Below are 57,135 nucleotides of genomic sequence, written 5' to 3'. Positions count from 1 at the left end.
CTCCCTTCAAGTTGGGTTGGTCGTGTCGATCAATATTTCAGGCTTCGGATGGCGCGAGTGAGGAGAGTTTCTGCTCGAGTGAGGAGAGTTCCGCTCCGAGTGAGGAGAGTTTGCCCCCGAGTGAGGAGAGTTCCCCTACCTCAGCCGCCCCTCTTCGATCTCTCAGTGCCTTTGCGTGAGCATCTTCTTCCTCGTATAGAACTCGATCCCGTCTTTGCCGTTGGCGTGCAGGTCGCCGTAGAAGGACTTTTTGTAGCCCGAGAACGGGAAGAACGCCATTGGGGCCGGGACGCCGAGGTTGACGCCGAGCATGCCGGCGTCGATGTTGTCGCGGAATTCGCGGATGGCGGAGGCGCTGTCGGTGTAGAGGCAGGCGCCGTTTGCGAAATCGGAGGCGTTCGTGAACTCGATCGCTTCTTCGAGCGTCTCCACGCGGACGATCGAGAGGACCGGGGCGAAGATTTCGTCTTGCCAGATCTTCATCTCCTGCGTGACATGGTCGAAGATCGTCGGGCCGACGAAGTAGCCGCCTCCGGAACCGGACTCGCCGCGGCCGTCGCGGACGAGGGTCGCGCCTTCTTCCACGCCGGTTTCAATGTAGCCGAGCGTGCGGTCCTTGTGCGCCGGGCGGATGACCGGTCCGAGGAAGACGCCTTCTTCCAGGCCGTTGCCGATCGTGATGTCGTCGGCCGCTTTCTTCAGGCGGTCGACAAGCTCATCCGCCACATCACCGACTGCGACGACGACCGCGGCGGCCATGCAGCGCTCGCCGGCGGAGCCGAATGCCGCTCCGGTGATGTTCTTCACGGCGTTGTCGAGGTCCGCATCCGGCAGGACGAGCGAATGGTTTTTCGCGCCGGCGAGTGCCTGGACACGCTTGCCGTGGGACGTGCCCGTTTTGTAGACGTACTCTGCGACCGGCTGCGAGCCGACGAACGAGATCGCCGGGACGTCCGGGTGCTCGAGCAGGCCGTTCACGATGTCGTGCGCCCCGTGGACGATGTTGAAGACCCCGTCCGGAAGACCCGCTTCCTTAAGAAGTTCCGCGAGCCGGTTGGCGAGGAGCGGCGTACGCTCGGACGGCTTCATGATGAACGTGTTGCCCGCCACGATGGCGAGCGGGAACATCCAGGCCGGCACCATCATCGGGAAGTTGAACGGCGTGATGCCGCCGACGACGCCGAGCGGGTAGCGGTACATGCCCGATTCGATGTTCGTCGCGATGTCCGGGAGCTGCTGGCCCATCATGAGGGACGGCGCGCCTGCCGCGAACTCGACGCACTCGATGCCGCGGAGCACTTCGCCGTGCGCTTCTGTGAGGCTCTTGCCGTTTTCGACCGTGATGAGTTTCGCGAGCTCATCCCAGTGGTCGACGAGCAGCTGCTGGTACTTGAACATGATCCGTGCGCGCTGCGGCACCGGCGTCTTCTTCCAGGTCTTGAACGCTTCCTTCGCGACCGCGACCGCCTTGTCGAGATCTTCCTTCGTCGAAACCGGAACTTCGGCGATGATTTCGCCCGTTGCCGGGTTCGGGACTTCTTCGTACCGGTCCGTGGCCGACTTTACCCATTGTCCACCGATGAAGTTTGAAAGCGTTTGCGATTTTACCGTTGTTGTTTCCATGATCTATTCCTCCCTGTGCCTTGTAAGTTGACTTGACTCGGTTCGTCGTTCATTCCATAATCAACATTACAAGCTATCAGAATGTTTGTCATTTTACATAGTGTCAAACCATCCGGTGAATTGATTGGACGGAAAGGAGAACTGAAACCATGAAAGAGATCGAACTGACCGTCCGGGACGTGCTGGCCCGGGATTCATTCCAAAAGGCGAAGCTCGTGGCGGGAGAAAAGGGGCTCGGCCGGCAAGTTCGCTGGTCGCATATTCTCGAAGTGCGGGATTTCGAGTCGCTCATCAGCGGCGGGGAGCTCATCCTGACGACCGGCATCAGCATGACGCTCGATCTCGAAACCCAGATCGCCTACATCCGGCAGCTGAATGAACTCGGCGTCTCCGCGCTCTGCGTCGAGCTGCCCAATCCGAACATCAACATCGCGCCGGAAGTCGTCTCGCTCGCCGACGAACTCGACTTCCCGCTTATCCTGTTCGACGAAGTGATCCGGTTCGTCGACCTGACGCAGGACCTGCACACGGCGATCATCAACCGGCATCACCAGATGATCTCCGAACTCGACCGGCTGTCCGGCCGGTTCATCGAGCTGTCCCTCACGTCGAACGGCATCCTGAAGATCCTTCAGGAACTGCATCAGTACTTCCGCCGGGACGTGCTGTTCATCACCGACCGGCCGTCCCACTACTTTTTTCCGTCCCATGTGAAGGAAACGGAATCGGCGATCCGCCGGCAGCTCGAGAAGGACGGGACCCTCCAGGACACCGGCCGCTACCTCGAAACGGCGCACGGCCTGTTCGCCACCGTGCCGGTCCGCGGCTTCGGCCAAGTGTGGGGCCGGCTCTGCCTGGCGATGGACGACATGCTCCATGACGATTTCTATTTCCTGATCCTCGACCGCGCGGGGCTCGCCGTCTCCCAGATTCTGCTTCGCAACCGGACCGTCGAAGAGCGCAAGCAGAACCTCGAAGACAAAGTCGTCCGCGGCCTCATCACCGGGCGGAACACCGACCCGGACACCGTCCTGTCCGCCCTCCCCGCCCAGGGCCGCAATATGTACTACCGGGTGTTCTCCATCCGGCTCGCCTCCGAGAGCATGTTCGACTCGGAGGACCTGCTGGAGGAAGAGCTCATCCAGCGCTCGTTGATCATCCGGAGCGTGTTCCAGCGCGGCGGGTTCTTCCCGGCCATCACATCGGGAAAAAGCGAACTCGTCATCCTCGCCTTCTTCATCTCCGGCGAAGATCAGCGAAACACGGCCGGCCGCTTTGAACAGATGATCCAGGAAATCCGGCAGATGCCGGAAAGTCAGTTCACCGGCTGCCGGTTCGGCGTGAGCAAAGTGTATCAGGACATCGTGGACGCAAAGCGGGCGTTCGGGGAGACGGAAGACGTCATCTCCCTCCAGAAACAGGCGGTCGCCGCCTCCCCGTTCTTCGAAAAGCTCGGCATCCACCGGCTTCTTCTGCTGCTCAAGCGGGGCGGCGAGCTGGAGCGCTATGTGGACGATTACCTCGGCCACCTCATCGCACACGACCGGCGACACGACAGCGACCTCCTTGAGACGCTCGTCGTCTACCTGGAATGCGGCGGCGTCAAAAAAGAGGCGGCGGATCGGCTGTTCATCGTCCGCCAGACCCTTTATCACCGGCTCGAAAAGCTTGAAGCCCTGCTCGGCAAGGATTTCATGGAATCCGACAACCGGCTCGCGCTGGAAGTCGCGGTCCAGGCACACCGGATGCTGGCGCGTGAACAGGATCAACCGCTTGTTACGAAATAGAACCCCCAAAACGGCGTGCAGCCGTTTCAGGGGTTCTGTTTTGCCTTTGTGGGATGTTCTTAGTTCGATAGCTCGATAAATGGTTTTTCATTCTTCAATGATAATCTTATCGTATAATTGTCATTTTGAATTCGCTCGTTTATTTCTGGCAAGGCTAAGTACTCCTGTATCGCCAATTCAATTTCTCGGCTTATTTCTTCAGAGGGCGGTCTTTCCAGTTCAGTCTTGATTGAAACATAGGTGTGCCCTTTCTTCACTTTATACGAGACCCCCGTTAGTTGATAAGTCGATTTCCCCGCCATTGCCTCATAGATGTCAGATGCAATCGACGCCCAACGGTCGTCTTGTTGACGATGCTCCAAATTAAATGTATTCACTTCAATATCTTTGACGTCTAAGTTTCGTGCATCTATCTCTTTTTCAATCTCTGAAACAATTTCATTTGGCTCTTTAATATGGTCTGGCATATTAATGGTGACGATATTCGAAAACCACGTCTTATTAAGGCCGGCTAATTCAAAATCCGCCTCTTCAGCATATCCGTATGCTGCGAAAACTTCCTTCACAATCTCACGTACTTGATCATAGAGAGTTATTTCATCCTCTTGATCATCTGAAGATGCTACAGTTCCTTCTGTAAGCTTTAATTCATATTTGTCATAGCCATTTTCATATAAATAACTCATTATTTTTGGCTCAAGGTCATCTGTTGCTTGTTTTAACGTAGAGTCCTTCAAAGCGAGCGATACTTCAATTGTATATGGAGACGGCGTTACTCCCACAGAATTAGCCATATACCCTTCCTTCTCGATTAATTTAAAGAGGTCAGATGTTAATCCAATAGTATGCTGATCCTCCGGAGAACTAGGCGTAATGGAAACCGGTAGTATTTTCCCCGCTATGCTTGCCATTGTCGAGGAGTAGAACGGTGACGTAATTAAAAATAGAACGCAGGCCGCTGCAGCAATCCAGCCGAAACGGCTTAAATTCCGCTTTTTAACTTCATGGGCACTCCGAACAATTTCACTTCTAAGTCGGTCTTTGGATTGATTGGTTATCTTTAGTTCGTCTTCTAACTCCCTCAGTTGTTCATCCAAGAAACTCATTGGTGATCCCCCCTTTAACCAATTCATTTTTCAGTTCAGCCAACGCTCTTTTTAGTGTCATTTTCACTTTGCTTTCTGACCAATTTAAAACGAGGGCCGTTTCTTCCGTTGAAAATTCTTTTAGCTTTCGCAAAATGATGACATGTCGATAAGTAGGTTTTAATTGTTGAATGGTCTTATACAACTGCTCATTCTGAAAATCCATTGCTGCGATTTGCTCAGGCATTGGTTTGTCATCTTTCTCTTCCATAGTTAAACCCAGGTAATGTTGTAACGGGTGTTTTTTTCGAAAGTAGTCTTTCGTCACATTATGTGCAATTGAAAACAACCATGTTTTCACGGAGGATTTATGTTCGAATTGCTGTTGATGCCTGTATGCTTTTATAAAGGTTTCCTGTGTTAAATCCTCGGCCTGTTGATAATTCCGCACCATTAAAAGTATGTAGGTTAGAATTGACTCACCATATTCATCGAACCACTCAGTTAGCTCATCTTTTTCCAAAGCTGCTCCCCCTTCTCTATACACTTAGACGCAGATGAGGATGCGCCCGTCACGTTTTCAACAAAATTAAAATAGAGAGGATCCGAAGCAGTTCTCGGATCCTCTCTATTTTCAACTTTGCATCACTTCTTGTTGCCGCACCGTTTTGGCATTCGCCAGCTTCCGGCGCAAGTACTTGCCGCTCCCCGGGTTGCCGACGAACTTTCGGTCCTTGATGACCCACTCGCCGCGGACCATGACGCTGACCGGTTCGCCACGGACTTCCATTCCTTCGAATGCGTTGTAGTCGACGTTCATATGGTGGGTGCTAGCTGAAATCGTCCGCTCGACGTTTGGATCGAACAGCACGATGTCCGCATCCGAGCCGACTGCGATCGTCCCTTTTTGCGGGAACAGGCCGAATGTCTTCGCGGCGTTCGTGGAGACGAGCGCGACGAATTCCTGGAGGCTGATCCGCCCTTTCGCCACTCCCTCGGAATACATGACGCCGAACCGGTCCTCGATGAACGGTCCGCCATTCGGGATCTTCGAGAAGTCGTCGATGCCGAGGCGTTTTTTGCCGTTAAAGTTAAACGAACACTGATCCGACCCGATCGTCTGCAGCTGGCCGGACTGGAGTGCGTGCCAAAGCACGTCCTGATTGGACTTTTCCCGCAGCGGCGGCGACCACACATACTTCGCCCCTTCAAAGCCCGGCTTCTCGAGATACGTCTGGTCGAGCGTCAAGTACGGCGGGCATGTTTCGCCGAGCACATCATAGCCTTTGTTGCGCGCTTCGATGATCTCATCGACCGCTTCCTTGCACGTCACGTGCACGACGTACAGCTTCGCCCCGGCGAGGTTCGCGAGCTCGATCGCCCGCTTCGTCGCCTCGCCCTCAAGCTGGGGCGGACGTGTGAGATAATGGTACTTCGGCTCGGTGTGTCCTTCCGCGAGCGCCGTGTCGACGAGCTCGTCGATGACCGACCCGTTTTCGCAGTGGACGAGAACGACCGCTCCGGTGTCCGCGCCGACTTTGAACGCCTGGAACAAGGTGCGGTCGGACGCCTGGAACTCGCGGGCGTACGCGAGGAACACCTTCACCGACGCGATCCCTTCCTCCTCCAGCACGTCCGGCAGCTGGCTCAGCGTGTCTTCATTCAGCTCGCCGACCATCAGGTGGAAGCCGTAGTCGATGACCGCCTTGCCGTCCGCCTTCTCGTGCCACTTGACGACCGCATCCTTCAGCCGCTTCTCCCCCGCCGTCAAGCAGAAATCAATGATCGTCGTCGTGCCGCCGTGTGCGGCCGCGATCGTCCCCGTTTCCCAGTCATCGTCGGTCACCGTGTTGTTGAACGGCATGTCGAGATGCGTGTGCGGGTCGATGCCGCCCGGAAATACGAGCAGGCCCGATGCGTCCACCACTTCCGCACCGCCCGCGTCCAGGTCATGGCCGATCTGCGCCACCTTCCCGTCTTCCACGAGCACATCCGCCCGGTATTCATCGGCCGCCGTGACGACCGTCCCGCCTGTGATCAGTTTTTTCATGAGTGGTCACTCCTTTTTCATCATCGAAAGCGTTCGCGAAACATCGCCGGCGAATCAAAACGCCGTTTTCACTGCACAGCCTCCTGCGCCTCCTGGCCCGGCTCAGAAAGCTCCTTGTCCAGCTTCAGGATGGCGTTGAGCAGAACGTCCGCTCCGTGGGCGCATTCTTCCCAGGTTGTATGTTCGTCTTCGCGGTGGCTGTAGCCGTTGGCGCTCGGCACGAAGATCATCGCGGACGGGACGAAGCCTGCGATGAACTGGGCGTCATGGCCGGCGCCGCTGTACATTTTCCGGTAGTTCAACCCGAGTTCCTCCGCCGACTTTTCCACAGCGCCGACGACCGCCCCATTGAACACGACGGTGTCCCGGCCCCACAGTTTCCGACTTTCCAGCGCACAGCCCGCTTCCTCTGCCGGCAGTCCCTGGATGATCTCCTCAACACGGCGGATCACATCCGGATCTTTGTGGCGCGCTTCCAGCGTGAACGTCACCCGGTTCGGAATGACGGTATGGATGTTCGGATAGGCATTGATACGCCCGGCCGTGAACACGAGATCATCCGGCAGCTTGAGCAGTTTTCTTTGAAGGTCCTTTAGGACGCCCGCCGCGGCGAACATCGCATCCTTGCGCATGGAAACCGGCGTCGTCCCGGCATGGTTGGATTCTCCGTGAAGCGAAATCTCGTAGCAGCACATGCCCATGACGCCCTCCACAACCGCCAGCTCCTCGCCGTGGTGCTCGAGCACCGGCCCCTGCTCAATATGAAGTTCGACGAACGCCGCCGCTTCCTTCAGGCGGTTCTCTTCTTCACCGAGGAACCCGCTCGCATTCAAAGCCTCGCCGAACGTCACGCCGTCCGGGTCGGCAGACCGGAGCATTTCTTCCTTGTCGAACTTCCCGGCGAGCACGCCCGAGGACATCATCGCGGGATCAAAGCGGGCCCCTTCCTCGTTCGTGAAGTTGACGACCATTAGCGGATGATCCAGTTCCAGATTCCGGTCGATGATCGTCCGGGCCACCTCGAGTGCCGCCAGCACACCGAGCACGCCGTCAAACCGCCCGCCCTTCACGACCGAATCCAGATGCGAACCGGTCGCGATCGGCGGCAGGTCCTTCTTCCCCCGCAGCAGACCGTACATATTGCCCATATCATCGACCGTCACCGAGAGTCCGGCCTCTTCACAAAGCCGCTGGAATTCATTCCGCGCCGCTAGATCTTCCTCGGAAAGCGACAGCCGGGTCACGCCGCCCGCAACCGTCGCCCCGAACGCACTGAACTGTTCCAGCGTCTCCCGGAGCCGCTGCCCGTTCACCTTCTCCATGACTTCCCCTCCGATCAAAAGATTGATTAGTAGAAAAGTTTATGTTTTCATTGTAGCATTCCCGCTAGGCACAGCCGGCGGTCAGTATGTAAACGATTACAAACAAGTGTCTGGACACTCTGTCAATGACTGAACGCGGTTGATTGGTTGGCGGTCAAATCACGAATCGGCGTTCCTGCTTTTACATTCCGTCCGCCGGTTCGGCTGTTTATTTGACGTCCTGTCTATTTCCTCTTGCCGGCCGCGCCTTTATGATGAATGAATAGATTCACTTTTCGAATAAAAAGAAAGCGCTTACGCTTGATAAGCGCTGGAAGGAGAAATGCTTTTGTCTACCGAAAGTCACCAACCACAAGAACCCGGACTCCAGGAACCCAGCATGAAGTCCGACCTGAAAACCCGCCACATTACGATGATTTCGATCGCAGGCGTCATCGGCGCCGGCCTCTTCATCGGAAGCGGAGCTGTCATCAACTCCGCCGGACCTGGGGCGATCCTGTCTTATGCATTCGCCGGCCTCATCGTCGTCCTCGTTATGCGGATGCTCGGGGAAATGTCCGCCGCCAAACCGACGAGCGGATCGTTCGCCACCTATGCGAATGAAGCGATCGGCCCGTGGGCCGGATTCGCCATCGGCTGGCTGTACTGGTTCTTCTGGGTCGTCGTCATCGCGATCGAGGCACTCGCCGGCGCGGCCATCGTCCAGTACTGGCTCCCCGACTTCCCGATCTGGCTCATGAGCCTCATCCTCACCGTCGCCCTGACCGCGACGAACCTGTTCTCCGTCAAGTCGTTCGGTGAATTCGAATACTGGTTCTCCCTCATCAAAGTCGTCGCCATCACGGCGTTCCTCGTCCTCGGGCTCGTCGTCCTGTTCGGCTGGTACCCGGGTGTCGGCGCTCCGGGAACGATGAACCTGATCGGCGAAGGCGGATTCATGCCGTCCGGCTTCGGCGCCATCATGCTCGGCATCACCGTCGTCATCTTCTCGTTCATGGGCACGGAAATCGTCGCCATCGCAGCCGGCGAATCGGAAAACCCGGTGAAATCGGTCCGGACCGCGACGAACAGCGTCATCTGGCGCATCCTCATCTTCTACATCGGCTCGATCGCCGTCGTCGTCACGCTCCTGCCGTGGAACTCGGCAAACATCTTGGTGAGCCCGTTCGTCGCCGTGCTCGACTACATCGGCATCCCGGCGGCCGCGCAGATCATGAACTTCGTCGTCCTGACGGCGGTCCTCAGCTGCCTGAACTCGGCGCTGTACGCAAACTCCCGCATGCTGTTCGGCATGGCCCAAAAAGGCGACGCACCGAAAGCCTTCCTGAAACTCAGCAAACGCGGCGTCCCGACACGCGCCATCCTGTTCAGCACGGTGTTCTCGTATGTCGCGGTCGTCCTGAACTTCATCTCGCCGGACAAAGTCTTCCTGTTCCTCATCAACTCATCCGGCGCCGTCGCGCTCCTCGTCTACCTCATCATCAGCGTCTCCCAGCTGAGGATGCGCCGGAAACTCGAAGCCGAACAAGGCGAACTCGCGGTGAAAATGTGGCTCTTCCCGTACCTCACCTACGCCACCATCGCCGTCGTCTCCGGCATCTACCTCGCCATGTTCTTCATCCCGTCGATGCGGGTGCAGGTCATCCTGACAAGCCTCGTCGCGGTAGGGGTCGTGGGCATCTACTTCCTGTTCTACCGGAAGAAAGAGGCGGTTGGGTTCGGCAAGGCGCCGGTGGGTGTGCAACGGTCGCCGGAGTGAGATCAAACACCCCTGTGAAATTTTGTAGGGGTGTTTCTTTGGTGGAAATTTTGATACCCTTGTGTATAAGAAGAATTATTGATTGGAACATGTAAGGATATTATAAATACAAGGAGGGAAACTTATGACCCTGTGGCTTGTGAGGGCAGGTAAAAATGGGGAACAAGAAGAAAGTGCTTTGACTAATAATGTGGCAGTGATTGGATGGGAAGAGCTTCCTGACTTATCCTCGATAACAACTAGAGAAAATTTACGGGAGCTGTTTGAACAAACTTACCCGGAATCCAAGAAAAACACAACTTCCAATAAAGTCGGTCAAATTTGGACATTCACTAATAGAATAAAAAAGGGTGATCTTGTAGTATTGCCGCTTAAGCACAGTTCGGCAGTGGCAGTTGGGGTAGTGAAAGGCCCTTATTCCTATAGAATAGATATAGCTCCCAATATTCGGCATACCCTTCCTGTAGACTGGCTTAATACTGAAATACCACGCACAGCATTTGATCAGGATATTCTTTATTCCCTGGGTGCGTTTATGACAGTTTGTCAAATACAAAGAAATAATGCCGAGGAACGTATAAGAAGGGTTGCCTTTGGAAAAGGGACTTCCTCAACAACAGATACCACCCCAATGGGCACTGATGAAGAACAGATTGATATTGAACAGGCTGCACGCGATCAAATACTAGACTACATAAACAGGAAGTTTAAAGGACACAATCTAACCCGGCTTATTGAGGCCATACTAGAAGCCGAAGGATATATCACCATGCAGTCAGACCCAGGCCCCGATGGTGGTGTTGATATACTAGCAGGCTCTGGACCAATGGGGTTTGATTCGCCTCGGATTTGCGTGCAAGTAAAATCAAGCCAGTCCCCTGTGGATGTGACAGTATTCCGTGCTCTTCAAGGTTCCTTGAATTCATTTAATGCAGACCGGGGACTATTGGTAAGTTGGGGAGGGTTTACTCGGTCAGTACTATCCGAAGCTCGAAGGCACTACTTTTCTATAAGACTTTGGGACTCCGGAGAAGTTATTGAAGCTCTCCTAAAAAATTACTCCGTTCTGCCAGACACACTTCAAGCGGAGTTACCCTTAAAAAGGGTCTGGTCACTTGTTCAAGAAGAAGACGCAGATTAAGTGATATAATATAACACCGGAAACAGAAACCAACTCCTTCTCGCAGTCGGGTGAACCCGCTGGCGGCGGGGAGCTTTTTGATGGTGATATACGTATGAAGCCCACGAAATTCGTGAAGGTTCATGCGAGAAAAGCGAATGGGCACATGGATGGTAGATTTTTAATGAGGCTGTAAAGTCTGATTCCCATTTGCAGTTTTTCCCTCCATCTGTTATGATGAAGTTAATTATTTTTGTTCGGTGTAAAGGATCGTATGAATAACCACTTTTCATCTCGCTAATACTTTGAGCAACAATAGTAATACAATGTGCGATCACGCACTGGGAGGCAACAAACATGGAACAAGGTACAGTTAAATGGTTCAACGCAGAAAAAGGATTCGGCTTCATCGAACGTGAAGGTGGAGACGACGTATTCGTACACTTCTCCGCAATCCAAAGCGACGGCTTCAAAACGCTGGACGAAGGTCAGCAAGTGACATTCGACGTTGAGCAAGGTCCTCGCGGCGCTCAAGCAGCCAACGTTCAAAAAGCGTAATCTACAATCGTCGTTAAAAACAGGCCCCCTAAAGGGCCTGTTTTTTTATTTCCCTAACTTCGTTAACTACTTAGGTCTGCATCTGCATATTGATAAAAAGTGTACAATGCGATTTAACGTAATCTGTCCAAGTCCTGGTATTCCTTCATGTAAGGGCCGTCCTCTGCAACAAATGAATGATACAACGCCTTAACTGCAAAGTTTTTCTCCAAGCCCATTTCCGCTTTCAGCCTTTTTAATTCATCATGCAACTCCCGATGTTCATTGATCAGCTTGAGCATAATTGATTTATTATATTTCATTCCATCCGTCCTTTTTGTTTATGACTTAGTTAATTATAACTTTAAAATGGGTTGCATCCAGGGTGATTATGCGGAATTGCAAAATCCCGGTCACCATTCTTGATCCCGTAGACCCGTACCCTTTTCATGTCCGAGTTATGTTCGCTGGCAGGATAAGAGAAAAATCCCCCCGCAGCCAAATGGACGGTGCAGGGGGGAGAAATCGTTAATCCTGGTTTTGCTCGATCTTCGAGGGCTTACTCTCCAACCATTCCGTCTCCGTCATTGTCGCGCATATAGGCGTATAACCAATGATCACTCGTGATCGGCATACTGAAACCAGCTGCTTTTGCTTCTTTAATGGTCACCTGGCCATTACCGTCTGTATCAATACTTGAAATATCACCATTAGAGGTTGAACCCGTTGAACCGGAAGGCTCATCCGCAGTGTTGCTGTCTGTTAAGCCGAGTGATTCATTTACTTGATCAGGGTTCACGTTATCAAATTGATCAACGACCTCGTTACCCATCAACGTATAGGTGTATTGATAACTCGAAGGGGTCTGCGTTTCCGTGTTTGGATAGGTGATAATCGCTTCAAAATCCGTAACCCCACCTGCATCACGAATGACCTTTTCCATGTACGCTTGGTCACCGTGCCGGTTGAGCGTGCTGTCTTGCGGAGTGATATTATAAGCATTCGATACCCCTCCGAGAGAATCGGCAATCACATGTCCCTCATCCAAAGTGTCACTTTCAACCCCCGGAACCTTTGCTTCATCATTATAGTATCTGCCATTTGACGTTACAGGCTCGCTGCTGTCGTCCTGCAGAATAATTTCGTCGGCAATCACCCGCACCAGCTGCCCGTGTTCGTTCGTAAACGCCCAATACTCGCGGTCTCCAAATCCAATATCGACGGCGACTTTAGGTTCACGGTGTCCAGACAAATCCCCGCCATCCACTTCAATCCGTTTGTATCCTGAGAACCGTTCATCATTTGTCTCGTTTGGTTTTTCTTCTGCTGTCGTTTCGTTGGCTGCCGGAGTGGCAGCTTCTTCATTGTCGTTATCTGCATCGGCTGTGGCTTCTCCAACCGATTTTTGGTCCGCATCACTGTTTTCATCGGTACTAACAGTAGTTTCTACCTGTGATCGTGTTTCATCTGCAACGGCTGCATCTTCTGCCTCTGTACAACCCACCATAAGGGTGAGTGTTAAAAGTAAAATTAAATAGCTGATTTCCTTTTTCATTTTGATATTCTCCTCAAACGGGACGTTAATTCATAGTGCTTGATTTGGTGTTGAACTAATCCTCTCGAAAAAACACTTCTTAGGTATATATTAAGATCATCCTATGTTAAATAAACTCTCTTCTCCTCTAAGTAGAATTTTCAAACCCCCTCGTTTTCCAGCACAAAATAGCAAACATGCCCTAGATCACCCGGTCAAACAGCATCCCCTCCTCCTTCGGCAAATCCAGAAGTGAGAAAGGACAACCAATACGGCCAGACAAAGATCGTAAATGATCCCAAACGATATTTTCTTCGTCTAACCCCAGTTTCAATAAATCCAGATTAATGGCTTGTAGCACCCGTTAAGTATAACGGAGTCGGCCGAAACGAAAAAACCCCAAATCCGGACTTTTTTCAAGTGTCCGAACCTGGGGTGCGGGTGTGCTTTTTCGGGTCCGTTGTGCGGCTGTTCAAAAATAACCATACCCGTAGTACGCAAACTGCGGTCCGTATGGATGGCGGATCGGATGGTGGTACCCGCTCCAATCCGTAATTGACAATCAAATTAACGGTGTTTTCTACAACAGCTGGACGATGGGCCTTTTTCTTTAACGAAGATTAGGCTTCAGGAGACCCACCTTCTGACCCGTTCTTCAGTTTCTTCAGCTTATCGATCATGTAGTCATAGTCGATGTCGTCCAGGTCGGGATAAGAACCGGTCTTTTCTTTGATTTCCTGAAGCTCACGCGGAAGTTCATTGTCTTTCACAATGAGTCGGCTTGTCGAAAAGCAGGTACTCCAATTACTCATATAAATCTCCTTCAATTAGGCGGCAAACGGAAAGTCGCTCATGAACTTTAGGAAGTGGTCACGGGTAATGCAAGGGTAGAATTCGCTCTATATTCCCATTTTGAATTTTTCATAGCTGTTAGCGAGCTTGTATGTGACCCCGTTCTCCAATGCAGCAAAGTGCTTCCGACCACATGTGATCTTCCCATCTTCTTTCAATCGAAGGTCCTCCTGGTCAGTGCTCCCCTTTGTTTCAACAACGAAGAATAGGGTTCTCACTCCCTCTTTATCAACCAATACTGCCCAGTCAGGGTTATAATCGCCCAGTGGTGTATCTATTACGAATGATGAAGGGAGCTTAACAAATAACTTAACGTCCTCATCATTGTTAAGCTTTTCTGCAAATGCTCTCTCCACATTGGAATCATAGCGAATATAGTTATAGACTGATTTATCATTTGACACTTCAACTGCATTAGCCTTCATATAACCGACAAGCTCTTGATGCTCGAATAAAGATTGCTGATAAAACGCATGCTCACCTATACGCTCATATTTAATGCCATCCACAATTAACTTCTTCTTTTCTCTGTTAATTATTTTCATCACAGCTTCCATAAATGCTTGTGGATTCTTCTCAAAGTCTTTCAAGCGTTTGGAGCCAATTAAGATATCAACAAGTGTACGTCTTTTAAGGTTGGTCTGTTCCTGTAAAAAACGCAAAATGTCTGGAAGACGTCGTTTCTCTTCCAGCGCTTCATATACACGCATTGTCTGCCCTTTTCCAGACACACCCGATTGGTCCACTTTCAATAGGGCATTTTCCCGTTTGATTTTCCTAGCCTTAAATGCATCCAGCTTTTGTATTGCATCTATACATCGGCTCTTAAGTGTATCGGAGTCCAAATCTACCGAATAAGTCGTCTTGTATTTTATCTGGTTCCATAGTTGATTAAACTCGTCGCTTAGGAGAACTTCTTTATTCAGCTTAATATCCACTTCGTCTTTCTTATTGAAGATCGGCAGCTTCTTAATGGAATTTCTTATGACCCTTTCAATATCCTGCTTTATTTCCTTGAATTCATCGGAAACATCGAAAGTTTCATCTGCAATTGCTTCCTTCAACTTGTTTTCAACCTTTCCTTTTTTATCAATAAATTTCTCTTTAACAAGGAAGGTATACACTTTGGCAGAATATTCATAGCCTATTTCCTTGGACTCACCAGTGACCTCATCTGTCAGAGTAATTGTAGAGAAGGATTGTTCTTCAAGATATCCAAACTTAACACCTGTCTCATCTTCCATTTCCTTCTGAAGTGACTCAGCAAATTGTTGGTACGATTCATTTGCGATTACTGTGAGGACATTAATATTTTCATCATATTGTCTTTGTCCATCCTGATTCACAGCTAAGCGCAATCCACGACCAATTTTTTGCCGTTTAGTGAAAGGATCCTTGGTTTCAACTAAAGTGCATATTTGGAAGACGTTTGGGTTATCCCACCCTTCTTTGAGGGCAGAGTGGGAGAAGATAAACCTTAACGGTGTTTCAAAACTTAGTAATCTTTCTTTTTCTTTCATGATGAGTTCAAATGCTGATTCATCATCTTTATTCGAACGGAGGCTGCCATCTTTCGCAAGTTTACTATCCTTAAAGTTTCCACTCTTATCTTGTGAAAAATATCCATCATGAACTTCATCAGCGCTCTGATTCGAGATATACTGGTCTTCTTCAAAGAGCGACCGATATTTAGGTAACTTGATAAGGGAAGCATACTCTTCTTCAAAAATTTCGGCATACTTTCCTTTTTGCCAAGGTTGCCCTTTTGGATAAACTCGATAGTTTTCTACTTTGTCTATAAAGAAAAGGGTAAGTACTTTGATTCCTTGGTGGACAAGCCTTTTTTCCTTATCTAAATGAGTGCGGATCGCTTCTCTTATTTGGTATCTCTTGAGTAAGTCATCATCAATACCGCCAATGGATTCTCCTAATCTCAGTACCTTCCCGTTTACAAATTCAACCGTTTCATTTCCAGGATAGCAGTCGATACCTTCTACAATATAACCACGGTAGAGTTCCCGCTCACCAGATAACAGATATAAGTTGTTCTTATTATTGGGGTTTATTTCTTTTTTAACTCTGGTGACAGTACCATTTTTCTTTTTTTCATCTATTTCAACAGTGGCTTTATATCCGTTTTTATTGGAGACACTCACCAGCTTGATGTATGGATCGTTATAATCGTCATCGGAATTGACAGAGAGTACTTCAATTTTTTTAACAAGCTTCTGTTCATAAGCATCCACAGGATCTAGCTTGTACATTAGATTGTACGTGTCCCTATGGGTTGCAGAATATCGCAATTTACAAAGTGGGTTCAATGAAGCAATAGCTTCCTTTGCTTTATCCGTATTATCAACACTTTGTGGCTCATCAATTATGACGATAGGGTTTGTTTCTTGGATAAATTGGATAGGTTTTTTTCCATTCATAGTGTCTCTTTCACGGTGAATAAGGTTAGCCTTATTCTCCTTTTCTGGATCATCAAAGCTTTTCTTAAAAGCGTCAATATTAATAATCATCACTTCAATAGTGGTGCTCGTTGCATATTCACGAACCTGTTCTAGTTTCGAAGAATCATATTTGAAGTAGTGACAATGCTGACCTGGATACTCTTTTGCAAAATGCTCCTCGGTCATTTGAAACGATTTAAATACCCCTTCACGAATGGCAACACTAGGCACAACTATGATGAATTTGGAAAAACCATATAGCTTATTCAATTCAAAAATACTTCTTGTATAAACGTAGGTTTTTCCAGTACCTGTTTCCATTTCTACCGTGAAGTTCCAGTCCTGAATACTTTTACTCTTTTTCAAATGATTTCTAAGCTGCACCTTTTGCACATTTTCAAGAACTTCTGTTTCAGATAGCTCCAGCTTGTTTCCGATTCCAAGCTCTGTTATTTCTTGCCCAACAATATCACCCATGCTTACTGTGAAGTTTGATACTTTTACTGTTTGGCCTTCAAAAATATCAGTGATGGAATGAATGGCATCAAGCTGATATTGTTGTTCATCAAACTTAATTTTCATATTACCATTCCTCCTATATCACTCGAATATCATCTACACCATAACGCTTAAGAATTTGCTGCGCATTTGTACGAACAGCATCGTCCTTAAACCCTTCATCATAAAAAACAATACGTGCAGGTTGTTGTTTTGCCATTTCTTCTATGTGTACTAACGTTAACTCACGTTCTAGACAAATAAGAAGGTACCCCAAGCCAACAGAAAAAACGGTCTTCCCAGCAATAATCTTTTCTTCAATTGGGACTGTTAAATCGATACCATATTTAAGTAATATCTCATAAACAACATCTTCTTGAGTACGTCCCTCTTTTAATGGTTCGACTAAGTCTAATAAGTTTTTTTCAATACTAAGTGATTCTTCATCCCAAACCTTTAGATTTGTTTCATCCAACTTAAAGGTTTTGAACCCTAAATCCACCCCTATGTTATCCCTAGTCGTTAATTGATTACTAATCTCTTTTGCAGAACGCTTAATTCTTTCTCTTCCAAGCTCACAGATATTTCTAAATCCTTCTTTAAATGCATATGTTTTATCATTTATAGGTTCTGGCAATTGAACCAAGAAAAATTTACGATTTGAACCTTCCTCAGCGTTTAATGCCATTACAGCATGTGCAGTAGTAGCTGAACCCGAAAAGAAATCTAATACTATGTCATCATCTTTCGTAACAGATGATATTAATTGCATAGCGAGCTTATATGGCTTTGGATTATCAAAAGATAGACCAATTTTTTTAAAGAAGTTATCATCACTTGCACCATATGAAATTACAGAAGGAACATTTTCAAGTAAATTATTCTTTAGTAAGTACTTCCTTCTCGGTTGAGTAGTTTCATCTGCACCAAATATTATCTCTTTATTTTCTAATAACTTCTTCATAGTCTGACTTGGATTTCTCCATCCTTTTTCAGGTACAGGACATTCTTTTCGAGTAATTGGGTGAATAAGGGGGATGAAATAATCATCTGGAGCTTTTTTATTATTTGGCCATGCCATAGATACTGGCTGAAACACTTGTCCATATTCATCTATTTTTGAATAGGCTGCCTCTCCCCCAGATAAATTTTCTTGTTTTTTTAGCCAATTCAAAAACTCGGAATTAATATTCTCTAGGTTATACTCTGTTTTATATTGCGAGAGAATACTTGTAGGAATATCATATTTTCTTGATAACTTTGTTAATTCATCTGGTACATATTCACTTCCCAATTTGCGAAATAATTCATCTGCTTTCTTTAGCATTTTGAGGGCATTAGGTTTTTTTCTTTTTATTCCGCCACTTTGTACAAATTCTGATTTATTTTTGGAATAGCAGAGAATGGACTCATGCTGGATAGCAACGGCTGTAGAGTCACCTTTAGGATTTAACTTATCCCAAACAATAGATCCCAGATAGTTCTCTTCGCCAAATATTTCGTTCAATATATGGGTTAAATTATTTACTTCGTTTTCATCAATATGCACCACTAGAATTCCATCATCTTTTAGTAGATTTTTTGCCATTTTCATTCTAGGGTATATCATATTTAACCAATCTGTATGATAACGACCATTGGTATCAGCATTGGACTTGTAATTTTCATCCATACGCTCTTTGTAACTCTTAACATTATCAAAGAAATCATCTTTATAAACAAAGTCCTTGCCCGTGTTATATGGCGGGTCAATATAGATCATTTTTACCTTGTTACGATATGAATTTTGAAGGATTCGAAGTACTTCCAAATTATCTCCTTCAAAATATAGATTCTGAGTAGTATCCCAATTTACACTTTCTTCTTTACATGGACGCAGAGTTCCTGTTGTCTGTTTTTGAGCAAGTTGAATCGCTTCTGTTTTACCATTCCAGGTAAATTCATACCGTTCTCTTTCCTTTTCTACATTTTCACCAAGAGCAAGACGCAATTTATCTATATCAATCTTGTTCTCCGTGAATACTTCTGGAAATAGTCCTTTTAACTTTTCTATATTATCCTGCACTACATTGAAAGTTTGGCCTTCTAGCTTCTGCAATTAACACAACTCCCTTATTTGTTGTAAATGAAGATTTATTTGCTGTTCTTGCCGCTTTATCTTCATATGCAATTCCATCTTTTCACCAAAATCAACTTGGCCTTTCTGCTCAAGCTGCAATTGTTCGACATCCTTAAAATTTTTCTGAACATTATTTAGAGTGTTGATCACTTCTTCTCGCTTGTCTTTACTGGTAGGTATTTTTCCTACTAACCGAATCACTTCTTCACATTTTATCCATTGTTGAATATCCTCGTAAATGCTATAAAGGTTTTCAAAAGATAAGTTTGAAACGACTAATGAATTCAGTAAATTGGAGTAAACAGTTCTACCTTCATTAGGATTGAACCAGTCAGTACTGGTAGGTTGTTCAACTACTACTTTGGTCTTGTCATTTTTATTAAGCCTTTTGTGACTGGTACTCAGAAGAATATGTCCCTCTGATGAACTCATTATTAATACGACTGGATTAGGGATAGACTTATGAACAGCACCAATAATCCTATTTATATTTTTGACCGTTCGAAGCTCAACGTATATCCATACTACTTCTGCATAATTGAATTCGTCATCTTGAAAGATTGGGATATTCATACTCTGCTGATTCATAACACTTAATAGATAAATCCCCTCTATCCGGGAAATGAACATTTCCTTCTCGGATGCGGAAAGGTCCGCTTGTGTAAAAAATGCTTTCTTTGGAATCTTACGGTTTAGCACAGCACGTTGAGGTATCTGCAATCGATTAATCAACCATTCCCTCATTCCATCACCTACTTTATCACTAAAAATGATATCAATTCAAAGTCATCCGAAGTTGCAGCTGTTTCCTGTAAAAGACTAGAATTTCCAAGACTAAACAATGATTCCATTCCTTGCTCTCCTACAATACCCAGAACAAATTCGACTGCCTTGTCTAATAGATACTTGTAAGAAGACATGTCCTTCAAATCCTCTGTTTCATGATTGAACTGATGAATTAACTTATTGAACACGTTTGCTTGACCATTCGCAACTTTACGGAAGAGATCCAGTATCTGCTTTGTCTTTAAATGTCCTAGTCTAACCTCTCCATCCATATTCATATACACAAGATAATATGGATACAGTGCGCTTGTTTCTTTTACTTGTGCTGCTGCATTTCGTTGTTTGATACAGAATATCACCCCTGGTTCAGTATCAGAAGATGGAGCCAACTGAAGCGAGGTAACTGCATGTAATCCTAGGGGAGCAGTCTCAATTTTCTTCTTATTGGCTTCCATATAATCAAGTAAATCCATTTTAAAGTCGTTCAGAGTCAAGTCAGTGATAGAGATTCCGCCAGAGATATCCTCTAAATCAACCACTTCTTCTTGTAGCTGTTTCAATTGCTTTTTACGATATTCCAAATCATTCATTTGCTTCTTTTCATCATATTCAATTACGTTCTCTTCACCTGTTGCTGAAATATCAAGGAGCACCATTCTGCCGCTTACACGTGCTTCTAAATTAATATATTCATCAAGATCCATATTCGGCCAGAAGTTCACCAGTTGAATAACATCATTCTTTGAGCCTAAACGATCGATTCGACCGAACCGTTGGATGATTCGGACTGGGTTCCAATGAATGTCATAATTGATTAAAAAATCACAGTCTTGGAGGTTCTGACCTTCCGAAATGCAGTCAGTTGCAATCAATATGTCGATTTCGTCACGTATCTTTGAATCAATTTTATTTCTGTCCTTCGATACGGGTGAAAAGTTGGTCAAAATGGAGTTTAGATCTTTTTGGATACCCTTTAATGTAGTCTGGTTGCCTCCAGAACCTGTGACAAGCGCCGAGTTAACACCATGCTTTTTGGCCACCCATTGTGATAACTCTTTATACAAATAACTTGCTGTGTCTGCAAAAGCTGTAAAAATGATGATTTTCTTATTTTCTCCATTAATGGGTTGAAGGAGCTTTTGGTCAATCATGGATTTAAGCTTATTCAACTTGGCATCACGTGGAGCTTGAACTTTTGCTGATTCAATAAGTAGCTGCTCAAGTTTTTCCTTATCATCATGCAAATCTTGCTTCCACTTAATGCGGTCGATATCTTGAAGGAGTACTTTTACTTTCGATCCAATCAGCATGTTTTCAACATCATCATCGTCAATATCGATTTCATTAATATTAATATCGGCATTGGAGTATTGGTGGATGTTTTCAAGCTTTAATAACAGGTCATCAAGTTTTGTCAAAAGAGCTGCTACTGTCATACCAAATGAATGTATAGAGCTTTCCATCCGTTTAAGCAAGTTAACCCTCATTAAATGGACAAGACTTCGTTCACGGTCAATCTGCTTAAATACTGAACCACCCTTTACCTTCATATCATATTTTAGGCTGTATTCCTCTTGCTTTTCGGGCATTACATATTTTAATGGAGAATACGCACTTAAATTCAGCCTGTTAATTAACTTATTGACTTCCTTTATTTCAGGGAACTCATTGCTCTCATCAATATCAGCATGTACATTTCTTGGTTTCAACCGTTCTGGAAATTTCCCGATCTCCGACATATTATAGTATTTTTCAATATGTTTTCTTGAACGAGCAATAGTAACTGCATCAAGCAATTTGAAGTAGTCAAAGTTTAACATTTCAAGTAGGGTGTCGGACTTGCGCTCCTCATCACCTAACTTGAGCCATTTATTGAATGAAAGCTGTGCTTTTCTTAATGTTTGTTCGATGCTTTCAATACCTGCAGATTCCAGTGCTTCATCATTACCTTCCGTAATAAAAGCAACTTGGTTTTTCAAATCATTCATTTTGTTATTTACTGGCGTCGCTGATAGCATTAAGACCTTTGTCTTAACACCTGCTTTAATGATTTGGTTCATCAATCTCGAATAACGAGTTTCCCTGTCATTTCTAGCCTGGTTATTCCTGAAATTATGTGACTCATCAATAACAACTAAGTCGTAGTTACTCCAGTTCACAGTAGACAAATTAATATCCCCTGACAAACCGCCTGTACGGTTCAAATCGGTATGATTTAACACATCGTAGTTGAAGCGATCAGTAGAGAGGACATTTCTCTTATCATTTTGAGTGTAAATCAGCCAGTTTTCTCTTAATTTTTTTGGGCACAAAACTAGTATTCTGTCATTTCTCAACTCGTAATACTTAATAACTGCAAGGGCTTCGAATGTCTTCCCCAAACCTACACTATCTGCAATGATACAACCGTTATGCTTTTCCAATTTATCAATAGCTCCGAGTACACCATCTTTTTGGAATTTATAAAGCTTATCCCATATCGTTGTGTCTTTAAAGCCTGTTTTTGATTTTACAATCGCATCTTCATCGAATTCTTCCAGGTAGTCACTGAAAATATTATATAGCGTGACATAGTAAAGAAATTCTGGAGAATGATTTTCATAAATTGCTGCGATTCTTCCCAAAACTTCCTCTTGTACCTCTTCAACAATAGCATCGTTCTTCCACACATCATTGAACCACTGGATATATTGTTTTGTTAATAGAGGTTCATCCATTAGTGAATTCATATGAAGACTAGGCGAGTATGTATAGCCTAATCCGCTGCTGGTAAAATCGGAGCTCCCTTGAATAGCCACTGATGAACCATCTTTGTTTTCAATATGGAACAGGCGATTCTGTGTTAATGGTGAGGTCAAAGACTTCATCTTTACTTTTGAACTTATCCAGTCAGCACATTCTTTAGCGATTTTCACCTGTGTAAGTTCATTCCGCATCTTAATTTCGAGTTCTGAACCAGATAACCTTTTCTCTCGACCTGACTTATCAATGTCTGTAGAACCTTTTGTATGTTTTTCTGAAGTAAAGGTAGGATCGATAAATAAAAACCGTACCTCTTCCACCTTCATCAATTCCTTCTTTAAAGCCTCGAACGCATATATCGTAAAGTAGGATGACATGATCGCTACCTTGGCATCTTTTTTAAAATATGGTTTCAATGCATCTCCTACAATGCCAGACCTTTTGTTATCTAACATTTTTCCCGACATTCCAGCCCCCCCCTATTCTCAGGTCTACTTTTACTCATTAAAATAATACAACATACTACTCTCTAAATAAGAACTTTTCACTCTTTCACATTGCTAGATGATTTTTCTCGCTTAGCTTCTATCATTCCTCAACAAAAAAAGGCGACTTTTTGATTAGTCACCTTTCTTTCGAATATACCTTACATAAAAAAATATTTCATCCTATATTTTTCCCTGTTTCGTTTGTACTTTGGATTCATATCAAACCCCAAACTTCACCGCAATATTCTTCACCTGCACATAATTCCTCAGTGCAATAAACCCTTTCTCTCTCCCGATCCCGCTCTTCTTATATCCGCCGAACGGCATCTGGATGCCGCCTCCGGCGCCGTAGTTGTTGATGAAGACCTGGCCGGCTTTGATGCGGGCGGCGAGGGTGTGGGCGACGTCGATGTCTTTCGTCCAGACGCCGGCGACGAGACCGTAGTCGGTGGAGTTGGCGAGGTCGATCGCTTCCTGCGGAGTCCGGAACGTAAAGACAGAGAGGACCGGGCCAAAGATTTCTTCCTGGGCCACGTCGCAGCTGTGGTCGAGTCCATCGATGATCGTCGGGGCGATGTAGTGGCCGCCGTCCGCACCGTCGACCTTCACTTCTTCCCCGCCGGCGATCAGTTTGCCTTGTTTCTTTGCTTCGTCGATCCGCCGCATGATGCCGTCGAACTGGCGCTTGTTGAGGATCGGGCCGATGTCTTTGTCGTCCATGCCGCGTCCGACTTCCAGTGCGTCAAAGCGTTCTTTCAACTTCCCGAGGAATTCCTCTTTATAGCGCTCTTCCACGAGGAGCCGGGATCCGGCGGAGCATGTCTGGCCGGCGTTCTGGATGATGGCCCGGACCACACCGTCGAGCGCCTTCTCTTCATCCGCATCCGCAAAGACGATGTTCGGGGACTTGCCGCCGAGTTCGAGTGTGACCGGCACGACGTTTTTCGCAGCGGCCTGCATGACGGCAATGCCGGTCGGGACGGAACCGGTGAAGGTGACGTGGTTGATGTTCGGATGGGCGGAAAGCGCCGCGCCCGCTCCGGAACCGAGCCCCGTCACATGGTTGAAGATCCCCGCCGGCAGTCCGCTGTTCGCGAACCATTCCGTCAGCGCATGGGCGGTCATCGGCGTGTCTTCCGCACTCTTCACGACGACCGAATTGCCGGTCGCAATGGCTGCTCCTACACTGCGTGCAATGATCTGGAGCGGGTAGTTCCACGGGACGATGTGCGCGGTAACGCCGGCCGGCTCGAGCACTGTTGCGTTCAGGAGGCCGTCCTCGATCGGAATCGTGTCGCCCATGGCCTTGTCGGCCGCTCCGCCGTAAAACTCGAAATAGCGTGCGGCCGCTTCTGCATCTGCCCGGGCCTGAGTGAGAGGCTTGCCGACATCCCGGCATTCAAGTTCCGCGAAGTGTTCGGCGTTCTCCCGGATGTGGCGGGCGAGCTCAATAAGCAGGTTCCCCCGCTCATGCGGTTTCCACGCCCGCCACTCTTCGCTTTCAAAGGCGGCCTCCGCCGCGCGCACCGCTTCATCCACATGGGCATCGGTTCCATTGATGATCTCGGCGATTTGCGTACCGTCGGACGGATCATGCACCGGAAGCCATTCGTCTCCCTCTCCTCCGACCCACCGGCCGCCGATCAGCATTTGAATCTTCTTCATTTCACTGTCCCCTTTCGTGTATGTATGAAAAACGCGCCCTCCCCTGAAGGCGCGCTTGCTTTTACAGTCCCCGTCCGCCGTCGATGTGCAGCGTCGTACCGGTCACCATCGAGGCATCGTCCGACAGCAAGTACAGCACGCCGCCCGCGATGTCGTCGGGCTGGATGAGCCGTCCGAGCGGAACGCTGCTTTCGAAGATTTCCCTGCGTGCCTCTTCGGAGTCGGCGCCTTCTGCGGTGAACTGGCTCAGCATGCCCGTGTCCGCCGGCCCCGGATGGATCGTGTTCACGCGGACGCCTGCTTCCGCGAGTTCGATGGCGAGCCCCCTTGTGAAGCTTTCGGCCGCTCCTTTGGACGCGATATACGCCTGCAGGCCGGGTCGCGGTCGCGTGACCGAGACGGAGCCGATCGTGATGATCGAGCCTTTTCCTGCCGGCTTCATGTAGCGTGCCGCTTCACGGGAGGTGATGAACAGGCTCGTCGCGTTGATGTTGATCAGCCGGTGCCATTGTTCCAGCGAGACATCGGTGATCGGGGCGGCGGCCTGTGCGATGCCTGCCGCGCCGACGAGTCCGTCGATCCGGCCTGTTTTTTCATTCATATCGCGGAACACGCCGGCGATCGCTTCTTCATCGAGAATATCCGCGGCGAACGCCGTGAACCGGTCGTGGTTCAGCCCTTCCATCGCTTCTTCTTTCAGGTCGATGCCGCCGACCGTTGCGCCTTCATCGATCAGCTTTTGGACGATGGCCTGTCCCATGCCGCCGCCTGCGCCTGTTACGATCACTGTTTTTCCTTCCATCCGCATGCCGCTCATCCTTCCGTCACCGCACTTTCCTGCTTATTGAATGCTTCGAGTATCGCGCCGCCCATCTCGATCGTCGTCGCTTCCCCGCCGATGTCGCGGGTCCTCACTTTCCCTTTCGCGAGCACTTCTTCGATCGCGCCAACGATCCGCTCGGCCGCCCGCTTTTCGCCGAGATGCTCGAGCATGAGCGCCGTGGACCAGATTTGTGCGACCGGGTTGGCGATGCCTTTGCCTGCGATGTCCGGTGCCGATCCGTGGACGGGCTCGAACATCGACGGGTAGTCTTTTTCCGGGTTGATGTTGCCGGACGGCGAGAGGCCGAGCCCGCCGACGAGGCCGGAGCCAAGGTCGGACAGGATGTCGCCGAACAGGTTTGACGCGAGCACGACGTCAAACGACTGCGGCCGCTGGACGAAGTAAGCGGCGAGCGCGTCGACGTAGTACTGCTCGAATTCCAGGTCGCCGAACTCTTCTGATACGACCCGCTGCACATGCTCGTCCCATAGTTTATTCGCATGGATCACGGCGTTCGACTTGGTCGCGCTCGTGATTTTCGTCCGTCCGTTCTCTTCTGCATACCGGCAGGCGGCCCTTGTGATGCGCTCGATGCCCGCGCGTGTCATGATCGTGTTCTGGACGGCCATTTCGCCTTCCTGCCCGGCGTACAGCCGGCCGCCGCTGTCGGAGTATTCGCCTTCTGCGTTTTCCCGGAAGATGACGAAGTCGATGCCGTCACCGTTTGCGAGCGGCGTCTGGATGCCCGGAAGCGATTTGACCGGCCGGAAGTTCACATATTGATGGAACCCTTTGCGGATCGGCATGATGAGTTCCCAGATCGTGATGTCGTCCGGCACGCGGGCATCTCCGATTGCGCCGAACAGAATCGCGTCAAACGAGCGCAGCTGTTCCAGTCCGTCTTCGGGCATCATGCGTCCGTGCTCCAGCCAGTACTCCGAGTTCCACGGGAATTCCTCGATTTGGAGCGAGAATCCTTCCGACTCTTCTGCCGCCCGCAAAACTTGCAGCGCCTCTCCCATCACTTCCGGCCCGATGCCATCACCTGCGATGACCGCGATTTTATAGTCAGCCATCCTTGCGCACCTCCCCGTTCAGGAAGCGGAGCGCCGCGTCGCGGTAGATCGCGGTCGTCTCGGCGAGTTCCTCGATGTCGACGTATTCGTCGATCTGGTGCGGGATGTCCCGGTCGCCGGCGCCGATCGTGACGATCGGGACGCCGTGGACGTGGAGGAATGTCCCGTCGGTTGCGCCCGGGACACCGTTGTAGATCGGTTCTTTGCCGGTGACCTGCTTGACGGCTTCCCAGATCGCCCGGACGACCGGCTCGTCTTTGTCCGTCGCGGTCGGCGGGCGGTCGTCGAGCAGGGTGAGTTCGCAGTTGAAGTCAGGGTCATCGGCCTTCAGCTTCTCGATGATCCGGTCGATCTTGCTGCGGAGCTCTCCGTGGTCCTGCGCGGGCACTGTCCGGATGTCGAGCGTCATCCGGCAGTGGTCCGGGATGACGTTGATCTGCGCGTCGCCTTTGACGGGCGCCTGCAGGATCGTCGGCGTGATCGACGGCCATTTCAAATACGGGTCTTCGCCGAGCCGCTCCTGTTCTTCCTTCTCGAGTTTTTCAAGTTCGACGATGAGCCGGGCCATCCGCCAGTTCGGGTTGATGCCGCTCCAGGAGATCGCGCCGTGGGCCATCTTGCCGTAGATGTCGACCTGGATGCGCATCGCGCCGCGCTGAGCGATGCACACGTTGTTTTCTTCCGGCTCGCAGATGATCGCGCCGTCGACGCCGTCCGCCCAGCCTTTCTTGATGAAGTCTTTGATGCCGATCATCATGCCTTCCTCGTCGCACGGGATGCAGAGGATGATCTTGCCGCGGAAGTCTTCCTTGTCCTGAAGCAGCGAATGGACCGCCGTGATCATGCAGGACAGGTTCCCTTTCGTGTCGTTCGTGCCGCGGCCGTACATGCGCCCGTCGATGATCTCCGCACCGAACGGATCATGCGTCCATGCTTCACGGTTGCCTTCCGTGACGACATCGGTATGTCCTTCAAACAGGAGCACGGGGCCCGGCTTGCCGGAATCCACGACGCCGATCACGTTCGGCCGGCCGGGCACGACTTCCTCGACATGCGTTTCAATTCCGTAGGAACGAAGCACATCAGCCACATAGTGGGCCACCTTTTCTTCATTCGCCCCCGGCACTTCTTCGCCGCGATAGACGCTGTCGATCCGGACGAGCTCCTGTGTGAGCCGAATCACCGCTTCGCGGTCCCGCTGGTACGATGGATGCTGGATATCTGTTTTCATGCAATTTCCCCTTTCCCGATGCGGTCATAGTCATACGCTTCCTGTTTCATGAGCAGGCTGAAGACGATAAACGCGACGAGCGACAAGACGACCGGCAGTGTGACTGTATGCACGCCGAACAGGTTGCCGTTCGCTTCGTTGTAGAAATGGATCGCGATGTAGCTGCCGATGCCGGCGATCATGGAGGCGATCGCGCCGTATTTATTGGCGTATTTCCAGTAGAGTCCGAGGACGATCGGCCAGATGAACGCCGCTTCCAGTCCGCCGAACGCGAACAGATTCAGGAAGATGAGCAGGTCAGGCGGGTCGAGCGCCAGGATGTAGACGATGACGCCGAGCACGGCCGTCACGCCGAAGCTCGCCCGCTTGATCGCCTTGATCGAAGCGTCCGGCTTGATGTAGTTCAGGTAGACGTCTTTCACGACGGTCGACGAAACCAAGATGAGCAGCGAGTCGACCGTCGACATGATGGCGGCCATCGGGGCGGCGAGCACGATGCCCGCAAGCCACGCCGGCAGCACTTCCATCGAGATGAGCGGGATGACTTTGTCGCCGACGTCGATGCCCGGCAGGATCGGACGGGCGAACACGCCGATCAAGTGCATGTTCAGCATGATCACGCCCGTGACGACCGTTCCGATGATGAGTGCGCGGTGCATCGAGCGGGAGTTTTTGTATGACATCGAGCGGACCGCAATCTGCGGCAGCCCGACGACCCCGACGCCGACAAGGATCCAGAACGACGATACGTATGCCTTCGACAGGCCGCCGTCCGAGCCGAACGGCGTGACGAGGTTCGGGTTTTCATTGATGAGATCGCCGATGATGTTCGATACGCCGCCGCCCGCGATGATGACGCCAATGAGCAGGACGAGCGTCCCGACGACCATGACGGCCCCCTGTACGGCGTCCGTCACGGCAACCGCCCGGAATCCGCCGATCGTCACATAGACGAGCACCGAGACGGCGAAGATGAACAGCGCCGTGTGATAGCTCATCCCGGTGAGCGATTCGACGAGGCGGGCTCCCCCGATCCACTGCGCCGCCATCGCGGAGAACAGGAAGATGATGATCGCCGCGGCCGACAGGATGACGACCGGCGCGCTTTTATACCGGGCCTTCAGGAAATCGACGAGTGTCAGCGCATCATAGCGCCGCGCCATGATCGCAAACTTCTTCCCGAGGATCATGAGGACGAAGTAGCCGGTCACGACCTGGCTCATCGCGAGCAGCACCCAGCCGAAGCCCATCGTGTAGGCCGTCCCCGGGCCGCCGAGGAAACTTGAAGCACTGCCGTACGTCGCGACCATCGTCATCGCGAGCACGAACCCGCCGAGCTCGCGGCCGCCGAGGAAGTAGTCTTTCAGGAATCCGCCCTCTTCGACCTTCGCCCCCTTGCGGCTTGACCAGATGCCGATGAAGAAAATGATGACGAGGAACACAAGCAGCGGAATAATGACTTCCCAGTTCATCGGATCTCCTCCTCTTCCTCAAACGGCACTTCGGTGAAGAAAAACTTCACGACGATGATGACCGCAACGGTGATCAGGAGGAACCCGAGCACACAGCTGATGAAAAACCAGTCCGGCAGGCCCATTATGTACTTGTACTCTTCCACGGGACGCGACCCCATCCCGTAGGCGAAGCCGAACCACCAGATGAAGTTCGCCAGCGCGAGTGCACAGCCGATGAGCGCCTCCCGGTTCGCGACCTTGAACCGCCAGTCTGTTTCTTTTTTATTTTCCATGATGTCCTCCCCCACTTTTTACACTTGATTGCTTGCTTGTTTACTAATTATACAGAAAACAAGCTCTCTCTGTTCTTCCTTCACGGCAAATGCCGGTTTAGCTTGTCGCTAAACCGGTTTTTGCCTTGCAGGGCGTCCCCAACCGGACTTCCTGGTCCCGTTTTGAAAGGTTCATGACGATACTGAAGATCGTTTCCATCTGTTCATGCGGCGCATGAGCCGGGTTTGAGTGCCGGCAGATGGAATCCGGGTAGTTGTGATGATCGGAAAGAATGGAGAAGAAGTCATCAATATCCCCGTCTTTTTTCATCTCGCCGATCAGCTTTCCGATCCGTTCAAGCCGGATCGGCGAGTCCGGCTTCACCGTGTCATTGATCCGGTCCTTCAAAACAGGATCACAAAGATGGTTCGTATGAACGACCATTCGATCTTCCATTTCGATTGCCGCCGTGCCGACCGGGGATACTTCCATCCCCGCCATCTGACCGTCTCCCGAGGCGATGAGAAAATGGGCAGGGGAGGCCATCCGGTTTTTCGTGACAACTTCAACTGCCCCGGAAAAACTTTCAGATTCGAGCACCGCACGAAGGCCAAGATGGATCGGAATGTCCGGACTCCACGAGCGGGAGAGCAAGGCGTTGAGACAGACGCCGACCCCCGCACTGTTGCTTCCGATCTTCCCGATGATGCCGCCTTCGGTCACCATTTGAATATCCGGCTTTCCCGTCTGGCGGATCTCAAGCCTTAACAACGAACTGCTCTGGCTCTCTTTCCAGTCCCAGTTCTGGCCCAGGAACGTGTTTCCGCCGACTTCCACCGCAAATGACGTGCATCCATCGGGAATGGCGGTCAGTGCAATTTCACTGCGGGCATTCAAGCTTAAGATATCCTCGTAGGTCACTCCGGCCCCGTCCGCAACTCCCCGCATCTCCTCGATATATTGAGGCCGGAAGCGTTCAATCGCGCTTTCGTGCAGGAGTGCCTTCTCGCACGCCTGCTTCCATGTCAGGCCCGCGTATCCTTTGAACAGGGACTCATAGGTGGAAAGACTATTGTGTATTTCTTCTTTTCCTTCCGAGCCGTGTGTACGGCCGATTTCATAGGGAGAGCCCGATGCAGTCAATCCTTTCAATTCTCGGACCCGGCTCACGGCTGCACCACTGCCTTTGCCCGCTCAAACACCGTTTCTCCGCCGATGACGGTGCGGTCAACTCGGATTTCCGGAATCTCTTCCACATCAGCATTGATGAGGGAGCGGTCGAGGATGGTAAGGTCTGCAAACTTCCCCGGTTCGATGGAGCCGGTCTCCGTCTCGCTGAATCCGCTGTACGCCGCGTTGATCGTACAGCAACGGATCGCTTCCAACAAGCCGATGCATTCCGCCCCGCCGACGACTTTTCCGGACGGGGATCTTCTTGTCATGGCACTGTGGATGCCGCGGAATGGATTGAAGTCAGTCACTGGGCAGTCGGCGGTCAGTGTAGCGGTGACACCGGCATCCCGGTAGCTGGCCAGCGGATACATCCCCTCCGCCCGCTTTCCATAGTTTTTCACATAGCCGTCCCCGTACTCATGAAAGAATGCCGGGTTCGGAGTCGGGACGGCCCCAAGCTGCTTCATCCGGTCGACCTGGTCTTTCCTGGCAAGGCCGGCGTGCTCGATCCGGTGGCGGGAATCTTCCCTCGGATGCAGGGCCAACGCCTTGTCGATCGTGTTGAGAAGCTGGTCGATGGCCGCATCGCCCTGGGCGTGGGCAGTCAGCTGCCATCCCTTCTCATGTGCGGGAATGAAGAGCTCGTCCAGTTCATCTTGGGAGAGATAATGGACACCATAATTTTCAGGGTCGCTCGTGTACGGCTCCGTTGTCCAGACCGTCGGGCCGCTGCTGGATCCGTCGAGGAAGACTTTGACGGGTCCATATTTGAAGCGTTCATTGCCATCGCCGGTCCGGATGTCACGGGAAAGATAATGCTTCACCACTTCGTCCGGTTTGTTCAGGGCACCCACCATTGCGTACACCCGCTGGGAGATGACGCCGCCCTCGGCATCTTCACGGAGCGCTTCGACGTTCTCGATGCCATAGCCGGTCGCGTCATGTATGGCGGTGATTCCATACTCAGCAAAATGTTCGGAAGCGACCCGGTGGGCTTCTCGAATCTCATCCCGGGTATGGGCCGCCAGCTGGTAGAGATCCATATGGGCGGTTTCGATAAGCCGCCCGTCCAGTTCCCCTTTCGGTGTTCTTCCGAGGGAACCGCCCTCTGGATCCGGGGAGTCATTGTCCAGACCGCCGATTTCAAGCGCCCTGCTGTTGACTGCCGAAATATGCCCGCAGGCGCGCACGACCATAACCGGGTGCTTGTCGGTCACGCGGTCCAACTCTTCCTTTGTCGGGAATCGTCGGTCTTCAATCGACGTCTCATTAAAGCCCCATGCCCGGACCCACTGCCCTTCCGGTACGCGGCCTGCCTGCTCTTTCAGGCGTTCGAGCAGATCGTCAATCGTCCGGACGGCGGGATCCTTGCACGATACCGAGAGAACATTGGCTCCGTACATCGTCGTATGGATATGGGACTCGATAATTCCGGGCATGAGCGTCCTGCCCGCCAGGTCTGTGACGGATGCCCCGTCCTTTCTCAGCTTTAGTATGTCGCTTGTCGAGCCGACGACAATAATTTTCCCGTCTTCCACAGCGACCGCTTCAGCGATATCATCGTTTCCGTTTGCCGTGATCACTTCTCCGTTTATGAATAACTGTCTCTCCATCTCAATCACTCCTTAATTTGGGCCATGTTTAAAACGGGTACCGGATTTGCCAGGTCTGGCTCTTCCTCATAAAGCTCATCAACCATATCCGGGAAGAAGTCCTCGACTGTTTTTCTCGACACCGGCTGTGTTAGCAGAGAAACAATGAAGAAAACGGGTAGATTAATGAACAAGCCCCAGATTCCTGCGTGGATGCCGAGCGGATGCGGATACCAGACCGAAAAGATCAGTGTCAGGACAAAACCAGCGGCCAGTCCCCAAAGAGCTCCATGTTTGGTTGCACGCGGCCAGAAGAACATACCGATGAGCGCCGGCATTGCCTGGCCGATGAAGCCGTAGCCGATTAAAAGGATGTAAACGAGGCTGGCCGGCTCAGCAATAGAGATTGGCGCGACGATGAACAACATGATCGGGAAGATCAACCAACGTGTCATCTTGCCGGCCCTCTCATCAGATAGTTTGAAAATCGGCTGGATAATATCCTTGCTGTAACTTAACGCGGTAGAGTGAATGCACGGCTCACTGGAGGACATAGCCGCAGCCAATGTCCCCGCACCAAGGAGACCGGCGATGACGATCGGCATGTTATCAATTGCCATCTGAATAGCGACAGTGTCCGAATTAGCGATGGTTGGGTACATGAAGATTCCTATAAACCCGACGACCAGCATGGGAATGCAAACAATGTAGAACGTTGGAAGCAGTGTAGCCGCAGTACGAATAGACTTCCTTGAATCTGCTCCCATCCACTGAATCCAGTGGGTCTGCCAAACAGACACCATGGAGATCAGGATGGAGGTGGTCCAGAAGGCGAAGCCCATGTCCCCCAGATTGCCAGGCAAGGTGAGGAATTGCGGAGCTTCGGCACGGACCCGCTCGAACACCGGGCCAAAGGAGAAGCCTCCTGTGAATTGGAAGATTGCCCATAGACCCACCGCCCAGGAGACCACCATCATCAAGCCTCCTTGGAAGGCGTTCGTAATTCCGATCGCTCTAAGGCCACTTCGGAAGAGGTAGATCGAGATGACTCCAAGTGACAGGAACACCCCGGCCCATACCGGTATCACGCCGTGGCTCATCACATTCAGGATGTAAGCCGCCCCTGTTGTTTGAATGACTGCGTAAGCAAGAATCCCAATAGAGGTAACCATCGAGGTGAGCGCGCCAAGGGCAGGACTCTCATATCGATGGGTAATCGCCGCTCCCTGGGTAACATGGTTGTGCTTTACTCCCAGCTCCCATACACGAGGACCCAGGTACCATGCGGTAATTGCCATGAAAGTCAGATAAACAACAACATATAATGCCGGTACTCCTTTTGAGTGCGCCCATCCAGGTGCACCCATGAACGTGTAGGCACTGACGCCGCCCGCCCCGACCAAGAGATACATGACAAGAGGGCCCAGGCTTCGCCCCGCAACGCCCCACTCCTCAACAGTATCCATCTTGCGCCCTTTCCCGGCGCCAAATCCAAGCCAAACGGCAACCACCATGTAAGCAATTGTAATCAAGAACGGAATCCAAGTTGCCATCAGTCATTCACCCCCATTTTATTCAAGAGAATAAGCAGTCCGGTCGTCAAAATAATGAGCAAGATAGACCAAGCCATTAATGTCGGCATGCCCAAAATAATCAAGTCATTGTTCAGCAACGGGATGATCGGCCATCCTCCTAGCAAGACAATCACAAAAAGCCCCAACAGACCGAACCAACCCTTTCCGCTTTTGGGCGTTTTAAATGTCGCTTTCATGAATATACCCCCCTCTTGTCCTGTGTTTTTACTGATAACGCTTACATCTGATCTGTGTTGATGCTCAATAAGTTGTCTATGAACATTTTATTGGATAGAAGATTCTGATTCTTCTACTCTTGTGTGTAATGATTTCTTTTATCCTTAGACACTGTGTCCAATCTGCCTTTAAAATCGGCTGAAGAGACGGGATGAGCGAATAATGTCAAAGTGTGCTATAATGGGAGTAGACAACCCGTCTGGAGGTTCGGCAACCGTGCCGCTCCCGCGTACGCCCAGGGATGAACACCCGGGCTTTTTTGTTTAACCAATAAGATTGAAGGGGTGGATGGGAGTGGCTTTTCCTGCAAAGCAGAAGGAACTGTCGCCATTTGTGGCGGCCCGGAAAGCGGGCGAGCTGGTTTCGTTCGTCCGCAATGACCATGAAGTATTCGGCACGATCGTCAAGATTCTCGAGAACTCGGTCATCGTCAAAATCTCCGACGAGGATGCGAAGAGGATCGGAGCCGCTTCAGATCTGACCGTTGTTTCCCACAAACACTACAACGTCCCGGATTGATATTGAAGAAACAGCGCACGTCGACCTGATTTCAGGCGGCGATGCGCTGTTTTTTCGTGTGGGGCGTCGGCGGTAATGAGAAGGAGCGGCATTGAAGGCCATGAGTGTGATCGGAGGGCCTGTGAGTGTCATCGCAGAGGCTGCGAGTGTGATCGGAGGGGGCCCGAGTGTTATCGCAGAGGCCCCGAGCGTCATCGGAAGCGGCCTGAACGGATTCACCCAAACTCATTGAAAAAAACTTTTTAGTAATGTTGACTAGTTTTTAATAAGCTCTGTTTATTGTATATTTAACTAAACGAAGGTTGAACGCTCACTATTATGCCAAGTAAGGAAGATGCTATGTTCACTGAAAACGTTGTTCTCAATTTCTGTTTCATGTCTGATCCCGATGCTTATTCTGAAGACATTGGGCGTCCGATCAGGAAGTTCACTGCAAAAGATCTGAATGCTGCCCTTGGAATCAAGGACACTTTTCATTTTGACGCAGGGGAACATAATTTTTTGAGCGGGCATGGCAACGCCCAATTTTCTTTTTGGACCGTCGCTTTCCAGTTGAGCCCGGATGAAGTAAGCCGGATTGAGTATAATACCGACGAAGCGATTGCCTGCCTGATGAATAAGCTGCAAGGTTTTCTCAATGAAAATGGCATCACGGCTGAGCAGATTAAGGAAGTGACCCGGACCTTTGACTGCCGGGCACTCGTGATGCTCAATCTGCCGAAGTGGATGGACGGCGGCATATTTGCCGTTCATCCTGATGATCTAGGATTCATGTCGGAGACGGGCCTCACCTTCGAACATTGGCCTTTTAGAAAAGAGCAGATTGAAACATTGAAGAGAAGCGGGATTGCTTAACGGCCGCTTTCCATTCATCTGCTTCCCAATTTAAAAGATCGCTCCTTTGTAGGCGGGGATGACCCGCACCACAAAGGAAGCGATCTTTTTTATTCATTGTCGGGTCACGCCACGAGTACCACATAGCCATACACGACGGCGGCCAGGACGATCGAACCGATGAGGCAGGCGACGAACGGCTTCATGCCCGCCCGGCGGAATGCGCTGAAGGAGACGCCGAGCCCGAGCCCGGCCATCGCCATTGCCATGAGCAGATAGGCGAGGTCGACGAGTTTGGCAGCGACCGCTTCCGGAACGATGCCCGTCGAGTAAAGCGCACTCACGGCGAGGAAGCCGAAGATGAACCACGGAATCGGGAGCGTCTTCCAGGTGAGCTTCGGCCCGCCTTCGCCACGTTCTTTCCGGGCCGCCCAGAAGCCGACCGCGGAAGCGACGAAGACGAGCAGGACGACCCGCGTGAGTTTCACGACGAGCGCATAGTCGAGCGACACGGCGCCCGCCGCGTCACCCGCCGCGACGACATGGGCGATTTCATGGAGCGTGCCGCCGGCAAACATGCCATACGCCTTGTCCCCGAGCCCGAGCACCGGATACAGGAGTGCATAGGCGAAGGTGAACAGCGTTCCCATGATGGCGATGATGGCCACACTGACGGCGGTCTCTTCCGGTTTTGATTTCTTCTGCGTGGAAACGGCGACAATGGCCGCGGCTCCGCAGATCCCTGTTCCGCAGGCGGTGAGGAAGCCGATTTCCGGATCGGATTTCATGACTTTTGCTGCCGCGTAGACGGCGGCGATCCCGACGACAACCGAAATGGCGGCAAGGCTGAATGCGGGCCACCCGGCGGCCGCGATGTCCGCGAGATTCAGGCGCATCCCGAGCAGGATGATCCCGGCGCGAAGCAGTTTTTTCGACGCGAACGCCGTGCCCGGTTCCCACTCGGCTTTGACCGGCAGGAATGTGTTCCATAGCATCCCGAGCAGGATGGCGAAAACGAGCGGGCCGATCAGCGATATATACGGCAGGCCGGCCGCGAGCTTGGCGATGACCGCCAGGATGAGCGTCAGGCCGATGCCCGTCCAAAATCCTTTGCTTTTCATGAATGAAGACCCCTTCCTGAACTTCTTATGGTTTTATTATAGAAGGGATTAATTCATCAGTAAAATGAGGTTTCGTGATAAAATCGATTATAAAAACTGATACAAAGGAGATTGCCGCCCATGCTGCTAGAACAGCTTCACACATACGCCGCGGTCGTCGAACTGAAAAACTTCACGAAAGCGGGCGAAGCGCTGAACCTCGCCCAGCCGACCGTCAGCCTGCACATCAAGCAGCTCGAGGAGGAATTCGGCACGGAGCTCATCATCCGGACCAAAAAACAATTCCGCATCACACCGGCCGGACGCCTCCTCTATGACCGGGCAAAGCAGCTCATCGCGCTCGCCGAGGAAACGAAGGAAGACATGATCCGCCAGAGCGGCGAGCTGACCGGCACGCTGTCGATCGCCGCGAGCAACACGATCGGCGAATACGTTCTCCCCCGCCTTCTCGCCCCACTGCTCCTGGCGCACCCGAAACTCGAACTCGATATCGCCATCGCCAACACGGAGGAAGTCGAGTCGATGGTCCATGAATTCCGCTGTGACGTCGGATGCGTCGAAGGCACCGTGCGGCAAGACAGCCTGATTGCCGTCCCGTTCATGGAAGACGAGCTGATCATCATCGCCGGCGCCGGCCACCCGCTCGCCGTCCGGCAGACCGTCACTGCGGAGGACCTCCAGAACGCCCGCTGGATCACCCGGGAAGAAGGATCGGGCACGCGTGAACACAGCGATCATTTATTACGATCAATCGGCCACGTGGCGCCGAAGCGGCTCATCATCCGGTCCAACGGCGGCGTCCTCCAGGCGGTGAAAGCCGGCCTCGGCATTGCCGCCATCTCGGTTCACGCCGCCCGAGACGGACTCGGTGCAGGTTATCTGGTCCGGCTCGACGCCGGACTGCCGCCCCAAAAGCGGACCTTCTCGCTGCTCCACGCTCCGCTCATGGCCGAACGCGCAGCGGTGGGGGCGTTTTTGGAGACGGTGACGGAAGGGGAATGAGGGGGGACGGCAGCCAACATAGCGTTTTGGTTGAGATACACATCGTTTCTGCTGAGATACGAAACGTTTCGCCATAGATACACAACGTTTCTGCTGAGATACAAAACGTTTCGCCGCAGATACACAACGTTTTGACCGAGGGGCATGCCATTCCTTCCTCCCCGCCATTCTGTTAGAATGGTACTATTCGGAATTCATTTACAACGAGGGGGCACCTGAAATGAAAGAAAAGCTGATCGAGCGCCTCGTGCGCTATGCGAAGATTGACACCCAGTCGAATGAGGAAAGCACGACAACGCCGTCGACTGCGGGACAGTGGGATCTGCTTCACGTGCTGGAGAAGGAAATGAAGGAAGTCGGCCTGACCGACATCACGCTTGATGAAAACGGCTATCTGTTCGGGACGCTGCCGGCCAACACGGACAAGGATGTGCCGGTGATCGGCTTCCTCGCGCACGTGGACACGGCGACCGACTACACGGGCAAGAACGTGAACCCGCAGCGGATCGACAAGTATGAAGGCGGCGACATCCGGCTGAATGACAACACGGTGATGGAAGAGTCTGTGTTCCCGCAGCTGAAGAACTATGTCGGCCATACGCTCATCACGACCGACGGCACGACGCTGCTTGGTGCCGACAACAAGGCGGGCATCGCGGAGATCATGACGGCGATGGAATATTTGATTGAGCACCCGGAGATCCAGCACGGCAAGCTGCGCGTCGCGTTTACGCCGGACGAGGAGATCGGCCGCGGACCGCACAAATTCGACGTGAATGCGTTCGGTGCGGAATTCGCCTACACGATGGATGGCGGCCCGCTCGGCGAGCTTCAGTATGAAAGCTTCAATGCGGCCGCCGCGAAGGTTACCTTCCACGGCACGAACATACACCCGGGTTCCGCGAAGGACAAGATGGTGAACGCGATCCTGATCGCGCATGAGTTCCAGGCGGCAATGCCGGAAGACGAGATTCCGCAGAAGACGGACGGCTATGAGGGCTTCATCCACCTCATGTACGTGGACGGCACGGTCGAGAAGACGACGCTGTCCTACATCATCCGCGACCATGACCGCGAGAAGTTCGAAGCGAAGAAGAAGCTGATGGAAGAAACAGCGGCGAAACTGAATGCCGAGCACGGCGAAGGTGCCGTCGAGCTTGACCTGAACGACCAGTACTACAACATGGCCGAGAAGATCGAGCCGGTCATGCACATCGTCGACATCGCGTCCGATGCGTTCGGCAAGCTCGATATCAGGCCGAATATCATCCCGGTCCGCGGCGGCACGGACGGCTCTCAGCTGTCGTTCATGGGCATGCCGACACCGAACATCTTCACGGGCGGCGACAACTACCACGGCAAGTATGAATTCATCTCCGCAGACGACATGGAAAAAGCGGCGAACGTCATCATTGAAATGGTGAAGCTGTACGAACAACGCGCGTAAAGGAGGGCTTTTCCCATGAAAGAGATCGCACTCGGCGTCCTCGCCTCGCTGTTCTTCGCCGTGACGTTCGTGCTGAACCGGTCGATGGAGCTCGACGGCGGCAGCTGGATGTGGAGTGCGTCGCTCCGATTTCTCTTCATGGTGCCGTTCCTGCTCATCATCGTCGCTGTACGGCGGGGGCTGAAAGGTTCGATATCGGAAATGAAGCGCATCCCCGGCCCGTTCCTCGTCTGGAGCTTCTTCGCGTTCGTGCTGTTCTATGCGCCCCTGACGTTTGCGGCGGCGTTCAGCCCGGGCTGGCTTGTCGCGGGCACATGGCAGCTGACGATTGTGGCGGGTGTCCTGCTCGCCCCGCTGTTTACGTTCGTTGTGAAGGAGGGGAGCCGTGAGCGGATGGTGCGCCATAAAATTCCGCTCGTTTCGCTCGGCATCTCGCTGATCATCCTGCTCGGTGTCGTGCTCATCCAGCTCCCGCACGCCGGAACGGTCGGCGGGAAGACGATTCTTCTCGGAATCTTGCCGATCGTCGTGGCGGCGTTCGCCTACCCCCTCGGCAACCGGAAGATGATGGAGGCGCTCGACGGACGGCTGGACACCTATCAGCGGGTGCTCGCCATGACGCTCGCCTCATTGCCGTTCTGGATCCTCTTGGCGGCGGTGGCGGTCTTGACGGTCGGCTGGCCGTCGTGGGGCCAGGTCGTCCAGTCGTTCATCGTCGCCGTCTCGTCGGGTGTCGTTGCGACGACCCTGTTCTTCATGGCGACCGACCTGGCGCGCCATGACCAGGGCCGGCTCGCCGCCGTCGAAGCGACCCAGTCACTCGAGATCGTCTTCGCCCTCGCCGGCGAAATGATCCTCCTCTCGCTCCCGCTCCCGGGACCGGTCGCGATCGGCGGCATCGCCGTCATCATCATCGGCATGTCGCTCCACAGCTTCCAGACGATGCTCGCGAAGCGGAAAGCGGCGGTGGAAGCATGATCAAAAGGTCCGTCCCGGATGTCGGGGACGGACCTTTTTGGTGAGCGGAATGATAAAGATAACGCTTTGCCCGGTAAAGATAACGCACTATCGGATAAAGATAACGCTTTGCCCGATAAAGATAACGCTCTATCGGATAAAGATAACGCTTAGCCCGATAAAGATAACGCTCCGTCGGATAAAGATAACGCTCCGCAGTCATCGACTCGTTTCGATCAAAAAAAAGCGATTCGCCGGAGCAAGTCCCGGCGGATCGCTGGTTATTTATCATTTCCTGTCCTCAATCTCATATTCCTTCCCGTCGTCTTTGAACCGCAGCTCGAGTTCGAATTTCGTGTAGTCGTCGGGCAGGCTGAAGGTCGAGAGCACTTGGCGGATCGCTTCGGCTTTGTCGGTGCCGGTCGTGATGTCCATCTGTTCAACGAGCGGGAACAGATCGTTGAAGGCGTCGAGTCCTTTCTTTTTGACGCCGTTCAAGGAGTCTTCGATCTCCGCCTTTACTGTGTTGTCGCTTTTCTTCTCAATTTCCGCTTCGTATTCTTTGCCGTCCGCGTATTCGACTTCGAGTTCGAATTCAGTGTAGTTGATCTCGTCCATCTTTTGCTGCATTTCTTCCTGGCCGGTCACGTCTGCTGCATCCGAGCTGACCGGTTCGTCTGGATCTTCGCTGCCGCCGACCGCTGCGTCTTCGGTCGGCGTCTCATCCGTTGCCGCTGTGCCATCGTCCGTCTGTGTTGCATCGGCTTCCACTTCAGGTTCTTTGTCCGTGCCGTCGTCTCCGCACGCCGCCAGCATGAGCGAGCCGGCGACCATGAGCGGGAATACCATCTTTCCCTTCATCAGAACGCCTCCTTCCAAATACTCCTATTCCTTCTGTTCCCGTTTCCCGCAGCCGGCACACATTGTATCAGCCGTGTATCGAAAAACCGTCCGTCCGGCAAGGCCGGAGGACGGCATCTTCACTTATAAACTGTACGGATTGATTCTTAAATAAAGAACATGTGTTCTCGTTTATGGTATAATAAGATGGCAGCCATGTGCGGGGCGGGCGGATCCTCCAAGGGGAGGTGATGCCTATGACAATCGCCGAAGCGGCAGGGTTGGCCATTTCATTGGCCGGCTCGATCGTCGGGTTTCTGACGCTTGTCGTGACGCTCATTGTCGTCATTTCCAAAAAAGAATGACCGTCCCCACCTCGGCCAAGGATGGGACGGCCAATCGCTGCTCAACCGCCTGACGTCCCGTCCGGGCACAGGCTGCCGGGCCGGATGTTCGCGCATCCGGTCCTTTTTCGTAGTCCATCTTTCTTATGCCATTATACCCTATCCTGCATGGCGGCTCAAGAAAACTCCGGTTTTGAGCCGGTCATTCAGTCTCCTTCATATGGTCCGAGGATTTTCACGGCTTCTTCGGCAAGCGACGTGTCGATCGCCGTGTCGAAGTCGATGTCGCCCGAAATGGCACCCGCGGCTTTGTAGTGCTCAAACTGTTTCCGGATGTCTTCGACGAACATCTTGCCGTCCGGATCGAGTCCGGTCACATTCACTTTTTCCCACAGGTCCCGGTCTTTCAGTGCCGTGTGCTTCACCATGATGTCGATCACTTCGTCTTTGCCTTCTCCCTTGAAGAACGCGTCGTTGTAGTCGTGCAGCCCTTTCAGGTAGGCGAGCATGAAGCGCAGTGAGATTTCCTTTTCCTGCGTCATGAACTGCGGCGAACCGAGCACCATGGCGATCTGGGATTCCGGCGCATAGTCGGTCGCATCGAGGAACCGCTCGTGCATGCCGTTCTCGACGCCCTGCGTGATGAGCGGCTCGATGTTCAGCGCGGCGTCGACCGATCCGCTGTCGATGGCGCCGAGCATGCTGCCGAAGTCCGCGATCAAGACGAACTCCACGTCGTCTTCGGTCAGGCCGGCATGTTCGAGCATCATGTCAAAGATGTAGCTGTCGATCGAGTTCCGGGACGAGACGGCGATTTTCTTGCCTTTCATGTCGGCGTAGTCCTTGATGTCGCTGTCTACGCCGGTGACGAATGTGAAGTACGACTTGCCCGGAACGTTGTGTCCTTTGTCCGCGATGATCCGGACGTCGATGCCCTGCGCGATCGCGTTGAAGAATGATGCGGTCGACACGCCGCCCGCAATATCCACTTCTCCTGCCGCGAGCGCCGGGAGCATTTCATCGCTGTTCGCGAACTGGGCGAACTTCACGTCGATGTTATAGTCATCGAAGTAGCCTTTTTCCTTTGCGATATAAAAACCGGCGCCGGATGCCGCCCCATCCTCTGCGATCATGACGGTGACGCGCTCCTCAAGCGGTGCCAGGTCCCCGGACGGTGCTTCTTCCGCCGGTTTTTCCGCCGGCTTGGCAGGTGCCGCCGGCTCTTTTTTTCCGCAGCCGCCGAGCACGAGGAGCATCGCGGCGAATAAAACAAATGCGAACTTCCAAATTCCTTTCCTCACAAAGATCCCCCTTTTATCTGAAGCTATTGCCTGGAGCGTTGGACTTCATCCTGAAGGTGCTTCAATACGCGGACAAATTGTTCGGCGACTTTCGGGTCCGCCCGGATGGCTTCCATCGTACGCGGCCTCGGCGTATCCACCCGGATCTCGTCGGCAATCCTGCCGGGCTGTGCGCTCATGAGCAGGATCCGGTCCGACATGAGGAGCGCCTCGTCGATGCTGTGCGTGATGAACAGCACCGTTTTCTTCGTCTCGGCCCAGATCTGCAGCAGCTCCTCCTGCAGGATGAATTTGTTCTGCTCGTCGAGCGCGGCGAACGGTTCATCCATGAGCAGTATTTCCGGGTCGTTTGCGAATGCGCGGGCGATCGAGACGCGCTGCTTCATGCCTCCGGACAGTTCTTTCGGAAACCGGTCGGCGAACGCCATAAGGCCGGTTTTATTGAGATAGTAATCGGTCCGCTCCTTGATGATCTTCTTCGGCAGCTTGCGCATCTGGAGGCCGAACGCCACATTGTCGCGGACCGTGAGCCACGGGATGACCCCGCGCTCCTGAAACACCATTGACTGGAGCGGCCGGTCTTCCTTGTCTGCTTTGATGGAGAACTCGCCGGCGCTCGGGTGCTCGAGATCGGCGAGGATGCGCAGCAGCGTCGTCTTGCCGCAGCCGCTCGGCCCGACAAGGCAGACGAACTCCCCGTCATGGATGTCGAGCGACACCCCGTCGAGCGCCGTGACGCTTTCCCCTTTTTTGTAGAACACCTTCGTCAGATTGCGGATGCGGATTTTCACTCCGTCGGTCATGCGGTCACCTCCACCTCAGGATTTTGCGCTGCAGGCCGCGGAGCAGCAGCGAGAACAGATAGCCGAAAAATGAAATCAAAATCAGTCCGACGTACATCTTTTTCAGAAGAAATGCTTTGTACGAAGTCCAGATCAGGAACCCGATCCCCGAAACGGACCCCATCATCTCGGCGGCCACGATCGTCAGAAGCGCGATCGCCTGCCCCATCTGGATCCCTTCAAGCATGACCGGAAGCGCCCCCGGGAAGGCGATCTTCAGGAAGTAGTCCTTTGAATCCGCGCCGTAGTTTTTCGCCACGTCCATATGGATCGGCTCGATGTTCAGCACGCCCGCTGCGGTGTTGATGACGACCGGGAAAAACACGCTGCCCGCGATCGTGACGACTTTGGACAGGTCGCCGATGCCGAACAGGATGATGATGATCGGCAGAAGCGCCAGTGTCGGAATCGGCATGAGCGCCATGACGATCGGCTGGACGAAATGCCGGATCGGCGAATACAGCCCCATGAGCAGCCCGATCACGATGCCCGGTATCACGCCAAGCAGGAACCCCATGAAAATCCGGTACAGCGACACACCGATATGATGGACAAGTTCCCCGCTTGAAAGCAGTTCCCAGAACGTCGCCACGATTTCGGTCGGCGGCGGAAAGAAACGCGGGTCGATCATCGCCGTCCGCGACAGAAACTCCCATAATAGCAGCATGAAGACCGGGGAGGAGACGGTGAGGAGCTGCTTCAGCCGTTCTTTCATCTGCCGCTTTTTCCACTCTTGTCGTTCCACTTCAACCGGATTGTTTGTCGATGCCATGCGCCTTCACCCCTTCTTGCTCAGGATATGAGCCCGCCCGGTGTTGCGTGTAGGCGCGTGGCTTGTGGGGTGGGGGTGAGTTGGGGTGTTGGTATGGCGAGTGAGCGCGTTGGGGCGCTGAGTGAGCGCGTTGGAGCCTCGAGTGAGCGCATATGCCGGCCGAGTGGATTCATGGGCATGGGTCGGCCGGTTTTCAACGCAAAAGACCCGCCTCCGGAGTGGAGGCGGGTCTTGGAGAGCATGGAAGTGAGTGAGCGCGTTGGGGCGCTGAGTGAGCGCGTAGGCTTCGTGAGTGAGCGCGTTGGAGCCTCGAGTGAGCGCATATGCCGGCCGAGTGGATTCATGGGCATGGGTCGCGCAAAAGACCCGCCTCCGGGGTGGAGGCGGGTCTGGCTGGATGGATTCATCCCTGGAACATGAGGTAAGATGCGACGAAGTAGCCGATAATGATGAGCGCCGACGGCGCGGCGTATGAGAAGCCGGATTTCGTCCGGCGGCGTGCGAGCGCGAAGAGGATGATCGCAGAGAGCGCCAGGACGACGAGTGCGGTGATGCGGTGGGACGGGTCGCCGGCGGACAGCACGGGGCCGCCGCGGTAAAACAGGTCGGCGAGGAAGATGATGAGCATGTTGAACATGTTCGAGCCGAGGATCCCGCCGAGTGCGAGGTTGACGTTGCGGATCTTGAGCGCGATGTAGACCGAGACGGCTTCCGGGAGCGAGGTCGTGGCCGCGATGAGGAAGCTGCCGACGAAGCTTGATCCGAGGCCGGTGATGACGGCGATTTTGTCGCCCATCACGGACAGGACGGTGCCGGCGGCCATGATGAGGAGCGCGGCGAGCGAGAAGCCGATGACCGCGCGGCGGACGGTGATTCCTTCGTTTGCGCCCGTTGTTTCTGCGGCCAGCTCGGCTGCCGGGACAGCCGGCTCATCGGGCACCCGCCGCGAAGCGCGGCCGACAATCACCATGCCGATTGCATAAATCAGGACGAGCACGATGGAGTCGAGACCGACGCCGAGCACCGACCATTCCGGATGAAACACGAGTGATACATAGGTGACCGCCATCAGGACGAATCCCGTGCCGGCCGTGTACAGGTGATTGCGGCCGGCTTTTTCAAGCAGATGCTGCCTCCGGTAAAGCAAGTCGAAGCAGGCGAAGATGAACAGGTTGAACATATTCGAGCCGACGACGTTTCCGATGGCGATGTCGGGGTTGCCGATGAGGACGGCGGAAACACTTGTCGTCACTTCAGGCAGCGACGTCGCGCCCGCGAGCAGGAGCGTCCCGACGAGCAGTCCGCCCATCGCCGTCTTCGTGCTGAGCACGTCGGCGTAATTCGACAGTTTGATTGCGGCGAATACCGTCACCGCGGCAGCAAGAACAAACCAGACAAATGGCATCACGATTCTTTCCTTTCCGGGCGCTCTCCGATGAGTGCCTCCAGATTCCGTTCAAAGCGCTCGTTCGCTTCTGCCTTGCGCTTTTTGGGCCCTTTCATTCGGCCGCCCGCTTCCCGGACTTTCCGCGAGATGTAGCGGCTGCCGAGCAGGGAATCGATGTTTTCCTCCGTGTACAGGCGGCCGTTCTGGTCGATCGGCCTGCCGCCTTTCGCGAGCACCATCGCGGCAAGCCCGTAGTCCTGGGTGACGACGATGTCGCCCTTGTCCACCCGGTTCACCAGTGAAAAGTCCACCGAATCAGCCCCTTTTGACACGATGACCGTTTCCGCCCCTTCGCGGAACATCTCATGCGCCGTGTCACAAAGCAGGAGAACGGGAACATCGTGACGGCGGGCCGCACGGATCGTCTCCGCCACGACCGGACAGCCGTCTGCGTCCACAAGGATTTTCATGTGCGCCGCCCCTTTCCGCCGGCGAGGCCGAGAATTCGTCCGATCACCGGATTGATTTCTTCCGTGCCGGACACGGTAAATAGATGATCGGCTTCCCCGGCAGCCGGCATGACGTCGGGGAATTGCTTTTGCTGCCGTTCCAGCAGGTCATCATAAGTCAGGCTGACGCGGAAGACGTCCGTGCTTTTTTGGCTTTTTCTGATGCGGAGCCGGAGCATGTCTTCGGACAGGTTGAAGCAGACGAGGACTGTCTCAAATCCGTATTCCTTGTACCGGTCGAGCCACTCGCGGCGGTCTTTTTCGCCGAGGTTGGAGTTGGACAGGATCAGGTGGCAGTTTGTGTGCTCCGCCGCATATTCGGCAAGGGTCCGGGTCAGGTCATGCTTGATCCGGTTGGGTCCTTTTTCCGGAAGGAGCTGCGGATAGTGGTCGTTCAAGAATTTCGCCTGGCGGTCCTGGTCGATCACGACGGTGTTGGGAAGTTCCTTCGCGAGCAGTTTGGCAAAGGTGGTTTTTCCGCTGTGGGTTTTTCCGACAGTCATCATGGCCAATCGGGTCAAGAGCCGCTCCCCCTTTCATCCGGATGTTTCTTTTAAACATAGCACAGCCCTGCCTGCAACGCATGGGAAGAGTGCGCTATAATCGGATCATGATGAACTTGACGCCTGATCTGAAAAGACAATTGAACAGTTATAGTATTTATCCCGGCGAGCCGGCGCATCCATTGTTTACCCTCCAATCGCTGAAGGCAGACCCCGGCGCTGCGCTTGATCTCGTGCAGGCGGTGAGCCGCACGGACAACCGGACGATTGCGGCATCATTTTTCACGCGGCGGCTCGGTATGTTCACGGCGATGCAGCTGTACTTGCTCACCGTCTATGAAGAAGTGTGGGAAGGGCCGGATGACGCGCTCCGGTTCGGGGCCGTCGAAGAATTCGGCAACCTGACCGTGAGCCAATTTCTCGCCGGCGGCAGGTTCCGCCCGGTAGATGCGGATGAACGTCCGGAAACCGTCCGCCGGTTGCTGCTGGTGTATGTGAAAGAAGTGTCGGATGCCTTGCGCACGGTTTCCTCTGCTTCGTCGCTCACCCACTGGGAGAATATGTTCGGCTTTCTCCTTTATCATTTCCACGTGCTGTTGTCTGATCCCTATACGGAGCCGGATGCGCGGGCGGTTCTGGATCTGCTGAAGGACGACCGGACTTGGGATGGGCTCGCCAAGGAATCGCTGTTCGCCCGGTATTTACGGGGGTGTGCCCCGTCGCAGCTTCTGAACACGACCGTCCGCACGACTTGCTGTCATTCGAAGGACGTGCCGGGGCTTATGCAGTGCGGGTATTGCCCGTTGAAGAAGTGAAAGTCGGCGAGTGGGACGCTTTGCCTCGCGAGTGAGACGCTATCTTCTCCGAGTGAGTCGCTTTTGCCCGCGAGTGAGACGCTGTCCGCTCCGAGTGGGACGCTTTCCTCCAGCACGCTTGAATGATGGCCCATTTAAACAGGCACACTCCTGGTCGCGGAGTGTGCCTGTTTTCTTTGATGATTAATTTTCAACGGGGCCGTTCCAGTCGCCCATGCCGGGTGCGACGCGGATGGTGTTGGTGCGGCCCTGCGATTCGAGGGCTTCGATGGCCCGGCCGGCGCGGCCGCCGGAGCGGCACATGATGTAGACGTCGCCTTGTGCCGGAATTTCATCGGCCCGGTCGCCGACTTGGGCGAGCGGGATGTTGACGGCACCGGGTGCGTGGCCGGCGGCGAACTCGTCCGGTTCACGGACATCGATCAGCGTGACCCGGCCGTTGCCGGCGAGTTCCAGGTATTCTTCGTTTGTGATGGTTTTCATAGAAAATCTCTCCTTTTCGGGTTCAAATCAAAACAGCTGCAGAAGCAGATTCCGCCAAATATTGACCGCCGTCCCGATGATCAGGATGGCCAGAATCCACTTCAAAACTTTCGTGTTCATCTTCTGTCCGGCCTTGGCGCCGAGCGGGGCGGCCAGGAGTCCGGCGACTACGAGGATGACCGCCGGCCAGAGCAGCACCTGGCCCGTCATCACCTTGCCGGCGGTCGAGCCGATCGACGAGATGAACGTAACGGCGAGCGACGTGGCGATCGTCGTCCGGGCGGGGATCTTCAGCAGGCTCAGCATCACCGGGACGAGCAGGAATGATCCCCCCGCCCCGACGATGCCCGCTCCGAGGCCGACGACAAACGCGAGTCCGGCGGCGAGCGGGACGGAAAACTGCACATCGTCTCCCCCGCCATCCGGATCTTCTTCCTTCCCGGGCACGAGCATGAGGACCGCCGCCAGCACGGCGAGGATGCCGTAGACGACGTTGACGGTCAGTTCCTCCAGTCCGGAGGAGCCGAAACCGCCGATGAAGCTGCCCGCCAGCACGGCGATGCCCATCGTCAGGATGAGTTTCTTGTTCAAAAAGCCGCTGCTGCGGTAGGCCCAGACGCCGCCGATCGTGGCGGCGATCACCTGGACGGCGCTGATGCCGGACACCTGGTGGGCGGTGAACGCTGCGAATCCGAGTGCCGGCGGGATGTAGAGCAGGAGCGGGTAGTTGACGATGGCGCCGCCGATGCCGACCATCCCGGAGATGAAGGAGCCGGCGAATGCGATGGCAAACAGCGTCAGGATGAAGGGCAAGGCCAGGTCAGGCGCAGCGCTCAACCGTTCCAGGCTCCCATCCCGCCGCGGACGTTCGTGACTTTCTCAAATCCCTGTTTTTTCAGGATGCGGGCGGCCTGTGCGCTGCGCATGCCGCTCTGGCAGATGACGACGGTTTCCTTGGCCTTGTCGAGTCCGGCCGCTTTTGACGGCAGCGCATTAAGCGGGATGTTCTTGAATTCTTTGATGTGCCGGCCTTTGTATTCTGCCGGTGTTCGGACGTCGATGAATTGTTTTGTGCGGTCGCCGAGCATTCCCTTCAGGCTGTCGGCGCCGATCGTCCTGACGCCTTTGGCCGGCTTGAGCCGCCAGACGAGGAACAGGACAATTGCAAGGATGATGATCCATTTCATTGTAAAACACGCTTCTTTCCGGTCGGATTCACTGCAGGAATCAGTTCGACTTGACGAGCAGGTCGATTGCTTCCTGGACGTGTTCGTTTGTGTCTTCTCCTGATTCGATGCTTTCGCGGATACACGTTTCGAGGTTGGTGCTGACGACGACGCCGACGGTCCGGTCGAGGGCGCTCTTGATCGCCCGGAGTTGCATGACGACTTCCCGGCAGTCCCGGCCTTCCTCCATCATCTGCAGGACGCCTTTCACCTGTCCCTCAATGCGGCGCAGACGGTTTTTCACTTTTTGGTCGTACTCCATCGTTCGGCTCCTTCCCGGGCCGGCAGGGAGTTTTTCGTCTTTCGGCCCGTTTTTAATCAACTATAGCATGGCCGCTGCTCTTCCAGGCACCGAATCCTCCCGCGAGGTGCTGCACGTCCCGGAATCCCCGGGCTTTCAGGATGCTCGATGCGATCGCCGAGCGGGCGCCGCTCTGGCAATGGACGAGAAGTTTGCGGTCGTGCGGGAGTTGTTCGGTCCTCAGATGGCCGAGGAAATGATGTTGTGCACCCGGCATGCGGCCGGCCTTCCATTCCGAGTCGTTGCGGACATCGATCACGAGGGCGTCATGCTGTTTTTTTGCTTCTTCGAATTGGTCGGGCGACAAGGTGCCGTACGAATCCGTTCCGGCCGCTTCAAGCGCCGTTTCCGGGCGGACGAACGCCTTGATTTGATCCAGATGGATCGACTCGAGTGCTTCGCGGATCGCGCCGTCCGTTCCTTCTTCCGCGACGACGAGAATCGGCTCATCATAACCGATGAGCCAGCCGGCCCAGTTCGTGAACGACTTGTTGAACGGGATGTTGATCGCCCCTTTGACAAGGGCCTTCCCTGCCTCGGCTGCCGGGCGGGTGTCGAGGACCAACCCGTTTCCTTGATCGCGGAGTTCATTGAACCGCCCGGCGCCGACAACGGGAATCGGCTGGCGGCCGAGCAGGTCCGGGCCTTCCTTGTTCACTTTTTTCATCATGGCAAAGTAAGCAGGGGCTTCTGGCTGGCCTTCGAGGATCCGGCCGATGAAGGCATCACGGTCTTCTTCCTTCATCGCCCAGTTGTTCTGCTTTTCATAGCCAACCGTTGAAACCGGCACGGCGCCGAGCGATTTCCCGCATGCGGATCCGGCCCCGTGTCCCGGCCAGACGATCAGGTGGTCCGGCAGCCCTTTGAACCGTTGCACGGAATCAAACAGCTGCTTTGCGCCTTCATCCGCCGTGCCGGCCATTCCTGCCGCCTTTTCAAGCAGATCCGGCCGCCCGATGTCGCCGACGAAGACAAAGTCGCCGGTGAAGATGCCGAGCGGACCGGCCGCGCCGCCGCCCCGGTCGGTCAGGATATAGGAAAGGCTTTCCGGCGTATGGCCCGGCGTGTGCATCACTTGAAAATCAACGTTGCCGACGGAAAAATGGTCTCCGTCCTTCAGCAGCACGGCGTCCACGGAATCGGCATAGTTGTATTGCCAGCCTTCGCCGCCTTCACCCGACAGATAAAGCCGGGCGCCGAGGTCTTCCGCCAGCTGGCGTGCGCCGGATGTGAAATCTGCGTGGATATGCGTCTCGGCCGCGGCCGTGATGCGCAATCCTTCTTTTTCCGCACGGGCGACGATCTCTTCCGAGTGCCGCGGCGGGTCGATGATGAGGGCTTCCCCGGTGCGCTGGCAGCCGATGAGGTACGCATACTGGGCCAGCCGTTCATCGAAAAATGTTTGTAAGAACATCAGTCTTCCTCCCCGGTGTTACTTGTTTTATACCCCTTAGGGTAAATCTAATATACCCCCCGGCGTATGAAAAGGTCAACCGGTCTGCTCGAAATCTTTTTTGCAAGGTCATTGGAAACAGCCTGCATCCGCATTCAGGGACACAGGCTTTCCGGTTATTCTTTGTCTTGTCCGTCCACGTACTTGCCGTGGTCGGGGACGGCGAGCTCCTTGAAATGTTCGGCAAGTCGTCCGAGATGATTCTGCAAATATTCCCCGCTCACCGGGACGCCGTGGCCGGTGAGTGCAATCCGGGGCTGCAGCATGGCGAGCGCCTTCACCGACGACTCGGCCGATTCCCAGTCCGGGGTCAGGTAAACCGGCGGCCCGCTCAGTTCAAGTTCCTGGGTCATCACTTTGTACATGGCGTCCTGTTTGACCGTGACGAACGCATCTCCCGCAATCAGGGCGCCGTCCGACTCGCGGAACAGCGACACATGACCTTCCGAATGCCCCGGCGTGTGGATCCACTGCCAGCCCGGCATGTGGGGAACGGTGCCGTCTTCCGGAAGTTCGTATGCCCTGCTTCCGATGTCGATGGCTTCTGTCGGGAACAGCTTGGACATCTTGGCGATCATGCCGCCTTCCACCGTCATGTCCGGATCCGGATAATCCCGCATTCCCGTGATGTACGGAATTTCCAGCGGGTGCGCATAAACGGGGACATCCCACTTTTCGAGCACGTCAATCAATCCTCCGATGTGGTCGAAGTGGGCATGCGTAAGGATGATGGCCTTCGGCGGATTGTCTTCTCCGAACCGCTTGACCGCCTCCCCGATGATCTTCTCGCCTGATTTTGGCATGCCGGCATCGATGAGCACCCATTCGTTCCCGGGCCCAGGCCGGCCGTAAAAGATGACGTTGACAATCTGGATCGTGAAGCTGTACAGGTCCTCGCCCATCGGAATGCCGTCGCCGCTGTTGACGGACGTGATCGGCTGCATCCGCTCCGTGGATGCGCTTCTTTCCATCGGCTCTTGATGATCCATCGATCGATCTCCTCCCGTTTTGTCCGTTCTTCTATCCCTTTCCCGCTTTTCAGGAAATCACACTAGCCCCTCGCCCGGTAGGCCCGGATCGACAGCTTCGCCGACACGTAGAATGACACGGCCGCCGCCCCGTAAAGCGTGCCCATGAACAAACCGGCCAGAAGGTTATTCGGGTGGCTGACGAAAACGGAAATCAGAAGCCCGATTGCGACGGCAACGGTCGGAACGACTGCCGGGGGGATGCGAAATGAGTGCTTCAGGATCTGCGTGCCGATGAGCACAAGCGGGACGGCGAGAAATACGTCCCATATATTGGTGGTGATATGGGGAAATTCGGCCACGGAACCCCTCCTTCTTTTTCAGCCCGAAAGCCTTCGGGAAGATAGTATGGACAAAACCCGCTTTGAATAGGCGCAAAAACCGGCGGGAGCTTCCGCCTCCGCCGGTTTTCGGGTGTTCATTCCATTTCTGTTCCCGATTCTTCCATCTCATCCAACACGTCAGGGAAGATCATTTCATCGAACGGCTCGCCCGTCGCCTCGTCAATCAGGCTGACCTTCACCCCGAGATCATCCGGTTTCACGCCGTCGAACAGCTGGACATACATGCCGGCAAAGCCGACGCCGAGCAGCGCGAATCCGTCAAAAGAGTTTTCGAACTGCTCCCGGTCGACGGTGACCTCAAACTTTGTATATCTCTTATCGTGGGTGATGTCCCGGATCGACGGATAGTCGCCGCCTTTCATCTCGTTCGTCAGCCCTTCCACGCTTTCCAGCAGCTCGGCCATCATCTCCTTGTGCTGGTCCTTCGACATTTTAAACGTCACGGAGCCGTCGGCGTTTTTCACCGCGTCGGCTTTCCCTTCCGCCTTCGCCTGCTCCACCGCCTCGTCGATGTCTTCCCCTTCAAAGAACGAAGGCGGCACCGTCACTTCCACGTTGAACAGTCCTTTGTCGACTTCCACCGCTCCGCCTTCCGCCTGTTCTTCCCCGGCCGGCGCTTCCCCATTTTCGGGAGCATCCGGATTTGCCTCATCTGCCGCATTTTCCGCTTTTCCGTTGGCGCCGCATCCCGCAAGCAGGATGATCAGCACAAGCACGATCCATTTTTTCATGGTGAATTCCCTTCTCTCTGTTGTATTGATCTGATCTTACCAGACCCCGCCCCCAGGACCTTCCCCTGAATCGGGAAAGGTTGGCCAAAACAAAGAAGCCCTCCGCATGGAAGGGCTCTTGGGAACCTTTGATCACCGAAGTGCCGCCGGAAGCAGCCGGGCGGTTTCGAGGCGTTTCCGGACAAGCACGCCAAAGACGGCGGCGAATATCGCTTTCACCATATCCGGAATGATAAACGGGATCATGCCGCCGGCGAATGCGCCGGTCCAGGAAAGGCCTGCCATGTACTTGAGCCAGACCGAGCCCGCCAGCAGGACGAACAACGCCCCCACTACTGTTGCCGCGATTCCCGCCGCCGTCCGTCCGCCGCCCTTCTCGAAAATAAAGCCGATCAGGAAAGCCGCCGGAATATAGCTGAGGATGAAGCCGCCGGTCGGGCCGAAGATGATGCCGAGCCCCGCTTTCATGCCGGCGAACACCGGGATGCCGATCGCGCCGAGCAGAACATACAGCGTCGCCGCCAGCGTTCCGTACCGCTTGCCGAGGATGACGGCCATGAGCGGCAGGACGAGCGTCTGTGCGGTGAACGGCACAGGCGGCACCGGGATGATGATCTGCGCCCCCACGCCCATCAATGCGGCAAACAGGGCCGCCAGTATCATCATTTTGAGTCGTTCGTTTCCCATCGTTGTTTTCCCCTTTTGGTTAACCTGTTTTTTATTTCAGTTGACCCTTCTATGATATATACTGAATGAAAGCCCGTCAACCGGGCATTTTGAAGGGAGAGGAAGCGGATGCGGATTCACGGCTTGGAAGTGGAAGGGCCGGTTCTGGACGGCGAGACGCGCTGCCGGCATTACCACGGGGAGCGGGACCGGATCGCCATCCGGTTTTATTGCTGCGGCAGGTGGTTTCCTTGTCATTCCTGCCATGCGGAAGCGGGATGCGGCGGCCATGCGGTCTGGCCGGCGGACCGGTTCGGGGAGGAGGCAGTCCTGTGCGGCGGATGCGGGCACCTGCTGACGATCCGCGAATACTTGGAGGGAGATCCGGCATGCCCGTCCTGCGGCGCCGCGTTCAATCCGGGGTGCCAGCTGCACAGGGGTCTTTACTTCGAATAAAACCGCACACGAAAACCGCGGCCCGGAGACCGCGGTTTTTCAGTTTCTATTCGCTTGCCACGTCGCTTGTCGCCGCCTGGCGGATGACCCGCCGGCGTTCATACAGGTTGCCGATGATGACTTTGCCGACCGCATAGGCCGGGACGCCGAGCAGGATGCCGACGAAGCCGGCGATGTTGCCTGCGGCGAGGATTACCGTGATGACGGTGAGCGGGTGGATGTCGAGTGACTTGCCCATGACGTTCGGCGTGATGAGGTTGCTTTCGACCTGCTGGGCAACCACCATGACGATCGCCACGCCGATGAGCAGCTTCGGATCCTGGATAAGCGCAATCAGCAGCGCCGGCACGACCGACACCCACGGGCCGATGAACGGCACGAGGTTCATGAACAAGCCAAAGATCGCGAGGATGAGCGAATACTGGAGGCCGATGATCAAGTATCCGATGAGCAGCATGATGCCGACGCAAAGGCTGACGAGCATCTGTCCCTGAATGTATGTCTTGAGCGTGCGGTTGACGTCCTGAAGCGTGCGGACGACGAATGTTTTCGTGTCACCCGAAAAGAATTTCGACACGAACGGGATGAACCGTTCATGGTCCTTCAGCATGTAGACGAGGAAGAACGGCGCAAGCACGAGCATGAAGATCGTCTGGAAGAACCCGGTCAGGAATGAAACGAGACCGCCGCCGAGGCCGAGTGCGATTTCGTTCACCCGCTCCCGTGCGGTCTGAATGCCATTTTCGACGAAGTCCGGCCACTCCTCCCGGCGGTCCAGCACATAGTTCACCGATTCCTCGACCTGATCCGCGATTTCGGGCAGGTTGTCGGCGAACGCATTCGCCTGCTTGTTGATCATCGGGCCGATCATCGCATACAGCGCCCACAGGACGGCGACAATCAGGAGCAGGCAGCTGAGGATGCTGGCCCATCTGGGGAATTTATACTTTTCCAGCAGCCGCTGCACCGGCTCGGTCAGATAATACAGCACTCCGCCGACGAGCAACGGGAGGAATATCGTCTTCAGGATGATCAGGATCGGCGAAAAGATCCCTTTGATGTCGATGAAGAAATGAATGATGAGCAGGGCGAGCAAAATGCCGACACCCGCCTGGAACCACAGTTTCTTAGTCATGGGAACCCCTTTCGTAGACGAACGATATGCCTTAAGTATACATCGTTCATACGATTGCCGGCACCCATGGTTTCAAAGAAATGAAGCGGATTTTCAAGCGAGGAGGATCCGGTTGCCGGACGGATCGGAAACGGTCATCCGGTCTCCTGCGCCGGACGGTTCCCAGCCGAGTGAGCGGAGGCGCCCCGCGGCGGCCGACCGGGTTGTGTCATTAGGGAACACGACCGTGAATGCCGCAAGACCGGCACTGTCCGGCCCTTGCGGAAGCACCCCTTTCCCGTTCCACGTGTTCAGGCCGATATGATGATGGTAGCCGGAGTCGGACATGAACAGCGCCTGCGGATAGTGGCTCACGACTTTGAACCCGAGCCCGTCTCCGTAGAATCGGCGGGCCTCCTCCAGGTCCGACACATGCAAGTGGATATGGCCCATGACGGTATCCGGCGGCATGCCCTCCCATTTCGCATCCGCGGCGGCAAGGACAGCCGGCAGATCCAGAGGCTCGGTCGCCATGCGCACTTCGGCACCGTCCCATTTCCATTGATCCGGCGGAAGGTCACGGTAGATTTCGATGCCGTTGCCTTCCGGGTCTTCCAGATAAACCGCCTCGCTCACGAGATGGTCGGCAGCTCCGATCGGGATGCCGTGCCGGCTGAGATGGCGGACGGCCGTCCCCAGATCCGCACGCGAAGGCAGCAACAGGGCGAAGTGGTAAAGGCCGGTCCTGCGCGGGTGTTTCGGATGCACCGTTTCGCTTGTACGGAGCACGAGAAGCGGCGTCTTTCCGCCGGCGGCAAGCTCGACGCGGCCATCTTTTTTGTCCAAAATCTCCAGGCCGATGATCTCCCTGTAAAATGTGGTCATTGCGGTCAAATCCAACACGTTCAACTCGACGGATCTGACAAACGTTGCCGGTGCACGGTGAAAGACAGTCAAATTCATTCTCCTTCCGAGGTTACATTTTGTAACCAAGATACTGGTTGGATCCAGTTACGTCAAGTAACTAATTTGTTTTCCGGAGGAGACGGCTGTGATAAACTGGGCACAAGGAGTGATTCGCATGGAACAGACAGAACTGTGCCCGCGGTTTGAGCAGGCCGTCTCGCTGCTGAGCCGGCGCTGGAACGCGCTGATCATTTTCTCCCTACTCGAAGGCCCCCGGCGTTTCTGTGCCGTCACAGAACAAATCGGGATCAGCAATCGTCTTTTGTCCGAGCGGCTGAAAGAACTGGAACAACACGGCATTGTCAGCCGCACCGTTTTCCCGGACACTCCGTCGCGCATTGAATACAGCCTGACGGACAAGGGAATGGCGCTTCTGCCGGTGCTTCAGGAAATCCAGACATGGGCCACCCGGTGGATTGAACCGGGGCAGGGAATACCGGAATAATTGCTGTACAGCGTCGTTATGCAATATATTGCATATCATTGAACTGAATTTTCAAGTATAATCAATTCATCAGACCCGGTTTTTTCCGGGACAGGGGTGAGTAGAGATATGCCGATTCCAACAGACCATTCAAGGCCGGTTCGGCTGACCGCCAAAGAAGCCGCCTTCAACCAGCTGCAGCACTGGATCATCGACGGGACACTGCGTCCGGGTGAAAAGCTGAATGATCTTGAGATTGCCCAGGCACTGGGGGTGAGCCGGACGCCCGTCCGGGAATCCCTGCAGCTTCTGGAGACACAGGGATTCGTGAAAATGTATCCCGGGAAAGCGACTCAGGTGACAGAGGTGGATCCCGAAGCGATCAATGACCTGCTGCCCCCGCTTGCGGCGCTTCAGGCATTGTCCGCCGAAATCGCGGCGCCCAAGCTGGACGGGGAAACTGCCCGGCGGCTGAGCGAGGCCAATGAAGAATTCGCAAGAGCCGTCCGCTCCGGGGACGATGAGGCGGCACTGCGGATCGATGAGCAGTTCCACCAGATCATCGTGGATCTTGCGGATAATCCGTATATCCATACAGTGGTGGATAATCTGCAGGCCCATGTGCGGCGGCAGTTCTTCCATGATGCCATCGTGCTCAGGGAACAGTCGGTCCAGGAACACGAGGCGATCATCCGGGCGATGAAAGAGGGGGACGGCGAACAGGCCGCTTCCATCATGAGGACAAACTGGATTTCGGCGATTGATGAACTCAAGGCTTCCAGGTCTTCCAATGCATAACGAAAGGGCCGGCGGAATGATTCCGCCGGCCCTCAGACTGTAGACAAAGTGAGCCTAATGCTCCTTTGGCTACAGTTTTTCTTTTTCCTGAACATCCTT

At 53.5% G+C, this 57,135-nt stretch carries 54 protein-coding genes; 13 read left to right on the top strand and 41 right to left on the bottom strand.

What is annotated here, in order from left to right:
- Positions 1 to 162: 162 nt before the first annotated feature.
- Positions 163 to 1,623 (bottom strand): CoA-acylating methylmalonate-semialdehyde dehydrogenase, encoded by a 1,461-nt coding sequence (locus ACFFIY_RS02180; RefSeq protein ID WP_040226600.1) that lies wholly within the window; start codon positions 1,621 to 1,623, stop codon positions 163 to 165.
- A gap of 149 nt (positions 1,624 to 1,772) precedes the next feature.
- Here ACFFIY_RS02180 and ACFFIY_RS02175 point away from each other — a divergent pair, with 149 nt between their 5' ends.
- Entirely contained in the window at positions 1,773 to 3,410 is a 1,638-nt protein-coding gene (locus ACFFIY_RS02175; protein WP_354196734.1) for a PucR family transcriptional regulator, read from the top strand.
- Between the two features lie 59 nt (positions 3,411 to 3,469).
- Here the strand turns inward: ACFFIY_RS02175 and ACFFIY_RS02170 are convergent, their stop codons facing one another.
- The 4 genes from ACFFIY_RS02170 to ACFFIY_RS02155 form a co-directional block, all read right to left on the bottom strand.
- Positions 3,470 to 4,507, bottom strand: a complete 1,038-nt coding sequence (locus tag ACFFIY_RS02170; RefSeq protein WP_354196732.1) for a DUF4030 domain-containing protein — start codon at positions 4,505 to 4,507, stop codon at positions 3,470 to 3,472.
- Entirely contained in the window at positions 4,500 to 5,018 is a 519-nt protein-coding gene (locus tag ACFFIY_RS02165) for an RNA polymerase sigma factor (RefSeq protein ID WP_354196730.1), read from the bottom strand. Before ACFFIY_RS02165 ends, ACFFIY_RS02170 begins: the two co-directional genes overlap by 8 nt.
- Before the next feature lie 111 nt (positions 5,019 to 5,129).
- A complete protein-coding gene (gene hydA, locus ACFFIY_RS02160; RefSeq protein WP_354196728.1) occupies positions 5,130 to 6,545 on the bottom strand; it encodes a dihydropyrimidinase in 1,416 nt (471 codons plus the stop codon).
- A gap of 68 nt (positions 6,546 to 6,613) precedes the next feature.
- Positions 6,614 to 7,867 (bottom strand): Zn-dependent hydrolase, encoded by a 1,254-nt coding sequence (locus ACFFIY_RS02155; RefSeq protein WP_354196726.1) that lies wholly within the window; start codon positions 7,865 to 7,867, stop codon positions 6,614 to 6,616.
- A 379-nt stretch (positions 7,868 to 8,246) separates the two neighbouring features.
- Between ACFFIY_RS02155 and ACFFIY_RS02150 the strand changes: the two genes are divergently transcribed.
- The 3 genes from ACFFIY_RS02150 (at position 8,247) to ACFFIY_RS02140 (ending at position 11,304) form a co-directional block, all read left to right on the top strand.
- A complete protein-coding gene (locus ACFFIY_RS02150; protein WP_257125434.1) occupies positions 8,247 to 9,626 on the top strand; it encodes an amino acid permease in 1,380 nt (459 codons plus the stop codon).
- Positions 9,627 to 9,750: 124 nt separating this feature from the next.
- Positions 9,751 to 10,767, top strand: coding sequence for a restriction endonuclease (locus ACFFIY_RS02145; RefSeq protein ID WP_354196723.1), 1,017 nt, complete (start codon positions 9,751 to 9,753; stop codon positions 10,765 to 10,767).
- A 336-nt stretch (positions 10,768 to 11,103) separates the two neighbouring features.
- Complete coding sequence (locus ACFFIY_RS02140; protein WP_040226580.1) at positions 11,104 to 11,304, top strand: cold-shock protein; 201 nt, start codon at positions 11,104 to 11,106, stop codon at positions 11,302 to 11,304.
- Positions 11,305 to 11,417: 113 nt separating this feature from the next.
- On the opposite strand, the gene ACFFIY_RS02135 is transcribed toward ACFFIY_RS02140, so the two are convergent.
- The 17 genes from ACFFIY_RS02135 to ACFFIY_RS02055 form a co-directional block, all read right to left on the bottom strand.
- Complete coding sequence (locus tag ACFFIY_RS02135; protein ID WP_354196721.1) at positions 11,418 to 11,606, bottom strand: hypothetical protein; 189 nt, start codon at positions 11,604 to 11,606, stop codon at positions 11,418 to 11,420.
- Positions 11,607 to 11,842: 236 nt separating this feature from the next.
- Positions 11,843 to 12,838, bottom strand: coding sequence for a DNA/RNA non-specific endonuclease (locus tag ACFFIY_RS02130; protein ID WP_354196719.1), 996 nt, complete (start codon positions 12,836 to 12,838; stop codon positions 11,843 to 11,845).
- A 599-nt stretch (positions 12,839 to 13,437) separates the two neighbouring features.
- The gene (locus ACFFIY_RS02125; RefSeq protein WP_354196717.1) at positions 13,438 to 13,629 is read right to left on the bottom strand and encodes a hypothetical protein; all 192 of its coding nucleotides are present in this window, start codon (positions 13,627 to 13,629) and stop codon (positions 13,438 to 13,440) included.
- An 87-nt stretch (positions 13,630 to 13,716) separates the two neighbouring features.
- Positions 13,717 to 16,704 carry a type III restriction-modification system endonuclease gene (locus ACFFIY_RS02120; RefSeq protein ID WP_354196715.1) on the bottom strand — a complete coding sequence of 996 codons (2,988 nt, stop codon included), beginning with the start codon at positions 16,702 to 16,704 and terminating at the stop codon, positions 13,717 to 13,719.
- Positions 16,705 to 16,717: 13 nt separating this feature from the next.
- On the bottom strand, positions 16,718 to 18,718 hold the full coding sequence (locus tag ACFFIY_RS02115) for a site-specific DNA-methyltransferase (protein WP_354196713.1): 2,001 nt from the start codon (positions 18,716 to 18,718) through the stop codon (positions 16,718 to 16,720).
- Positions 18,719 to 19,483 carry a DUF4391 domain-containing protein gene (locus ACFFIY_RS02110; RefSeq protein ID WP_354196711.1) on the bottom strand — a complete coding sequence of 255 codons (765 nt, stop codon included), beginning with the start codon at positions 19,481 to 19,483 and terminating at the stop codon, positions 18,719 to 18,721.
- Between the two features lie 8 nt (positions 19,484 to 19,491).
- Complete coding sequence (locus tag ACFFIY_RS02105) at positions 19,492 to 22,734, bottom strand: helicase-related protein (RefSeq protein ID WP_354196709.1); 3,243 nt, start codon at positions 22,732 to 22,734, stop codon at positions 19,492 to 19,494.
- Between the two features lie 240 nt (positions 22,735 to 22,974).
- Positions 22,975 to 24,420: an aldehyde dehydrogenase family protein gene (locus ACFFIY_RS02100; RefSeq protein ID WP_354196707.1), complete on the bottom strand. Its 1,446-nt coding sequence runs from the start codon at positions 24,418 to 24,420 to the stop codon at positions 22,975 to 22,977.
- A 61-nt stretch (positions 24,421 to 24,481) separates the two neighbouring features.
- On the bottom strand, positions 24,482 to 25,228 hold the full coding sequence (locus ACFFIY_RS02095; RefSeq protein ID WP_354196796.1) for an SDR family NAD(P)-dependent oxidoreductase: 747 nt from the start codon (positions 25,226 to 25,228) through the stop codon (positions 24,482 to 24,484).
- Positions 25,229 to 25,233: 5 nt separating this feature from the next.
- On the bottom strand, positions 25,234 to 26,319 hold the full coding sequence (locus ACFFIY_RS02090) for a tartrate dehydrogenase (protein ID WP_354196705.1): 1,086 nt from the start codon (positions 26,317 to 26,319) through the stop codon (positions 25,234 to 25,236).
- Positions 26,312 to 27,550, bottom strand: a complete 1,239-nt coding sequence (locus ACFFIY_RS02085; protein ID WP_354196703.1) for a M20 family metallopeptidase — start codon at positions 27,548 to 27,550, stop codon at positions 26,312 to 26,314. The genes ACFFIY_RS02090 and ACFFIY_RS02085 overlap by 8 nt, the downstream gene beginning before the upstream one ends.
- Positions 27,547 to 29,022, bottom strand: a complete 1,476-nt coding sequence (gene panF, locus ACFFIY_RS02080) for a sodium/pantothenate symporter (RefSeq protein WP_354196701.1) — start codon at positions 29,020 to 29,022, stop codon at positions 27,547 to 27,549. Before panF ends, ACFFIY_RS02085 begins: the two co-directional genes overlap by 4 nt.
- Positions 29,019 to 29,297 carry a YhdT family protein gene (locus ACFFIY_RS02075; RefSeq protein WP_040226558.1) on the bottom strand — a complete coding sequence of 93 codons (279 nt, stop codon included), beginning with the start codon at positions 29,295 to 29,297 and terminating at the stop codon, positions 29,019 to 29,021. Before ACFFIY_RS02075 ends, panF begins: the two co-directional genes overlap by 4 nt.
- A 97-nt stretch (positions 29,298 to 29,394) precedes the next feature.
- Complete coding sequence (locus ACFFIY_RS02070; RefSeq protein WP_040226629.1) at positions 29,395 to 30,429, bottom strand: C45 family autoproteolytic acyltransferase/hydrolase; 1,035 nt, start codon at positions 30,427 to 30,429, stop codon at positions 29,395 to 29,397.
- Between the two features lie 14 nt (positions 30,430 to 30,443).
- Positions 30,444 to 32,063, bottom strand: a complete 1,620-nt coding sequence (locus ACFFIY_RS02065; protein ID WP_040226557.1) for an amidohydrolase — start codon at positions 32,061 to 32,063, stop codon at positions 30,444 to 30,446.
- 5 nt (positions 32,064 to 32,068) lie between these two features.
- Positions 32,069 to 33,595 carry a sodium:solute symporter family protein gene (locus ACFFIY_RS02060; RefSeq protein ID WP_052455674.1) on the bottom strand — a complete coding sequence of 509 codons (1,527 nt, stop codon included), beginning with the start codon at positions 33,593 to 33,595 and terminating at the stop codon, positions 32,069 to 32,071.
- Complete coding sequence (locus ACFFIY_RS02055) at positions 33,595 to 33,813, bottom strand: hypothetical protein (RefSeq protein ID WP_040226556.1); 219 nt, start codon at positions 33,811 to 33,813, stop codon at positions 33,595 to 33,597. The genes ACFFIY_RS02060 and ACFFIY_RS02055 overlap by 1 nt, the downstream gene beginning before the upstream one ends.
- A gap of 328 nt (positions 33,814 to 34,141) precedes the next feature.
- Here ACFFIY_RS02055 and ACFFIY_RS02050 point away from each other — a divergent pair, with 328 nt between their 5' ends.
- Both ACFFIY_RS02050 and ACFFIY_RS02045 read left to right on the top strand, forming a co-directional pair.
- Positions 34,142 to 34,372, top strand: a complete 231-nt coding sequence (locus tag ACFFIY_RS02050) for a DUF2187 family protein (protein ID WP_040226554.1) — start codon at positions 34,142 to 34,144, stop codon at positions 34,370 to 34,372.
- 339 nt (positions 34,373 to 34,711) lie between these two features.
- Entirely contained in the window at positions 34,712 to 35,227 is a 516-nt protein-coding gene (locus tag ACFFIY_RS02045; protein ID WP_354196697.1) for a hypothetical protein, read from the top strand.
- A gap of 104 nt (positions 35,228 to 35,331) precedes the next feature.
- On the opposite strand, the gene ACFFIY_RS02040 is transcribed toward ACFFIY_RS02045, so the two are convergent.
- The gene (locus ACFFIY_RS02040; RefSeq protein WP_354196695.1) at positions 35,332 to 36,327 is read right to left on the bottom strand and encodes a YeiH family protein; all 996 of its coding nucleotides are present in this window, start codon (positions 36,325 to 36,327) and stop codon (positions 35,332 to 35,334) included.
- 120 nt (positions 36,328 to 36,447) lie between these two features.
- Here ACFFIY_RS02040 and ACFFIY_RS02035 point away from each other — a divergent pair, with 120 nt between their 5' ends.
- From ACFFIY_RS02035 to ACFFIY_RS02025, 3 genes are all read left to right on the top strand, one after another.
- A complete protein-coding gene (locus tag ACFFIY_RS02035) occupies positions 36,448 to 37,329 on the top strand; it encodes a LysR substrate-binding domain-containing protein (protein ID WP_354196693.1) in 882 nt (293 codons plus the stop codon).
- A gap of 220 nt (positions 37,330 to 37,549) precedes the next feature.
- Positions 37,550 to 38,776, top strand: coding sequence for a peptidase T (gene pepT / locus ACFFIY_RS02030; RefSeq protein ID WP_354196691.1), 1,227 nt, complete (start codon positions 37,550 to 37,552; stop codon positions 38,774 to 38,776).
- A gap of 15 nt (positions 38,777 to 38,791) precedes the next feature.
- Entirely contained in the window at positions 38,792 to 39,754 is a 963-nt protein-coding gene (locus tag ACFFIY_RS02025; protein WP_354196689.1) for a DMT family transporter, read from the top strand.
- Positions 39,755 to 40,021: 267 nt separating this feature from the next.
- Here the strand turns inward: ACFFIY_RS02025 and ACFFIY_RS02020 are convergent, their stop codons facing one another.
- From ACFFIY_RS02020 to ACFFIY_RS01990, 7 genes are all read right to left on the bottom strand, one after another.
- The gene (locus ACFFIY_RS02020) at positions 40,022 to 40,594 is read right to left on the bottom strand and encodes a YusW family protein (protein ID WP_354196687.1); all 573 of its coding nucleotides are present in this window, start codon (positions 40,592 to 40,594) and stop codon (positions 40,022 to 40,024) included.
- 529 nt (positions 40,595 to 41,123) lie between these two features.
- Entirely contained in the window at positions 41,124 to 42,173 is a 1,050-nt protein-coding gene (locus tag ACFFIY_RS02015) for an ABC transporter substrate-binding protein (RefSeq protein WP_354196794.1), read from the bottom strand.
- A gap of 68 nt (positions 42,174 to 42,241) precedes the next feature.
- Positions 42,242 to 43,021: an ABC transporter ATP-binding protein gene (locus ACFFIY_RS02010; protein ID WP_354196685.1), complete on the bottom strand. Its 780-nt coding sequence runs from the start codon at positions 43,019 to 43,021 to the stop codon at positions 42,242 to 42,244.
- A gap of 4 nt (positions 43,022 to 43,025) precedes the next feature.
- Positions 43,026 to 43,832: an ABC transporter permease gene (locus ACFFIY_RS02005; protein WP_354196683.1), complete on the bottom strand. Its 807-nt coding sequence runs from the start codon at positions 43,830 to 43,832 to the stop codon at positions 43,026 to 43,028.
- A 403-nt stretch (positions 43,833 to 44,235) separates the two neighbouring features.
- Positions 44,236 to 45,237, bottom strand: coding sequence for a sodium:calcium antiporter (locus ACFFIY_RS02000; RefSeq protein ID WP_354196681.1), 1,002 nt, complete (start codon positions 45,235 to 45,237; stop codon positions 44,236 to 44,238).
- Positions 45,237 to 45,689, bottom strand: a complete 453-nt coding sequence (locus tag ACFFIY_RS01995) for a YaiI/YqxD family protein (protein WP_354196679.1) — start codon at positions 45,687 to 45,689, stop codon at positions 45,237 to 45,239. The genes ACFFIY_RS02000 and ACFFIY_RS01995 overlap by 1 nt, the downstream gene beginning before the upstream one ends.
- Complete coding sequence (locus ACFFIY_RS01990; protein ID WP_354196677.1) at positions 45,686 to 46,249, bottom strand: ATP-binding protein; 564 nt, start codon at positions 46,247 to 46,249, stop codon at positions 45,686 to 45,688. Before ACFFIY_RS01990 ends, ACFFIY_RS01995 begins: the two co-directional genes overlap by 4 nt.
- A gap of 122 nt (positions 46,250 to 46,371) precedes the next feature.
- Here ACFFIY_RS01990 and ACFFIY_RS01985 point away from each other — a divergent pair, with 122 nt between their 5' ends.
- Complete coding sequence (locus ACFFIY_RS01985; protein ID WP_354196675.1) at positions 46,372 to 47,046, top strand: hypothetical protein; 675 nt, start codon at positions 46,372 to 46,374, stop codon at positions 47,044 to 47,046.
- Between the two features lie 183 nt (positions 47,047 to 47,229).
- Here ACFFIY_RS01985 and ACFFIY_RS01980 read toward each other — a convergent pair whose 3' ends face one another.
- The 9 genes from ACFFIY_RS01980 to ACFFIY_RS01940 form a co-directional block, all read right to left on the bottom strand.
- Positions 47,230 to 47,529 (bottom strand): rhodanese-like domain-containing protein, encoded by a 300-nt coding sequence (locus tag ACFFIY_RS01980; protein WP_354196673.1) that lies wholly within the window; start codon positions 47,527 to 47,529, stop codon positions 47,230 to 47,232.
- Positions 47,530 to 47,556: 27 nt separating this feature from the next.
- Positions 47,557 to 48,366, bottom strand: coding sequence for a sulfite exporter TauE/SafE family protein (locus tag ACFFIY_RS01975; protein WP_354196671.1), 810 nt, complete (start codon positions 48,364 to 48,366; stop codon positions 47,557 to 47,559).
- Complete coding sequence (locus tag ACFFIY_RS01970) at positions 48,363 to 48,716, bottom strand: rhodanese-like domain-containing protein (RefSeq protein WP_354196669.1); 354 nt, start codon at positions 48,714 to 48,716, stop codon at positions 48,363 to 48,365. Before ACFFIY_RS01970 ends, ACFFIY_RS01975 begins: the two co-directional genes overlap by 4 nt.
- Positions 48,717 to 48,756: 40 nt before the next feature.
- Complete coding sequence (locus tag ACFFIY_RS01965) at positions 48,757 to 49,017, bottom strand: metal-sensitive transcriptional regulator (RefSeq protein ID WP_354196667.1); 261 nt, start codon at positions 49,015 to 49,017, stop codon at positions 48,757 to 48,759.
- Positions 49,018 to 49,069: 52 nt separating this feature from the next.
- On the bottom strand, positions 49,070 to 50,470 hold the full coding sequence (locus ACFFIY_RS01960; RefSeq protein ID WP_354196665.1) for an MBL fold metallo-hydrolase: 1,401 nt from the start codon (positions 50,468 to 50,470) through the stop codon (positions 49,070 to 49,072).
- A gap of 155 nt (positions 50,471 to 50,625) precedes the next feature.
- Positions 50,626 to 51,480 (bottom strand): MBL fold metallo-hydrolase, encoded by an 855-nt coding sequence (locus ACFFIY_RS01955; protein ID WP_354196792.1) that lies wholly within the window; start codon positions 51,478 to 51,480, stop codon positions 50,626 to 50,628.
- A gap of 80 nt (positions 51,481 to 51,560) precedes the next feature.
- Entirely contained in the window at positions 51,561 to 51,839 is a 279-nt protein-coding gene (locus tag ACFFIY_RS01950; RefSeq protein WP_354196663.1) for a hypothetical protein, read from the bottom strand.
- A 116-nt stretch (positions 51,840 to 51,955) separates the two neighbouring features.
- Entirely contained in the window at positions 51,956 to 52,612 is a 657-nt protein-coding gene (locus ACFFIY_RS01945) for a hypothetical protein (RefSeq protein WP_354196661.1), read from the bottom strand.
- A gap of 132 nt (positions 52,613 to 52,744) precedes the next feature.
- Positions 52,745 to 53,299: a biotin transporter BioY gene (locus tag ACFFIY_RS01940; RefSeq protein WP_354196659.1), complete on the bottom strand. Its 555-nt coding sequence runs from the start codon at positions 53,297 to 53,299 to the stop codon at positions 52,745 to 52,747.
- Positions 53,300 to 53,407: 108 nt separating this feature from the next.
- On the opposite strand from ACFFIY_RS01940, the gene ACFFIY_RS01935 reads away from it, so the two are divergent.
- Positions 53,408 to 53,734 (top strand): CHY zinc finger protein, encoded by a 327-nt coding sequence (locus ACFFIY_RS01935; RefSeq protein ID WP_354196657.1) that lies wholly within the window; start codon positions 53,408 to 53,410, stop codon positions 53,732 to 53,734.
- 46 nt (positions 53,735 to 53,780) lie between these two features.
- On the opposite strand, the gene ACFFIY_RS01930 is transcribed toward ACFFIY_RS01935, so the two are convergent.
- Together ACFFIY_RS01930 and ACFFIY_RS01925 are read right to left on the bottom strand one after the other, a co-directional pair.
- Entirely contained in the window at positions 53,781 to 54,869 is a 1,089-nt protein-coding gene (locus ACFFIY_RS01930) for an AI-2E family transporter (RefSeq protein ID WP_354196655.1), read from the bottom strand.
- A 93-nt stretch (positions 54,870 to 54,962) separates the two neighbouring features.
- Complete coding sequence (locus ACFFIY_RS01925; RefSeq protein ID WP_354196653.1) at positions 54,963 to 55,811, bottom strand: VOC family protein; 849 nt, start codon at positions 55,809 to 55,811, stop codon at positions 54,963 to 54,965.
- A gap of 118 nt (positions 55,812 to 55,929) precedes the next feature.
- Here ACFFIY_RS01925 and ACFFIY_RS01920 point away from each other — a divergent pair, with 118 nt between their 5' ends.
- Both ACFFIY_RS01920 and ACFFIY_RS01915 read left to right on the top strand, forming a co-directional pair.
- The gene (locus ACFFIY_RS01920) at positions 55,930 to 56,259 is read left to right on the top strand and encodes a winged helix-turn-helix transcriptional regulator (protein WP_354196651.1); all 330 of its coding nucleotides are present in this window, start codon (positions 55,930 to 55,932) and stop codon (positions 56,257 to 56,259) included.
- Positions 56,260 to 56,367: 108 nt separating this feature from the next.
- Entirely contained in the window at positions 56,368 to 57,036 is a 669-nt protein-coding gene (locus ACFFIY_RS01915) for a GntR family transcriptional regulator (protein WP_354196649.1), read from the top strand.
- The last annotated feature ends 99 nt before the right edge of the window (positions 57,037 to 57,135 follow it).

Origin of the sequence: Bhargavaea ullalensis (assembly GCF_042432615.1) — a bacterium.
Taxonomy (GTDB): domain Bacteria; phylum Bacillota; class Bacilli; order Bacillales_A; family Planococcaceae; genus Bhargavaea; species Bhargavaea ullalensis.
This window is presented reverse-complemented; position numbering and strand designations above follow the sequence as displayed.

What these genes read in the sequence shown, in the direction of transcription:
- ACFFIY_RS01945 (WP_354196661.1), bottom strand. Translation starts at nt 52,612, where the DNA reads ATGAAAAAATGGATCGTGCTTGTGCTGATCATCCTGCTTGCGGGATGC.
- ACFFIY_RS02135 (WP_354196721.1), bottom strand. Translation starts at nt 11,606, where the DNA reads ATGAAATATAATAAATCAATTATGCTCAAGCTGATCAATGAACATCGG.
- ACFFIY_RS02110 (WP_354196711.1), bottom strand. Translation starts at nt 19,483, where the DNA reads ATGAGGGAATGGTTGATTAATCGATTGCAGATACCTCAACGTGCTGTG.
- ACFFIY_RS02055 (WP_040226556.1), bottom strand. Translation starts at nt 33,813, where the DNA reads ATGAAAGCGACATTTAAAACGCCCAAAAGCGGAAAGGGTTGGTTCGGT.
- ACFFIY_RS02010 (WP_354196685.1), bottom strand. Translation starts at nt 43,021, where the DNA reads ATGACCGACGGAGTGAAAATCCGCATCCGCAATCTGACGAAGGTGTTC.
- ACFFIY_RS02005 (WP_354196683.1), bottom strand. Translation starts at nt 43,832, where the DNA reads ATGGCATCGACAAACAATCCGGTTGAAGTGGAACGACAAGAGTGGAAA.
- ACFFIY_RS02120 (WP_354196715.1), bottom strand. Translation starts at nt 16,704, where the DNA reads ATGAAAATTAAGTTTGATGAACAACAATATCAGCTTGATGCCATTCAT.
- ACFFIY_RS02095 (WP_354196796.1), bottom strand. Translation starts at nt 25,228, where the DNA reads ATGCGGATGGAAGGAAAAACAGTGATCGTAACAGGCGCAGGCGGCGGC.
- ACFFIY_RS01930 (WP_354196655.1), bottom strand. Translation starts at nt 54,869, where the DNA reads ATGACTAAGAAACTGTGGTTCCAGGCGGGTGTCGGCATTTTGCTCGCC.
- ACFFIY_RS02180 (WP_040226600.1), bottom strand. Translation starts at nt 1,623, where the DNA reads ATGGAAACAACAACGGTAAAATCGCAAACGCTTTCAAACTTCATCGGT.
- ACFFIY_RS02100 (WP_354196707.1), bottom strand. Translation starts at nt 24,420, where the DNA reads ATGAAGAAGATTCAAATGCTGATCGGCGGCCGGTGGGTCGGAGGAGAG.
- ACFFIY_RS01995 (WP_354196679.1), bottom strand. Translation starts at nt 45,689, where the DNA reads ATGAAAATCCTTGTGGACGCAGACGGCTGTCCGGTCGTGGCGGAGACG.
- ACFFIY_RS02130 (WP_354196719.1), bottom strand. Translation starts at nt 12,838, where the DNA reads ATGAAAAAGGAAATCAGCTATTTAATTTTACTTTTAACACTCACCCTT.
- ACFFIY_RS02140 (WP_040226580.1), top strand. Translation starts at nt 11,104, where the DNA reads ATGGAACAAGGTACAGTTAAATGGTTCAACGCAGAAAAAGGATTCGGC.
- ACFFIY_RS02090 (WP_354196705.1), bottom strand. Translation starts at nt 26,319, where the DNA reads ATGGCTGACTATAAAATCGCGGTCATCGCAGGTGATGGCATCGGGCCG.
- panF (WP_354196701.1), bottom strand. Translation starts at nt 29,022, where the DNA reads ATGAACTGGGAAGTCATTATTCCGCTGCTTGTGTTCCTCGTCATCATT.
- ACFFIY_RS02015 (WP_354196794.1), bottom strand. Translation starts at nt 42,173, where the DNA reads ATGCTCCTCGTGCTCGGCGGCTGCGGAAAAAAAGAGCCGGCGGCACCT.
- ACFFIY_RS02175 (WP_354196734.1), top strand. Translation starts at nt 1,773, where the DNA reads ATGAAAGAGATCGAACTGACCGTCCGGGACGTGCTGGCCCGGGATTCA.
- hydA (WP_354196728.1), bottom strand. Translation starts at nt 6,545, where the DNA reads ATGAAAAAACTGATCACAGGCGGGACGGTCGTCACGGCGGCCGATGAA.
- ACFFIY_RS02075 (WP_040226558.1), bottom strand. Translation starts at nt 29,297, where the DNA reads ATGGAAAATAAAAAAGAAACAGACTGGCGGTTCAAGGTCGCGAACCGG.
- ACFFIY_RS01970 (WP_354196669.1), bottom strand. Translation starts at nt 48,716, where the DNA reads ATGAAATGGATCATCATCCTTGCAATTGTCCTGTTCCTCGTCTGGCGG.
- ACFFIY_RS02035 (WP_354196693.1), top strand. Translation starts at nt 36,448, where the DNA reads ATGCTGCTAGAACAGCTTCACACATACGCCGCGGTCGTCGAACTGAAA.
- ACFFIY_RS02025 (WP_354196689.1), top strand. Translation starts at nt 38,792, where the DNA reads ATGAAAGAGATCGCACTCGGCGTCCTCGCCTCGCTGTTCTTCGCCGTG.
- ACFFIY_RS02145 (WP_354196723.1), top strand. Translation starts at nt 9,751, where the DNA reads ATGACCCTGTGGCTTGTGAGGGCAGGTAAAAATGGGGAACAAGAAGAA.
- pepT (WP_354196691.1), top strand. Translation starts at nt 37,550, where the DNA reads ATGAAAGAAAAGCTGATCGAGCGCCTCGTGCGCTATGCGAAGATTGAC.
- ACFFIY_RS01935 (WP_354196657.1), top strand. Translation starts at nt 53,408, where the DNA reads ATGCGGATTCACGGCTTGGAAGTGGAAGGGCCGGTTCTGGACGGCGAG.
- ACFFIY_RS02150 (WP_257125434.1), top strand. Translation starts at nt 8,247, where the DNA reads ATGAAGTCCGACCTGAAAACCCGCCACATTACGATGATTTCGATCGCA.
- ACFFIY_RS02060 (WP_052455674.1), bottom strand. Translation starts at nt 33,595, where the DNA reads ATGGCAACTTGGATTCCGTTCTTGATTACAATTGCTTACATGGTGGTT.
- ACFFIY_RS02085 (WP_354196703.1), bottom strand. Translation starts at nt 27,550, where the DNA reads ATGAAAACAGATATCCAGCATCCATCGTACCAGCGGGACCGCGAAGCG.
- ACFFIY_RS02000 (WP_354196681.1), bottom strand. Translation starts at nt 45,237, where the DNA reads ATGCCATTTGTCTGGTTTGTTCTTGCTGCCGCGGTGACGGTATTCGCC.
- ACFFIY_RS02040 (WP_354196695.1), bottom strand. Translation starts at nt 36,327, where the DNA reads ATGAAAAGCAAAGGATTTTGGACGGGCATCGGCCTGACGCTCATCCTG.
- ACFFIY_RS01925 (WP_354196653.1), bottom strand. Translation starts at nt 55,811, where the DNA reads ATGAATTTGACTGTCTTTCACCGTGCACCGGCAACGTTTGTCAGATCC.
- ACFFIY_RS02125 (WP_354196717.1), bottom strand. Translation starts at nt 13,629, where the DNA reads ATGAGTAATTGGAGTACCTGCTTTTCGACAAGCCGACTCATTGTGAAA.
- ACFFIY_RS02155 (WP_354196726.1), bottom strand. Translation starts at nt 7,867, where the DNA reads ATGGAGAAGGTGAACGGGCAGCGGCTCCGGGAGACGCTGGAACAGTTC.
- ACFFIY_RS02105 (WP_354196709.1), bottom strand. Translation starts at nt 22,734, where the DNA reads ATGTCGGGAAAAATGTTAGATAACAAAAGGTCTGGCATTGTAGGAGAT.
- ACFFIY_RS02050 (WP_040226554.1), top strand. Translation starts at nt 34,142, where the DNA reads ATGGGAGTGGCTTTTCCTGCAAAGCAGAAGGAACTGTCGCCATTTGTG.
- ACFFIY_RS01960 (WP_354196665.1), bottom strand. Translation starts at nt 50,470, where the DNA reads ATGTTCTTACAAACATTTTTCGATGAACGGCTGGCCCAGTATGCGTAC.
- ACFFIY_RS01980 (WP_354196673.1), bottom strand. Translation starts at nt 47,529, where the DNA reads ATGAAAACCATCACAAACGAAGAATACCTGGAACTCGCCGGCAACGGC.
- ACFFIY_RS02020 (WP_354196687.1), bottom strand. Translation starts at nt 40,594, where the DNA reads ATGAAGGGAAAGATGGTATTCCCGCTCATGGTCGCCGGCTCGCTCATG.
- ACFFIY_RS02045 (WP_354196697.1), top strand. Translation starts at nt 34,712, where the DNA reads ATGTTCACTGAAAACGTTGTTCTCAATTTCTGTTTCATGTCTGATCCC.
- ACFFIY_RS01955 (WP_354196792.1), bottom strand. Translation starts at nt 51,480, where the DNA reads ATGGAAAGAAGCGCATCCACGGAGCGGATGCAGCCGATCACGTCCGTC.
- ACFFIY_RS02065 (WP_040226557.1), bottom strand. Translation starts at nt 32,063, where the DNA reads ATGGAGAGACAGTTATTCATAAACGGAGAAGTGATCACGGCAAACGGA.
- ACFFIY_RS01940 (WP_354196659.1), bottom strand. Translation starts at nt 53,299, where the DNA reads ATGGGAAACGAACGACTCAAAATGATGATACTGGCGGCCCTGTTTGCC.
- ACFFIY_RS01915 (WP_354196649.1), top strand. Translation starts at nt 56,368, where the DNA reads ATGCCGATTCCAACAGACCATTCAAGGCCGGTTCGGCTGACCGCCAAA.
- ACFFIY_RS01920 (WP_354196651.1), top strand. Translation starts at nt 55,930, where the DNA reads ATGGAACAGACAGAACTGTGCCCGCGGTTTGAGCAGGCCGTCTCGCTG.
- ACFFIY_RS01965 (WP_354196667.1), bottom strand. Translation starts at nt 49,017, where the DNA reads ATGGAGTACGACCAAAAAGTGAAAAACCGTCTGCGCCGCATTGAGGGA.